We start from the raw sequence: 53,938 nt of genomic DNA, 5'->3' as shown, positions 1-53,938 counted from the left end.
GACCACGCGGCACTGACCATCCGCGACCACGGCCCCGGCTTCGCGCCGGATGCGCTGTCCCGCGCCTTCGAGCGCTTCTACCGCGCCGACGCCAGCCGCACGCGCGATCCGCAGGGCCGGGCGAGCAGTGGGCTGGGCCTCGCCATTGCCCGCGCGCTGACCGAGGCACAGGGCGGCACGCTGGAGGCCCGCAACCACCCGCAGGGCGGCGCAGAATTCACGGTCACGCTGCCCGTTCCGACATAGCGGTCAGACCAGCCCGTTCGTCTCGGCGTGGTCGATGAGCCGTCGCAGCAACGTCTCAAGCTGCGTGATCTCGGCGGGGCTCAGCGCGGCCAGCAGGCTCTGCTCGAAGGCCAGATGCTCCGGCAGGTGCGACCGCACCAGGGCGCGGCCGGCGTCGGTCAGGGCGATGCGCCACGAGCGGCGGTCGTCCGGGTCGAGGGTGCGTGTCAGCAGGCCACGGGCCTCCAGCCGGTCGGTACTCCCGGTCACGGTGGCCGGTGACACAGCCAGCAGCGCGGCGATCTCGCTGGCAGACAGGCCCTCGGGCGGCGCCGAGCGGTACAGCGTGAACAGCAGGTCACGCGTGGCCGAGGTCAGGTCGGCGCGGGCCGCCGTGCTGCGAACCGCGTCGCCCAGCAGGGACTGGGCGCGCGCCAGGGTGATGAAGGTGAGCATGGGCGCGGTGGCCATGTCCGGCTCGCGAACCTGCCAGTCGTGCCGGATCCGGTCGAGGAGGGCGAGGGTGGACATGCCGGAAGTGTACTGAACCGCCTCCTTGGCATCCAAATATTTTAGTAGTAAAGTTTTTATCAATGAAGCGGATTTCCCCCCTGACGCTGGCCGCCCTGGCACCGCTGAGCTGGGGCACGAGTTACCTCGTGCTGGGGCAGCTGCACCCGCTGGGGCCGGTCACGGTCGCCACGCTGCGGGCGCTGCTGGCTGGAGTGTTGCTGCTGGCCGTGGTGCGTCAGCTGCCGCGCGGCGCGTGGTGGTGGAAGAGTGCGCTGCTGGGTGGCCTGAACTTCGGACTGTTCTTCGCCATGCTGTTTGTCAGCGCCAGCCGGCTCAGCGGAGGCGTGGCGGCCACGCTGGGCGCCGTGGGGCCGCTGCTGATCATCGCGTTCAATCTGCTGGCCCTGCACCGCCGGCCCAGCCGGCACACGCTGGGAGCCGCCCTGCTGGGGCTGGCGGGCGTGGCCCTGCTGGTGCTGGGGCCGGCGGCCCGGCTGGACACGTGGGGCGTGGTCGCCGGTCTGGTCAGCGTCGTGGCGGCGTCCGGCGGCTACTTGCTGAGCAGCGCGTATGGCACGCCGCCCGGCACATCCATGCTGGCCGTGACCGCGTGGCAGCTCACGTGGGGCGGCATGATGCTAGTACCCGTCGCGCTGCTGGCAGAGGGCGTCCCGGCCCTGCCAGCCGGTTTCCAGTGGCCGCTGCTGGCCTACATGGTGGTCATCACGACTGCCCTGGCCTACGCGCTGTGGTTCCGGGGCATCCAGCATTCGTCGCCTGTGCAGGTCTCGCTCCTGACCCGCTTGAGCCCGGCGACCGCCATCGTGATCGATCTGCTGCTGGGCCACACCCTGAGCGCCGTGCAGTGGAGCGGGCTCGCCCTGATCGCCCTGAGTTTCCTGCCGGAACGCCCCACCCGGCCGACCGGCGTGGCGGTCAGCTGAGGCGGTTGCCGCCGGGATGCTCCTGCCCGTAGCCGTCGCCGGGGTTGTAGAGCGCACACGTCGACAGCGACAGGCACCCACAGCGGATACAGCCGCTCAGATCGTCACGCAGCCGCGTCAGGGCGGCGATCCGCTCGTCGAGCTGGGCGTGCCAGCGGGCCGACAGCGCCGCCCAGTCGGCCGGGGTGGGGGTGCGCCCGTCCGGCAGCGTGTCCAGCGCGGCGCGGATATCGGCCAGTGGCACCCCGATGCGCGCGGCCGCGCGGATGAACGCCAGCCGTCGCAGCGTCTCGCGGGCGTAGCGGCGCTGGTTGCCGCCGGTGCGCGTGCTGCGGATCAGTCCCTCCTTCTCGTAGTAGTGCAGCGTGGGCACGCTCAGGCCGCTGCGGGCGGCGACCTCGGCAGGAGTCAGGGAGGCAGCAGGGCCGGGCACTTGACCTCAAGTGTACTTGAGGTTCTACGGTGGGGGCATGACCCTGCCCAGCCTCCGATCGGCCCGTCGCCCGTGACCGCCGGCCCCTCTCCCCCACCCGGAGTCCCCATGCACCTCGACCATCTCACCCTGTACGCCCCGGATCTGAACGCCCAGCGCGACTTCTATGCCGGAACCCTCGGCCTGGAGGTCGCCCTGCACACCCCGGAGCGGCTGACGATCCGCGCCGGATCGAGCCGGCTCACCTTCCGGCACGACCCGGCGCACACGGCGGTCTCGCATCTCGCGTTCGACATTCCCCGCACGCTGGTGGACGACGCCCAGGCATGGCTGGAGGCCCGCCTCCCCCTGCTGCCAGATGCAGACGGACACACGCGCTTCGGGCCGAACGACCGCTGGAACACGACGAACGTGTACTTCGCCGACCCGGCCGGGAACATCGTGGAGTTCATCGCCCGCCACGACTGCCCGCATGACCACGTCGGGCCGTTCGCCGCCTCGCACGTCCTGCACCTCAGCGAATACGGACTGGTCGTGGACAGCGTGCCGCACGCCGTGCGCTGGCTGGGCGAGACGCACGGGCTGTTCCCCTTCAACGGCCAGAGCAGCACCTTTACCGCCGTCGGGGATCACGACGGCATGCTGATCGTGGTGCCCGCCGGTCGTGGCTGGATGCCGACCGGAGAGCCGGCGGTGGCGGCACCCTTTGAACTGGTGTGGAACGGGAACCGCGTCCTGGGGTCGCGGGACGTCGCAGAGATGAACCGTTCCACCCCGCACGCGGGCCAGAGCCGGAGGGTGCCATGAGCCTCCTCCCAGACGGCCTGAACCCGGCCATGCCGATCCGGATCGCCCGGCCATCTCTCGACCTGCGCGCGGCAGAAACCTTCTACACCGCTGGCCTGGGCCTCAGTGTGCTGTGGCGCAGCTCCGATGACTCGTTTGCCCACCTGCTGATGCTGGGGCTGCCCGGTGCCGCGTGGCACCTGGAACTGACGCGACCCAGAGCACATCCGGTTCAGCCGACACCGACCCCAGAAGACCTGCTGGTGCTCTACGTGGGACACCCCCCGGATTCCGCGCTGGTCGCCCGCCTGGAAGCGCACGGCGGAATGCGGGTGCCGGCCATCAACCCGTACTGGGACACCTGGGGCGTGACCATCACCGACCCGGACGGCTACCGGCTGGTGCTGTGCCAGCGAACCTGGACGGCCTGAAGCACCCTCCGGGCGACGTGCTCTAGCCTGCCGTGTGACCCGCCTGAAACCGCTGCTGCTGTCGGCCGCGCCTCTGCTGTTCGTGGTGCTGTGGAGTACCGGATTCATCGGCACCAAGGGCGCGGCGCTGAATGCCGACCCCTTCGCATTCCTGACCGTGCGCTTCGTGGTTGCGGCCGGACTCATGGCCGCGCTGACCGTGGCGCTGCGTGCCCCGTGGCCCACGCGGGCGCAGGCGGGCCGGGCCGGGATCACGGGCGTGCTGCTCCACGCCGGCTATCTGGGTGGCGTGACCACCGCGATCTGGCTGGGCCTGCCCGCCGGCATCACCAGCGTGGTCGTCGGAGTACAGCCCCTGCTGACCGGCCTGCTGTCGTGGCCCGTGCTGGGCGAGCGCGTCACGGGGCGGCAGTGGTGGGGACTGGCCCTGGGCTTCGCGGGCGTGCTGCTGGTCGTCGAGGGGCGCGTGGGCGCGGGCGGCACCGTGAGCACCGGAGCACTGGTGGCGGCGCTGGTCGCCCTGGCCTGCACCACCGCCGGCACCCTGTACCAGCGCCGGGTGGGGGCCGACATGCCGCTGCTGGGCGGCACCACCGTGCAGTACGTGGCGAGCGCCGCTGCCGTGGGGGCGGTGCTGCTGGCGCGTGGGGGCGGGACGATCCACTGGAACACCGAATTCGTCGTGTCGCTGACGTGGCTGGTGCTGGTGCTGTCGGTCGGCGCGATCATGCTGCTGATGACCCTGATCCGCGACCTCCCTGCCGCCCGCGTGGGCAGCCTGTTCTATCTGGTGCCGCCGCTGGCCGTGCTGGAGACGTGGCTGCTGTACGGCGAGCGCCTGAGCGCGTGGTCGCTGGCAGGGCTGGCCCTGTGCGTGGCGGGGGTGGCGCTGGCAAGCCTGCCGGATCGGGAACGCCCGGTGCCCTCCGCTGGAGCCGACTCCTGACCAGGGCAGCGCTCAGATGAGGCAACGCGCCAGCCACGCAGCCCCTACGCTGCACGGATGCGTCCCCTTCAACGTGCGGTCACCGTATGTGCAGCCCTTGCCCTGAGCGTCCCTGGTGCTGCGTTCGCCCAGACCGTAGCACCGGCTCCCACGGTCATGGCCGGCCTCAGCAGCGCCGAGCGCGATCTGCTGCTGGCCGCCGCCGGCCTGACGGGTGCCGAGCAGTTCCAGCCGGGTGTGCTCGCGTCCGGACTGCCCTTCGTGGTGCCGGCCTTCACGGGCCGGACGGTCGTGGGCTCGATGCTCCAGCCGAACATGACCATCGTCGTGGTGCGGACGTCCCTGATGCCCGAGGTCGCGCAGAACGTGGCCCTGGGTACCCTGAAGAAAGCCGGCTGGCTGGATCAGTACCCGACATCCGCCACCTCACGCGAGGTCTTTCAGAACACGGATCTGTCGGGACAGGTCTACGTGTCACTGTGCCGACCCGGCGTCACCGGACAGCTCAATGTGACCTCAGTCCCCTGGGGCCGGGGCGCGGCCCAGGTCACGTACCGCCTCAACCAGTTCTCTGGCATGGACAGTGCGTGCCCTGCCAATCAGGACTGGAATGACCCGAAGCAGGCGAACTATTACTCTCCAGAGCGCACGGCCACATACCGCGACCCCCTGCAAGACCTGCTGGACAAGGGCCTGAAGCTGCCCAGCCTGGCAGCCCCAGCTGGTGCACAGCTGGAGAACAGCGGCAGTTCGTACTCGGAATCCGAGTATTCGACGTATTCCAAGGTCTACACCACGCAGACCGCCGCCCAGATCCTGGCACACTACACGGCCGCGCTCCGGGCACAGGGATGGGTGCAGACGGCAGTCACGCCCCTGAACACCGAGCAGATCGTGCGCTTCCGGTACCGGCAGGGCACGGTTGAGCGCGAGGGCATGCTGGCGCTGATGCCACGCCCGGAACTCGGCCGCTCCCGAGATGGCCGGACGCAGAACCGCTACGACGTGAAGCTGGAATTGCGACTGAAGTAGCAGGCGACCCGTTGGCCAGAGGTGCACACCGGTTGCAACTGTGCCACCATGCCCCCATGAACACCCTGAACGGACGCATCGGCGGGATCACCCAGGGCTACGACGTGCACGCGGACTGGAACGGCGAGCGGCTCTCCGGGCGCATCGGTGGACGCTTCGAGGGTAAGGACATCCACCTGACCCTGCGGGCTGGCGACGTGGATGGCCGCATCGGCGGGACGTTCGCCGGCTTCGATGCCGACGGCGACGTGACCCCGGAGCGCGTGGACGTGCGCCTGGGCGGGCGCATCGACGGCGACGACGTGCGCCTGACCATCCAGGGCGGGCAGGTCGAGGGCCGCTTCTCGGGCCGGATCGACGGCAAGGACGTGAACCTCAGGGTGGACGCGGGGCGCCTGCACGGCCGCATTGGCGGCGTGGTCGAGGGCAAGGACGTGAACCTGGAGCTGGGCGGCGTGCCGGTGGAAGTGGCGGCCCTGGCGGCCGTGTGCGCGTACAAGGCGCTGGAGGACGAGCAGGCCAGCAGCAGCGCCGCCGCGTCGAGCAGCACGACGGGCTGAGCGGGAGGCTTCGCCCGGATTCCGCCACCACCCGCACATTCCCCCGTCCGGGTGCGTGGTACGTTCCGCCCAAGATGACAGTGATTGCAAGGGCCAGAACGCTCGGTGAACTTCTCGACACGCCCGCGTACGCCGGGCGCAAACCCTTCGACGGTCAGATCCGGCTCGTGCAGGACGAGGTGCGCGAGAACCTGACCCGCAAGCTCAGGGCCGGCGAAAACCTCTTCCCCGGCGTGGTCGGTTACGACGACACGGTGATCCCCCAGCTGGTGAACGCGCTGCTGGCGCGGCAGAACTTCATCCTGCTGGGGCTGCGCGGGCAGGCCAAGAGCCGCATTCTGCGGGCGATCACGGGCCTGCTGGACGACCACGTGCCCGTGATCGACGGCGTGGACATGCCGGATGATCCCCTGAACCCGGTCGGCTCCGAGGGCCAGCACCTGCTGGAGGTGCATGGCATGGAACTGCCCATCCGCTGGCTCCCGCGCGCCGACCGATACGTGGAGAAACTGGCCACGCCCGACGTGACGGTGGCCGACCTGATCGGGGACGTCGATCCCATCAAGGCGGCGCGGCTGGGCACCAGCCTGGGCGACACGCGCAGCATGCACTTCGGGCTGCTGCCGCGTGCCAACCGTGGCATCTTCGCGGTGAACGAGCTGGCCGACCTCGCGCCCAAGGTGCAGGTCGCGCTGTTCAACATCCTTCAGGAAGGCGACGTGCAGATCAAGGGCTACCCCATCCGCCTGGAGCTGGACGTCATGCTGGTCTTCTCGGCCAACCCCGAGGACTACACGGCGCGCGGCAAGATCGTCACGCCGCTCAAGGACCGCATCGGCAGCGAGATCCGCACCCACTACCCCACCGACGTGAAACTCGGCATGGACATCACCGCGCAGGAGTCGGTGCGGGCCGAGCACGTGGCCGTGCCGCCGTTCATCGCCGAGCTGATCGAGGAGATCGCCTTCCAGGCCCGCGAGGACGGCCGCGTGGACAAGATGAGCGGCGTGTCCCAGCGTCTGCCGATCTCGCTGCTGGAGGTCGCCGCCGCGAATGCCGAACGCCGTGCCCTGGTCGGGGACGGCGAGGCCGTGGTGCGCGTCAGCGACGTGTACGCCGGGCTGCCCGCCATCACCGGCAAGATGGAGCTGGAGTACGAGGGCGAGCTGAAAGGCGCGGACAGCGTGGCCAAGGACGTGATCCGCAAGGCCGCCGGGGCCGTGTACGGCCGCCTGCTGGGCAGCGCGGACACCAAGGAACTCGAGAAGTGGTTCGAGAACGGCAACGTCTTCCGCTTCCCCCAGTCCGGACAGGCCGGCGCGGCCATGAAGGCCACGAAGGAGGTGCCGGGCCTGACCGAGCTGTCGGCCGAACTGGCTGCCAGCCAGAGTGACGACGTGCGCGTCTCGGCCGCCGAGTTCATCCTGGAGGGCCTGTACGGCCGCAAGAAGCTGTCCCGCGCCGAGGAGCTGTACGCCGCTCCCGAGCCCGAGACGCGCCAGCAGCGCGGCGGCCGCTGGAACTGACCGCTCCCTGCCCAGCCCCCGGTTCCTCCAGATGAAGGAACCGGGGGTGTCTCATGATCCGGGCCGTGAGTGCTTTCATTCATCCACGCGGTCTGCCAGCCGTTACCCTGCAGACATGAAACGAGTGACGTTCCTGCTGGCACTGCTGTCGGTGGCAGGTGCGGCGCCGGCCCCCGCCGCGTCACCGTTCATCCTGGACAGCCGCTGGACGCTGGAATTCCGGGAAGCCGGCACGGGCCGCAGCGTCGGGCGCGTGGCATTCACCGTCGTGAGCACCGAGCACACGCCCGATCTCGTGACCGGGTTCGGTCTGGTGGAGGGCGGCGCGGCGTACAGCGTGGTGGCCGCGATGGATCGCCGGGACGGCACGCTCTCGGTGACCGACCTCACCCCAGGCGGCCCGGCCGCCCGTGACGTGCGGGTGTGCGCCTTCGGTGCCGAACGGCCTCCGGCACGCAGCGGCCTGACTGTGACGGTTCCGATGGCCAGGTGGTCCCAGACGCTCACGACCCTGAACCAGAAGCTCGCCGTCCTGCGCCGCACCCGTCCGGGGCTCTCGAACCAGGCACAGCTCCGTGCGGCGGCCGGGATCACGGCCGGGGGCGCAATCTGCACGGTGCGCCGTGCCCCAATGCAATGACGAACCTGCCCGCGCCGCTGGCCGGGCTGGCCGCGTACCACGCCCCCCTCTCGACGCTGCAGCGCGAGCAGGGCGGGGCCGTCACGCTGCTCACGCCCGGCGTGAATGTGCTGGCCCTGAACGCGACCTTCCTGCCCCCGGATCCGTCGGAGGTGGATCTGGAGGCGGTGCGCGACTGGCACGAGGGACAGGGCGTGCCGGTGCTGGTCGCGTCCACGGGCACCGTGCCGGGGGCACACGAGGTCCGGCGCGTCCGGGTGGGCACCTTCGCGCCGCCAGACCACGACGGGTCAGAGACCGGGGTGGTCGCCGAGCAGGTCTCGCGGCTGCACCTCCCGGCGTGGGCACAGGTGGTGGCACGGGCGCACGGCACGCCGGAGTGGGCCCCGGCCCTGGCCCGTCATCTGGCAGCGCGGCTGGAAGGTGACCGGGACGCCGCGCTGCTGATGGCCTACCGGCAGGGCGAACCCGTGGGAGCGCTGCTGTGGCGGGCAGTGTCAGACGGCGGCGCAGCCCACCTGTGGGGCACGCTCGACGACCGGGCGACCGCGCCGCTCATGACGGCGGCGGCGGCCCTGGGCGCGGCCCTGCTCGTCTCCGACGCCGGGCGGACGGTGGCCCTGCACGGCGTGCAGGACATCATCTACTCGCGACTGGACTGACCTCGCGGCGCTGGAGGAGCTCCAGCAACCGCACGTAGGCCTGCGCCGTGACCTGCACGTCTCCGAAGGAACGGTGACGGCCTCCCGGCGCGAAGTTCAGCCCCAGGCGGTCGGCCAGCACCGTCAGGTTGTGGGCACGCTCCTTCGGGAACGCCCGGCGCGACAGCACAACCGTGCAGTGCTCGGCGGCAGGCTGCCACATCAGGCCCAGTCGGGCGGCGTTGGCCCGCATGAAGCCGCCGTCGAACCCGATGTTGTGCGCCACGACCGCCGACCCACCCACGAAGTCCAGGAACTCCGGCAGCACCTGGTCGATGGTCGGCGCGTGGCGAACCATCTCGTTGCTGATGCCGTGGACGCGCTCGGCGTGCCAGGGAATCAGCATGGGGTCGCCGGCGGCCGTGGTCGGGCGTACCAGGGTCTCGTACCGCTGCGTCTCATCGATCCGGCCATCCACGACGCGCAGCGCACCGATCTCGACAATGCCATCGCGCTCAGGCGACAGGCCCGTGGTTTCCAGATCGAACACGACGACATCCACAGCCACAGCGTAGCGCGTCACACCGGGGCGGTCAGTGCGGCGATCGCCTCCTCCTTGCCCTTCGCCTCGACCTCGATCCACGGGACGTCGGCGTAGGCGCTGGGCACGGCGGCGACGAGAAAGCTGTGGCGGCGATCCTGTGGGCCGTCGATGCCGTTGCTCAGGTGAACGACCTGCCACTCCGGCGGCGTCCAGGTGGCGCGGGCCGCCAGCACCCACTGCCGCACACTGGGATGCTCCTGATCTGGCAAAGCGTCATGGACGACGTGGTGGTGGGCATCAAAGACCAGGGGTACGCCCGCCTGCTCGCACACCGGCAGCAGGTCGGCGGGGCCGTACGCCCGCTCGTCGTTCTCCAGCGCCAGGCGCAGACGCACGCCGTCCGGCAGATCCGGGATGACGGCCGCCAGCTCGGCCCCGCGCCCGCCCTTGCCGCCGTGCAGCAGCAGCAGGTTCCACGGGCTGCGTTCCAGGCCCAGGCCGTCCATCACACGGGCGTGGGCGACCATGGCCTGCACGCTGCGCTCCCGCACGCCGGGGCTGTCCGAATTCAGCACGATGAACTGATCGGGGTGCATCAGCACGCGGATCCCGGCGTCCAGGAAACCCTGCCCTGCCGCCCGGAGTTCCGGTGCCAGGGCGTCCAGGACGGCCGCGCCCGTGTCGTCGCCCTGCAGATCGAGCATGGGGAACAGTGCCGAACTCAGGCGGTACATGCCGATGCCCCGTCCCGCGCAGTAGCCGGCCGCCGCCCCGGTGCGGGCGATGTTGTGCGCGTAGATGCTATGCAGAGCGGCCTCCCGCGCGGACGGGTCGAGCTGTTCGTACCGCGTGCGGGTGATGGTGCGGAAGCGCAGTTCCGGCCCGACGGTCATGCAGACGAGCCCCCACGCGGGCGCGGCGGCGGTCATGACGCGGCCTTCTTCGCCGCCGCCCGGCAGCGGTCGGAGCAGTATTTGACGTGCTCCCAGTCGCGTTCCCACTTCTTGCGCCACGTGAAGGGCAGGCCACACACCGGGCAGACCTTGCTGGGACGCTCACCGGGAGGGCGCCCGCCTCCGAAAGTCCGTCCGTTCCGTGCCGCCATCCGTGCAGTCTGCCGAACCCACCGCTCTCCGGAGTGTGGGATCGGCTTAACCTGCCTTCAGTTCTGAACGGCCTCGCGCCCCAGTGCCGCGTGGGCCTCCAGCAGCAGCGCCTCGGTCTCGTCCCAGCCCACGCAGGCGTCGGTGACACTCACGCCGGGCACGAGCTGCGACAGGTCGGCAGGGATGGCCTGCTTGCCGCCGCGCAGGTGGCTCTCGACCATCAGGCCCTTGATGGCCCGCTGGCCGGCGGCCCGCTGGTGCAGCACGTCGCGCCAGACCAGGCCCTGGCGGGTGTGGTCGCTACCGCTGTTGGCGTGCGAGCAGTCCACCATCACGGCCGGGGTCAGGCCAGCGGCGGTCATCAGGTCGGCGGCCTCCTGCACGAACTGCGGAGCATAGTTCGGGCCGCCCCGCCCGCCGCGCAGGATCACGTGTCCATCCGGATTGCCCAGGGTGTGGACGATGCACGCCTGACCGTCGTCGTCGACCGTGAAGAAGGCGTGCGGGGCGCGGGCCGCCACGATGGCGTCCACGGCCAGCTTGATCCCGCCGCCGGTGCCGTTCTTGAAGCCCATCGGAGCCGACACCGCGCTTGCCATGACGCGGTGGGTCTGGGACTCGGTCGTGCGGGCCCCCAGGCACGCCCACGCCACGGCATCGAACAGGTACTGCGGTGCGAAGGGATCGAGGAGTTCCGTGGCGACCGGCAGGCCCAGTTCGCTCACCTCGATCATGAGCCGGCGGGTCAGCTCCAGCCCCTTGTTGATGTCGTTCGCGCCGGTCATGTCGGGGTCGAGCAGGTAACCCCGCCAGCCGACGGTGGTGCGGGGTTTATCGACGTACACGCGCATCTGGACTTCCAGGGTGTCCTTCACGCGCTCGCGCAGGCCGGCCAGCCGGTGGGCGTACTCGATAGCCTGCGCGTGGTCGTGGATGGAACACGGGCCGACCACGACCAGCAGCCGGTCGTCGCGGCCGTGCAGGATGTCCTGCGCCGCGCGGCGGCCCGCCAGGACGGTGCGCTCGGCAGCGGCCGTCAGGGGGTGGAGGGCCTTGAGGGCACGCGGCGTGATCAGGGGGGTGAACCCCGACACGTTGAGGTTCTCGGTGCGGCCAGCCTGGATGATCGGATCGGGGTGGGTCATGGGAGGAACTCCTGTGCCGGGACGGCGGAAAGGAACGCGCCCGGTGGCCTTGAAGGGCTCACCGGGCGGTGGTGTCGAGGACAGCGCGACGTCAGGCCCGGTGGAACCGGAACCAATAAAAGAACGCGCTGGAACACTGCATGACTGCATGGTAGGCGCGTCCCCTGTCGGTACGTGGGGGCGGTCTAGGGCATTGGCCGGAATGACGGCGGTTCAGCGGGAGAACGAGAGGTCGCCCAGGTCTTCCCCTGCCGTGTCCGGGCGGAACGTTTGCCCCGCCTGGCACGTACTACAGAAGTGATGAAACGCCCCCTGACCGTCACCCTGACGACCCTGGCCCTGCTGGGCGGAGTGGCCGACGCCGCCCGGCGCAGTGGCGGCAGCTTCGGCGGCAGCCGCAGCACGTCCCGCAGCAGCACGTACTCGGCACCCCGCGTGACCGTGCCGCGCAATACGGCGCCCCGGCCGACCACACCCATCCCCAGCCGCTCGACCAGTACCGCCCAGCGCAGCGCCGCCCTGCCGAGCGCAGCCAGCGTGCGCTCCAGCCCCGCGAACCGCGCGGCGGCGGCGGCCGTCACGCCCTCGCAGGTCAGTGCGTGGCGCAGTGCGCGTCTGCCCGCCGGGGTGCCGCGCACGGCCCTGACGTATTCGGCCACGCGCAGCAGCGCCTACCCGCACCAGCTCCAGAACGGGCGGTACTACCCGTATCCGCAGAGCTACTACCGCAGCAAGGGCATCGGCAGCAACCTGTTCCGCTTCGCCGTGCTCTATCTCGCGGTCGATGCCATCGCGGACGCGGTGTCGCCAGATGTGGTGCAGACGGTCTCGCCCACGACCACCGGGACGGGCAACCTGAGCGATGTGCCCGCCGACACCGGCAGCTCCGTCACTGCCCCTGCTGGGCCGAACGTCTGGGGCTACGCGGGCGTGGGCCTGCTCGCGGCGGGCTCAGCGTGGTTCATGTTCGGGCGGAAGCGCAACACGCGCCGCCGGTAGAGTCAGAGACGCACGGAAACCGGCCGCCTGCATCAGTCAGGCGGCCAGTATCCCTGTTCGGGGGTCAGGGCGTCTTCAGGGCGTAGCCGATCCCACGCACCGTGCGGATGATCCCGTAGCCGTCGAGGTCGCGGAGCTTGGCCCGCATGTTGGCCATGTGAACGTCCACAACGTTGCTGTTGCTGGGCAGTTCGCCGTTCCAGACCTCGCGCTCGATCTCCTGGCGCGAATACACGCGGCCCGGCTGGCGGGCCAGGAAGGTCAGCAGATCGAATTCCTTCGGCGACAGCCGCACCTCGTGGCCGTTGTAGTGGCACAGCCGCTTCTGCGGATGGATCTCCAGCGCCCCGATCGAGATGACCTCGCCGTGCTGCTGGTGCCGGAGCTGCACCTTCACGCGGGCAACGAGTTCCTCGGGATGGAAGGGCTTGGTCATGTAGTCGTCCGCGCCCGCCTCCAGCAGGTTGACCTTGCGGTCGACCGCGTCCATGGCCGTCAGGATGATGATCGGCACGCTGCTGGTCTTGCGCAGGCGCCGGGCAATCTCCGCGCCGTCCAGATCCGGCAGGCCGAGATCGAGAATCACCAGATCCGGGGTGCTTTCACGGGCGGCCGTGAGACCGGTGACACCGTCCGGCGCGCTCAGGACGTTGTAGCCGGCCTGTTCCAGTTCATACTGGACGACCCGGGTGATGTCGGGATTGTCCTCGATCAGTAGGATTCTCTGCTCCATAAGTGCCCGTGTTTCTCCTTTGGGGCAGCATCCGAAGGCCCTTCCACACACCAGGACTGGTGACATCCTGATCCGCTTCCCTTCACCCCGTGACGCACCATCAGTTTTGCCAATCGTAGGGGCCACGTCGGGAGCGCAGTCCCAGCCGTGATTTAGGCTCTCTTAACAGCCGCAGTGCCGGCCTGACGAGGAAATCAGCTGTGCCGCCGGTCATTCATGACGGTTCCTGGCGTCCCTGCCGGGCACGGAGATGGAATCCACCTGTACGCCGTGGCGCAGCAGGATGGTCTTCAGGCGCTGCATGGCGTCCACGGCCACCTGGCGGTGTTCGGGCTGGAACACGACGGTCAGGCGGGCGGCAGATCCGGTGCGGGGTTCCTGGGCCTGGATCTGGAGCGGCCGGCCGAACGCGGCGTCGTGCATCACGTCGTTCAGGATGCGGGCGAACCCCAGGTCGTCCACACCGTCCAGCGTGAATGCGATGCCCTGAGGAGCGCTGGAATCGGGACTGGACATGGCGGCAGGGTAGCGTGCCCGCCCGGCGTCCAGCGCAGGACACTCCCTAGAATGGCCGCATGACCCCGGACGCTCCAGACCGTGACCACACCACCCCCCCACCGGACACAGACCTGGACACCGTGCTGCCGCTGGACGCCGACGTACACCACGAGCACCTGAACGGGGCCGACCTGTATTTCGAGGTGTCCGGCGACGACCATGGCGACGCCCCGGTCGTCTTCCTGCACGGTGGGCCGGGCTACAACGCCTACTCGTTCCAGGCGATGGTCGCCGAGCGCATGCCGCGCCGCACGGTGTACCTCGACCAGCGCGGCGCCGGCCGCAGCGGGCCGCTGTCCGAGACCGAGCAGGGCGAGGACACCCTGGATCTGGACACGCTGGTCGAGGACATCGAGGCGCTGCGCGAGTTCCTCGGTGCCGAACGGATCGTGCCACTGGGGCACGGCTTCGGCGCACTGGTGGCGCTGGAGTATGCTCGGCGCCACCCCACCCGGACCGAGCGGGTGATCGCCGTGAACCCCTGGGTGCATTTCCCGGAACTCGCCCTGACGCTGCTGTCCGAGGCCAGCGCCCGGCGCGGTGTGGCGCTGGACGATCCGGCGGCCAACCTGCGGGCGCAGACCCCGGACGGCCAGCATCCCCAGGTGGGAGCGGCCCGGATCGAGCAGGCCTTCGCGCTGCTGAACGCCCGGGATCTGCTGAACGCCCTGCACTTCAAGGACGCCGCCAGCCGCATGCGCCTGGAGTTCCTCGACGCCGAGGGCCAGCTCGTCGGCGGCGGCGAGGTGCAGCAGGCGCTGGTGAACCAGGGGCTGTGGGAGTTCGAGTATGCGCCCTTCCTGACCGAGCTGCGCCGGCCGGTGTACGTGATCGCGGGGGCCCACGACCGCAGTTCCTACCCGGAGCAGGTGCAGTACGTGGCAGATCTCGCCGACGGCGACGTGACGGTGCTGGACGCCGGCCACTACCCGTGGCTGGACGCCGAGGACGACTTCATGGACGCGCTGGAGGACGCGCTGCGCCGGTGATGCCGGAAGGTGGTTTTGGTGCCGAGGTCGTGGCGGACATTCCGCCCGTGCGGCCCTCATGCTGGGCAGCTATAGTGCGACCGATTTCATGAATGGTCTGATTCTCGCCGCCGGACGTGGCAGCCGCCTGCTGCCCGTCAGTGCCACGCGCCCCAAGCACGCGGTGCCGGTGGCCGGTGTGCCCATCATCGCCCGTGCGGTGGCGGCGCTGCGGCAGGCCGGTGTGGAGCGCATCGGGGTGGTCGTCAGTCCGGCCAGCGAGCAGGATCTGCGCGACGCGACGCAGCACCTGGGACCGGTGCACTTCATCCAGCAGCGCGAGGCCCTGGGCACCGGACACGCCGTCCTGGCGGCGCGCGAGTTCCTGGCCGACCGGCCCACGCTGCTGTACCTGGGCGACAACCTCTTCCAGGACAGCCTGCTGCCCCTGCGAACCGCGCTGGAGGACGGTGCGGACGCCGTGGTCGGGGTCAAGCGCGTGCCGAATCCACAGGCCTACGGCGTGGCGGTGGTCGAGCATGGCCGCCTGCTCCGCGTGGTCGAGAAGCCGCTGCACCCCGAGAGCGATCTGGCCGCGTGCGGTGTGTTCGCATTTCATCCGGATCTGCTGGACGACGTGGCCGCCCTGCTGCCCAGCACGCGGGGCGAACTGGAGTTCCCGCAGGCGATCATGGCCCTGGTGGCGCGCGGGGGTACCGTGCGGGCCGTGGAATTCGGGGGGTTCTGGAGCGACGCCGGCGCCCCGGCCGACCTGCTGGTCGCCAACACGTACTTCCTGGGCCAGCTCACGGGCCGGGTAGAGGGCCGCGTCCTGAGCAGCGATCTGCGCGGTCTGGTGGTGGTCGAACCTGGCGCGAGCGTGCAGGACAGCGACCTGACCGGCCCGCTGTGGATCGGGCCCCATGCCAGCATCCGGGGCTCCACGCTGGGGCCGAACGTCAGCGTCGGGGCCCATGCCCGGATCCACGGTGCCACCGTCACGGACAGCCTGATCGACGACTTCGCCCGGATCCTGCACCCGGAGCGGCCGCTCACGCGGGCGATCGTCGGGCGGCACGCGACGGTCACCGCGCCGGGCGTGGGCGACCTGCATCTGGTGATCGGAGACCGCAGCATCGCGCAGCAGTGAGCGGCGGCGGGCTGTGGGGCCAGTGGGATCCGGCGACGCGCCACTGACAGCGGTGTTCAGTACTGATGCCCCTCCCTTCCACGTCCAACCGCTGCTGTGTCCGTCCCTCGCTCCGCTCGGTTCAGGAGGAGTGAGGGAACTCCTCACTCCCCCTGAACCCTGCTGTGACACCGACCGTGCCCGCGAACCCTGGAGCCGCACCAGACCCGGCACGCTAGAATGTCCGCCGTCACGCGCCGCCCCACACGGGGTCAGGCGCGATCACCCTGCAAGGAGTGTTCTGAAACATGGCCGGTCACAGCAAGTGGGCGCAGATCAAGCGCAAGAAGGGCGCGAACGACAAGAAACGCAGCGCGATGTACTCCAAGCACATCCGTGCCATCCAGGCCGCCGTGCGATCCGGCGGCAGCGGCGATCCGGCCGGCAACCTGAGCCTGAAAAACGCCATCGCGGCCGCCAAGACCGACACGGTGCCCGCCGACAACATCGAGAATGCCATCAAGCGTGCCGTGGGAGCGGCCGAGGGCGCCGCCGAGTACAAGGAGGTCACGTACGAGGGCTACGGGCCGGGCGGCACGGCGATCTTCATCGAGACCCTGACCGACAACGTGAACCGGACTGTGGCCGACATCCGCGCGGTGTTCAACAAGCGCGGCGGCAGCCTGGGCAACAGCGGCTCGGTGGCGTGGCAGTTCGAGAAGAAGGGCGTGCTGCTGATCCGCGACACCAGCGAGCAGGCCCAGGAGACAGCCATCGAGCACGGCGCGGAGGACATCCAGGAATCCGAGGAGGGCCTGGAGATCAGCACCGCGCCGCATGACCTGTACGCCGTACAGGACGCCCTGACCGGGGCAGGCTTCGCCGTCGAGAGCGCCCAGATCACCATGATCGCCACCAACACCGTGGCCGTGGCCGGTGACGACGCCCGGCGGCTGCTGACCGTCATTGACGCGCTGGAGGAACTCGACGACGTGCAGAACGTCTACTCGAACGCCGACCTGCCCGATGACGAGGACTGACCGGCAGAAGCGTCTGCAGCTCTGGATTCACGCCGCCTGACCGCCGCACGACCTGTGCCACAGCAGGTTTCAGGGGAAGTGAGGGGCTGAACTGATGCCCCTCACTTCCCATTCCAACCGCTGTCAGGCGGCGCTCGCCATGCTGAACCATGACGACGGGCTGACCCGGAAGGCGCAGGCTGGGTCGCGGAGGAGCCCTGTATGCTCGGACTGATCGTCCTGCTCACCATCCTGGGAAGTCTTGCGGATTTGGCCCGGCGTCAGGAACACCATGAGCGGCAGTACGCGGATCGCCATACCGGCCCGGCGGCGACCCCTCCTGTGCCCTGACTCCGGCCCCGTCCCTCGTGACTGGCCCTGATCCACCGCTTCCGACAGCATCAGTTCCGGTTCCTCCGATGGGCCGACCCGCCACGCGCTGTGGATTCCCGACCCCTTACGCTACTCCTGGCCGCGGTACCGTGTTCGCGGTTCATACGCCTGGACTGTGTTCAGGAATCGGGGCGCAGATCATCCTGACCACGTCCCGGATACAGCACCGGCGCGAGCAGGAGGGGCAGGGCAATGGCGGCCAGGGCGAACAGAAGGGTCATGCCAGCAGTGTGCGCGGCGACCCGTGATCAGGGGATGATCAGACGTTGATGTGGCGGATATGAGTCCTTGATGTGACGCCAAGGATTCAGGGGGAGTCAGGGGTGGGCGGCCCAGAAGGCGTCCAGGGCCGCCCGGACATCGGGCAGCTTCTCGAACTGTGGCAGGCCGTCGGTCTCCGGGATCCGGACGGCCTGGACACCGGGCTGCGCGGTGAACAGGGACAGGCGGTCGAAGGACACGAAGGCATCCTGGTCATACAGCACCAGCGCCGGGATGGTCAGCCGGCTGTAGAGCTCGGCGTAGGCGTCGGGGGTGAACAGCTGTCCACTGATGAAATACACGGGAGCGTACTTCGCGCCGGGCTGGCGCGCCGTGTCGTAGCCGTAGTCCACGAGGCCCTGGTCGACCGGCCCCCGGAACGACCGCTCCAGGAAGGACTCGATGACAGGGCGCAGCCGCAGCAGGCCGTACAGGGGTGTGCTGACGGCGTTCAGGGTGCGGTACAGCCGCTGGCCGCCGTCGTCGGCACTCGCCTGCTGCGTGCCCGGGCGCGGCTGACCCAGACCGCTGGGGCTGATCAGTGCCACGGTGCGGATGCGCGGCTCCTGAAGCGCGGCGCGGACGACGAACTCGCTGCCCAGCGACAGCCCCACGACATCCACGTCGGTGCCGAGCCGGGCGACCAGGGCCGTCAGGGCGGCCGTCATCAGGGCCGGGGTGTAGCGTGTGTCGGGGCGGTCACTGCTGCCGAAGCCCGGCCACTCCAGCGCGTACACGGGCCGGGTACCGGCGTAGGCGTCCCACAGCGGTTTCATCTCGTAGGCGCTGGCGGCGGCATTCACGGACGGCGTGAGGATCAGGGGGCGGCCCTGGCCGCGCGGATCGGCGTAGTACGCGGCGCGGCCGAACCCCGGCAGTTCCAGGGTCTGCCGCTCGCCGCTCACGGCGGGGCGCAGGGTCTGCCCGTCGGGGCCGGGCGTCAGGGCCGGGGCACACGCGGCCAGCACGGCGACCGCCCCGACCGCCAGCAACGCGAGTTTCAGAGTGCGTCTCATGAGCTGATCGTGGCGGACGGAACCAGCCGCGTCTGTCCGGCGGCCCACGATTGTTCCCCCGGCACGGTCTGGGGCGATTTCAGACGCACAGCCGCTAGACTGCGGCCCGATGAGGGAAGAACTGCTGTCGCGCGTGCTGTCTCTGCTGCCCACGGGGGAGGCCCGGCCAGAACTCCAGGCCTACGCCGACATGCTGCGCGATTATCCCCTGCGGGGCGGCAAGGGCATCCGCTCGGAACTGCTGCTCGCCAGTGCCCGTGCCCACGGCGCCGCACCCGGCACCCCCGCCTACGAGGGAGCGCTGTGGCTCGCGGCGGCGCTGGAGCTGTTCCAGAACTGGGTGCTGATCCACGACGACATCGAGGACGACTCCGAGGAGCGGCGCGGGAAGCCCGCGCTGCACCGCCTGCACGGCGTTCCGCTGGCGATCAACGCGGGGGACGCGCTGCACATCTACATGTGGGAGGCCGTGCTGCGCTCGGGCGTGCCCGGCGCCATGCCGGAGTTCCTGCACATGATCCACCGCACCGCCGAGGGCCAGCACCTCGACCTGTCGTGGGTCGAGCACCGCGAGTGGAACCTGCGGGCCGAGGACTACGTGCAGATGGTCGAGCTCAAGACCGCCCACTACACCGTGATCTCGCCGCTGCGGCTCGGGGCGATGGCGGCAGGCGCACAGCCGGATCCGGCCTTCACGGAGGCGGGCCTCGCGCTGGGTACCGCGTTCCAGATCCGCGACGACGTGCTGAACCTGGCAGGCGACCCCGCGAAGTACGGCAAGGAGATCGGCGGCGACCTGCTGGAGGGCAAGCGCACCATGATCGTGCTGCGCTGGCTGGAGGATGCCCCCGAGGAACAGCGCCACATCTTCCTGCAGCAGATGCGCCGGGGGCGAACCGACAAGGACGAGGCGGTGATCGCGGACATCCACGCGTGGCTGCTGGCCTCGGGCAGCGTGACCCAGGCCCAGGACTGCGCGCATGCCCAGGCCGCACGGGGACTGGCACTGCTGGAGGACGCCTTCCGGCACGCGGCCGATCCGCAGGCGGCCCGGGAACTCCTGACCGTGATCCGCGCCCTGGCGACCCGCGAGGCGTAGGACACGGCGCCAGACTCAGGTCAGCAGCGTCAGCGCCGCGTCTGCGAACTGCGCGAAGGCCGCGTTCAGGGCCCGGATGGCGCCGTCCACCGGCTCTCCCCCACTGCCCAGGTACAGGCCCGCGTTCACCTCGATACCCAGGGCGGGTACACCGCTGCGCCGCGAGTGGGTCACACTCAGGGTGTCGCTCTGCCACGGCTCCCCGATGGTCACGCGCTCGAACGGACTGGCAGCGATCACGTCCGCGAAGGCGGCCTCGCACGCGGCTTTAAGCGCGGGCCAGTGCTCGCGGGGCACCGTCGGAGCGTCGTCCTCGCCGGGCATCAGACAGATGGCAGGGCGCGGGGTGCCGGTGTCGTGGCCCAGCGCGGGGCCGTGCGTGCCCATGCAGTGCCCGACGATCATCAGGGCGGCGCCGGGCAGGCTGTCCGTGACCTGGGCGTCAAAGGAATCCCAGATCCGGCGCAGCCGCGCGTCACGGGCCGCCTCGGTCAGGGTGAAGCCTGCCGGGTACAGCGGTGTGCGCGTGAAATCCACGAGCTTGATCACGCCGTTGTCCACGCGGTCGTCGCGCTCGCGGTTCAGATCGACCACGAAACGGCTCCACGGCGCATTGATGTGCCGCGCTCCGGGCAGCGCGTAGATCAGATCGGTATAGGGGTCGCCATCCAGAAACAGGCGGCGCAGGAAGGCCGTGCGCGTGGGGGTGTCGTACGCGGCGTCGCCCAGCATGTCTCGCAGCACATCGGCCGGCACCTGCCCGGAGGAATGGGGAGTCACGATCACGAGGTCGCCGCGCCGGGGAGTCATGCCCGCAGCATAGGGACGACCGCCAGGCCAGGACATGAGGAGCACCCAGACAGTCCTCCCCCGTCGCGCGGCCTAGAATGCAGCCCGTGCGCCTGGACTCGCTCTCGACCCTGAACTACCGGAACCTGGCTCCGTGCACGCTGCGGTTCCCGGCGGGCGTGACCGGCGTGTACGGTGAGAACGGCGCGGGCAAGACCAACCTGCTGGAGGCCGCCTTCCTGGCCCTGACCGGCCTGACCGACGTGACCCGCCTGGAACAGCTGGTGCAGCAGGGCGAGAAGGAGGCGTATGTGCGCGCCGACCTGGAGTCCGCCGGGGCGCTCAGCATCCAGGAGGTCGGCCTGGGGCGCGGGCGGCGCCAGCTGAAAGTGGACGGCGTGCGCGTGCGGGCCGGCGACCTGCCGCGTGGCAGCGCGGTGTGGATCCGCCCCGAGGACAGTGAACTGGTCTTCGGTGCCCCGGCCGGGCGGCGGGCCTACCTGGACTCGCTGCTGTCGCGGGTCAGTGCCCGCTACGCCCAGCAGCTCGCCCGCTACGAGCGCACCGTGTCGCAGCGGAACGCGGCCCTGCGCGGCGGCGAGAGCTGGGCCACGCAGGTCTGGGACGACGCCCTGGTCAGGCTGGGGCCGGAGATCATGCTGTTCCGTCGCCGCGCCCTGACCCGCCTCAGCGAGCTGGCCGCCGAGGCGAACGCCGGTCTGGGCAGCCGCAAGGTGCTGACCCTGGAACTCACGGAATCGACCACGCCCGAGACCTTCGCCGCCGATCTGGCGTCCCGGCAGGCCGAGGAACTGGCCCGGGGTTCCACCGTCACCGGGCCGCACCGCGACGACCTGCTGCTCACGCTGGGCGGATTCGCGGCCACCGAGTACGCCAGCCGGGGCGAGGGCCGCACCATCGCCCTGGCGCTGCGCCGCGCCGAGCTGGAACTGCTGGCCGAACGCTTCGGCGAGCGGCCGGTGCTGCTCGTCGACGACTTCTCGGCGGAACTCGATCCGGGCCGCCGGGCCTTCCTGCTCGATCTGGCAGCCAGCGTGCCCCAGGCCATCGTGACCGGCACCGAGCGGGCACCGGGCGCGGCCCAGACCCTGCGTGCCCACGCCGGACGCTTCACCCCCGAGGGTGACGCGTGGGAGTTGCCGGACGCCGAGGTGCCAGATGAGCTGGAGCGGCGGCCCGAGGTGCTGGCGGAGCGGGACGCATGAGTAATCCCTACCGCAAACAGGGCGGACGCCGCCTGAGCGGGCCGCGTGGCATCGGGGAACTGATGAGCGCGACGCTGGGCACGGCCAAGCTGGCGCGGGGGGTCGGGCGGGCCCGGGCGATCCTGGCGTGGCCGCAGGCGGTCGGGCCGGAGATCGCCCGCCTGACCCGGCCGCGCACCCAGCAGGGCAGCGTGCTGTTCATCGAGGTGCGCGACAGCGCGACCGCGCACCACCTGACCATGCAGCGCCACCACTTCCTGAAGGCCCTGCGGGCGCTGCTGGGCGACGACTCGGTGACCGAGCTGCGCTTCAGCGTCGGCCCCGTGCGCGAGGCGGTCATGGCCCCGCCGCCCCCGGCGCTGCCGGCTCCGGACAAGGCGCGGGCCCGCCGACTCGTGAAGGACGTGCAGGGCGACCTGCGCCCGGCCGCGCTGAAGGCGGCCGAGGCGATCACCCGGGCGCGCAAGTGGCGCGAGGAGCAGGGCTGGCGGCCGTGCCCGGTGTGCGAGGAACCCAGCGCGGAGCAGCCCTGCCGCGCGTGCACGCTGACCCTGGCCGACCCCAACGTGAAACGTACCGCCCGCAGCCTGTTGCGCGACCCGGAACGGCTCCCCAGTGTGGCCGAGGTGATTGGCGACAGCGGGGCCAACGCCGCCCGACACCTGGCGCTGCGCCTGCTCGAAGGGCAGCTCGACCTGCTGGCGCTGGAGTGTGTCCGCAGCGGCCAGGAGGACGGCTACCGCGAGTTCCTGGCGCAGCAGGCCGACGTGTACCTGTCGCTGCTGCTGCGGCGTCCCCGCGCCGCCCTGCTGCGCCGCGACCGCGTGAGCCTGCCGGAGAACGCCCGCAATGCCCTGAACGCCGGCCCCCGCCCCGGTTCCTGATCACCGCCCTGCCAGCCGGCGGATCTCGGCGGCGATGACCGGCAGCGCCCCCGCCGGCCCGATCCGTTCCAGCCCCGCCAGCGCGGCGCGGGCACGTCTCGTGCCGTCGGCCAGCAGGGTTCGCACCTCGCCCGCCACGGCCGCCGGGTCGGCCGGCACCACGCTCAGCGCGTCGCCCAGCAGACGGCCCTGCCGCCGCGCGAAGCCGGGGGTGTACTGCGGGCCAGCGGTGGCGAAGGCCACGACCGGCACGCCCAGGCCGGCCAGCTGCTCATTGGCCGTGCCGGACGTCCCGACGGCGATGTCTGCCGCCCGTGCCAGCGCCCCGAAGGCGCCGCGCAGCAGCACGACCGCTCCCCCATCGCCAGAGGCGGTGGCCCTCTGGTCACTCTGCACGGCCAGTGTCCAGCCGTCGGGCAGGGTCACGGCCTCCCACGGGTGGGCCCACGCGACCAGGGCCTGGAGGCCGGGCAACAGAGCGGCGGCCCGCAGCATGACCGGCAGGCTCTCGCGGTGGTCGCCCCTGGTACCGGGCAGCAGGGCCAGCACGGGCCGGTCACCGCGCAGAGGCAGCGGCCGTTCCGGTTCGGGCAGCACGTCCATGGCGAAACTGCCGGCGAACCGCGCTGGGACGCCCCGGTCGGTGTAGTAGCGGGCGGTATGGGCGTCCCGCACGTACACGGCGTCGGCGCGGCGGGCCAGGGCCAGTTCGTACTCCATGGGGCGGTTCGCGCCCAGGGCGTTCAGTTCCCGCAGGGTGCCGCGCAGCCCCAGGCCGTCCAGATAGTGGGCACTGAGCAGCGGCTGCACATGCACCAGCGCCGCGCCCGCCCGCCGCGCCGCCAGTGTGCCGACCATCAGGGCGTAGGCATCGCCCACGACGACCACTACGGCCGCGCCACGGGCACCGCGCACGGCGTCGGCCCACTGGCCCAGCGAGTCGCGGATCAGGCCGGCCCGCAGGTCGGCCCGCAGGTTCGCGGCACTGCCGAAGGGAAAGCCGCCGCTGGGCAGGTCGAGCACCCGGCCCACCCGCTCCCCGTTGGACAGGCCCGCGTAGGCCCCGCCACGGCCGACCAGAGGCGAGGATCGAATCGCCCACTCGGGCCCCAGCAGACCGGCCAGCCGGGCCCCGATGTGATCCTCGGCAGTGCCGTTGGAGACGAACAGGGCGGCAGGTGGGGTGGCACTCACGCGGGCAGCATAGCGGTCACCGTGCAGGGGGCCCATCCGTGGTACGAATGGGAACGCAGCGAGCCGACACCATGAGCGAATTCGACGAACTCCAGGGCATCATCCAGCGGCACGCCGAGCGGCGGCAGGCCGAGGCCCGCGCGTGCGAGACCTTCCTGCACGCGCTGTACCACGCTCTGCGCAGCGCCAGTGGGCCGGGTCTGCCCCTGAACAACGTCACGCTGGATGTCGTGCCCGATCCCCTGCACCGCCTGCGGCCGACCCCGACCGGCGGCTTCCACGCCGCGTGGCTGCGCCTGGGTCTGTGCGAGGTGCTGGTGCGCGTGCGGCGCTACGACGGCGCCTTCCAGGGCGAGTACGGCGACGGCGGCGTGTTCCGCCTGGACACCACCGGCGAGGACGACCTGCTGGCCCTAGCAAGGCGCATCCTGAAGGACGTGGCCGCGACCTATGCCGGCGAGCCGCTTGACCACACCCTGAGTCGCCTGAACTGACGCGCACAGATCAGGGCCGCCCCCCGACTGGAGGAGCGGCCCTGCCTGTGAACCCCGTCGGTCAGCCCTTGACGGCCCCGGCGGTCAGGCCGGACACGATGTTGCGCTGGAAGACCAGCACCAGAATGATCAGCGGCACGGTCACGACGATACTGGCGGCCATGATCGGCCCCCACGGCTGGTCGTACTGCGACGCGCCGGAGTAGTTGGCGATCACGACCGGCACCGTGCGGTTGGAACTCGTGAAGGTCAGGGCGAAGAGGTACTCGTTCCAGCAGTTGATGAAGGCCAGCAGGCCGGTCGTGACCAGCGCGGGCATCATCACCGGGAACAGCACCAGGAACAGTGTCTGCAGGGGGCTCGCGCCGTCCACCAGGGCGGCCTCTTCCAGCTCGCCGGGGATGTCACGCACGAAGGACGTGAGCACCCACACCGTGAAGGGGATGGTGAAGATCAGGTACGAGAAGATCAGTGCCAGGGGGTTGTTGAACACCCCGGCCGAACGGATCAGCGTGAACAGGCCGCCCAGCACGGCGATCTGCGGGAACACACTGACGGCCAGGATGATGTACAGCACGGCCTGTTTCCCGGCGAAGCGGAAGCGCCCGAGTGCATACGCGGCAAACGAGCCGAACAGGATGCTGATCGCCACCGCGCCCACCGCTGCGATCACGCTGTACAGCAGGCCGCGCTGGAAGGCCGGGTTGCCGAACACCTGGACATAGTTGTCCAGGGTCTTCGGGGCGACCAGGAACTCTCCGGGCGTGAGGAACAGATTCGCACCCTTGCTGAAGGACGTGATGACCGCCCACACGAACGGGAACAGCAGGTAGAAGGTGATCGCGATGACCAGCACGTAGAACGCGGTGCGCTGGAGGTAGTACAGGCCGGGATTGGTGCGCTGCAGGTTCATGATCCGTACCCCCTCAGTCGAACTTCACGCGGAACGCCGTGACGTAGATGACGACGATCACCATGATGATCAGGAAGATCGCCACCGAGATCGCGCTGCCCATCCCCAGCAGCGAGTTGTCGATCAGGTTCAGGCGGGCGTAGCCGGTCATGGAGGTGCTCGCGGCGTTCACCGGCCCGAGCATGACGTACATGATGTCGAACACCCGCAGCGCGTCCAGCGAGCGGAACACCAGCGCGACCAGCAGCGCGGGCCGCAGCAGGGGCAGGGTCATGCGCCAGAACTGCGTCCACTTGCTCGCGCCGTCCATGTCGGCCGCCTCGTACATGTCGCTCGGGAGGCTCTGCAGGCCCGCCAGGATCAGCAGGGCCATGAACGACGTGGTCTTCCAGACGTCCACGGCGATCATCGCCCAGATGGCCTTGTCCGGCTCGGCCAGCAGCGCCTGACCGCCCAGCAGCCCGCGCCCGATCAGGCCGAAGGAATCGTTGTACATGTAGGCCCACATCTGCGCCGACACGACGGTAGGGATCGCCCACGGCACCAGCATGGCGGTGCGCAGGAAGGCGCGGCCCTTGAAGGCCCCGTTCACGACCAGCGCGATGATCATGCCAAACACGGTCTCCAGGAACACCGACACAACTGTGAACAGCATGGTGTTCTTCACCGCCTGCCACCACTTGGGATCCTGCAGGAAGCCGATGCCGATGCCGTCCTCGGTGGTGAACCAGAAGTTGTGGAGCCCCACGTTCACAGCGGTCTCGGGCGAGGTGAGGTTCGCCTCCTTGAAGGCAAAGAAGATGGTACGCCACAGCGGATACCCCGCGACGACGGCGATGGCGATCAATGTGGGCAGCAGCAGCCACAGGGCCGTGCGGGCGCGGGACGCCTCGATGCCCCGCGTCTTGACCACCGTGCGGGGCTGGGGAGTGGCGTTCGTGGTCATGGGTGGAGGCCTCCTGTGCGGTCGTGTCGGGAATGCGGCAGGGCGGGCGGCAATGTGATGTGCTGAACGATACTCCGATCAGGCGACCCCTGCCGCCACCTGCCCTTCAGTCACCCTGAAGACGAGAAAGGGACGCCCGGATCAGGACGTCCCTCCTCGAGAACTTCGCGGACGGCGAAGGGGACTGCTCGTTTACCAGCCGCTGCCCTTGATGCGGGCGAGCGTCGTGGCGAGCTGCGACACGGCAGCCTGACCCTTGGTCTTGCCGGTCAGCACGTCGCTGACGGCGCTGCTGAAGGCCTGCGAGACCTGATTGTACTTGCTCTTGGTCGGGCCGGACGGACGAGCAGCGGCCGAGGTGAACACGCTGTACAGGCTGCCGAAGAAGGGGTTGGCCTTCAGGACGTCGGCGTCCTTGTAGAGGCTCTGGATGGTGGGGTTGTACGCACCCTCGATCGCGCGGATCTTCTGCTCGGCGGGGCCGGCGAGGTAGCGCGTGAGTTCGATGGCCGCCGCCTGGTTCTTGGAGTACGTGCTCACGCCCAGCTGCCACCCACCCAGGGTCGCGGCATTGCGCGCGCCGCCCGAGGGCAGGGGGGCCACGCCGATCTTGCCCTTGACCTTGGAATCCGCGCCCTGCCCCAGCGCCCAGGCGTAGGGCCAGTTGCGCATGAAGGCGGCGTTGCCGGACTGGAAGATGCCGCGAGCCTCTTCCTCACCGTAGGTGGTCACGCCCTGGGGGCTGATGGTCTTGACCCAGCTTGCGGCGGTGTCCAGGGCCTGGGCGGCCTTGGCGTTGTTGATGGTGATCTTGCCGGTCGAATCGACGATGGTGCCGCCGCCGAAGGACACCAGCCACTCCATGGCGTCGCAGGTGAGGCCCTCGTAGTTCTTGCCCTGCCACACGTAGCCGGCAAAGGCCTTGTTGGCCTTCTGCTCGCCGTCCTGGATCTTCTTGGCCATGGTCGCCAGCTCGGCCCAGGTCTTGGGAGCGGCGCTGTAGCCGTACTTCTTCAGCAGGTCCGTGCGGTAGTACAGCAGGCCGGCGTCCGTGAACCACGGCATGGCGACGAGCTTGCCGTCCACGGTGTTGGCGTCGATGATGCCCTTGAAGTGCGTGTTGACTTCAGCGGCAGGCACCTTGCCCTTCAGGTCGACGAAGTGCTGGGCGAGCAGACCGGGCCACACGACGTCGAGCTGGTACACGTCAATGTCGCTGCTCTTGGCGGCCAGCTGCTGCTGGTACAGCGCCAGGCGGTCGTTGGTGAGGTTGGGGCTCTCGAAGACCTTAACGGTGTTCCCGGTCTTGGCGGCCCAGCGGGCCGCGCCCGCCTTGCACAGTTCCAGTTCCTGGCCGACCGCACCGCAGGCGATGGTGAGGGTGACAGCACCGGCGTGGCTGCCCGAGGCAACGGCAGCGGTGAGGGTGAGGAGCGCGATGGCTTTCTTCATGGATCCTCCTGCGTGGGTGTCAGGCTCAGCCCTGACCCGCTTCTGCTTCGGAAGCGGTTCCACAATCGAACGGGTTTGGTATGAAAAAGGCTACACCCCGCCGTGGGCGGTGTCAATGAGCATCCTCCACCGGGGTGAGCCGCGGGTGGTGTACTCCACTGTGCCGCGTGTCCTCATCCCCTCCGGAGCCGCCCGCGATCACGTCGGGAGCGGCAGATCCCCGGAGGACACGGAGCTGGAACACGCGTCAGACGGAATGCACCGGCCGTGGCGGATGGGCCGGTGCGGCTCCGGGAGCAGGCCCGTGGTGGTTCAGGTCTGTTCGTAGGCGGCGTCCCGGGTGCCGGTGCCCAGCTTGCGCAGCAGGCCGTCTTGCACCAGCCCGCGCAGGGTGCGCCACGCCTGCTGGGTGGTCAGGCCGCAGGTCTCGCGCAGATCCACGTTGCGGACGCGGCCACGCTCGCGGGCCAGGGCCAGCGCGATCGCCCGCACCTCGGCGCGCGACGGCCCGGCGGGTTCCAGTGCCACGGTTCGCACCGGGCGGGGAGCGGCCACGGGGCGTTCCGGCGGCCTCGGCAGGGCTGGCGGCGTGGGCACCTCGGGTCGGCCCAGGGCCTCGCGCACCTCGGCACTGAGGGTAAAGGCGATCCCGCGCCCCACGCCGGAGCGGCCGATCAGACCGTGCTCCTCCATGCCGCGCAGCAGGCGGGGGGTGCGGTCTTCCGGGAGTTGCAGGGCCCGGGCCAGGGTCTCGCGGGTCGCCTCGCCCTCGCGCGCCAGCAGGGCCAGCACGATCAGCATGTCCAGCGACAGCGTCTGCATCTCCTCCTGCTTGCGGGCCACGAACCGCACGAACTCGGCGTCGAAGCCCGGCGAGTGCAGACTCAGGGTCACGGCGTCGGGGTAGGTGGTGTACTCCGGCGGTTCCTTGCCATGCCGCAGCATCAGCGAGTACATGGTGTCCACGCCCACGCCCGCCCGCTCGACCAGCCCCAGGCGCGAGAGCACCTCGGCCAGCAGCGGATTGCGCCGCTTGGGCTGGTGGCGCAGGATGTTCCCCGGCGTGATGCCGCCGGGCAGGCCGCCAGGGTTCAGGATCTCCAGCCGATCCGGATGGTGGTGCACGTGCACCACGTCCCGCAGCCGGTATTCGCGGTGCGTCAGGGCGTTCAGCAGCGCCTCGCGGTACACGGCCTCGTCCTGATCCCAGACCTCGATCCGGAACAGGCCGACCTGAACGGGCGTGAAGCGGTTCCTGGCCTGGATCAGCTCGGCCAGCCGGGTCAGCAGGGCCGGGATGGGCCGCAGCAGGTCTTCACGGAAATGGAAGTCCACGCCGGCGTCCACGTGGTGGTAGTAGCAGACCTCGGCCTGGGGGACGTGCGCCCGCAGCGCTGCCGGAGTTCCAGCCAGCAGGATCGCGGCCAGCGTGGGCCGCAGCGCTCCCCCGCTGGGCACCAGCAGACCCAGCTCCTGCAGAAATTCCAGATCCGGCAGATTCGTCACCTGGCTGCGGCGGCCCAGACCCCGCAGCCGGGCCACCTCGGCCGGGTCGAGGTCGGCCAGCGAGGCGTCGGGCGGCACGACCGCGGTGTAGTCCTGGTCGGCCACCGGTTCCGACCCCGGCGGCGTGACCGGAACCAGGTGGGCCCCGTCCCACGCGATCACGCTGCCGTCGGGCGCGGCCAGCACGTAGGGCGCCTGCGGCACGAACACCGCCAGCACCTGCCCGCCCCCGGACAGGCGGTGGTGCTGCACATTCACGGTCAGGCGGCCTCCAGACAGCTCGAAGATCGCGTGCGTGACCATCAGCGGGTGGAGTTCCCCGGCATCGCGCTGGCCGCCGTCGGCCTCGGGGGCCACATCCACGCCCACCAGCACGGTGCCGCCCCGCGCGTTGGCGAGGCCCACAGCGTAGCGGGCCAGCTCCTGCGGGCTCACCTCCAGCGGCAGGTGGACGCAGGTGGGGCCAGGCGGGGGCAAGACCCCCACCGGTGAGATTCCGCCCTGTCCACCGGTCGTCACGGGGAACCAGTATACGGGCCGACGGGCATCGCCCAGCAGCGTTCCACGACCACTGGCCCGAGCCACACCACGGCCACGCGCCCCCCCGCACCCCACAGCACTGCAGCCTGCCCGAACTGCCGCCCCAGCGCGGCGGCGTCCCGGAGCCGCGCTCCCGGCAGCAGCAGGGCCTCCTCGGCCCAGGGCGCAGCTCCATTCACGACGGGCACGGCCTCCCCGGTCCATGCCCGGCGCAGCTGGCACGCGGCCCGGCGGTTCACGGCGTCCGGGTGCCGCTGTCCGCCGGGATTCCACGCGGTCACGATCGCCCACGGCGCGCCGCCCGCTGCCCACGGCGGCGTCCATTCGGTGGGCACGCCATGCAGCCCGAAGCGCGCGGCAGCCGGGCCGTAGGAGGTGCTCAGGAACGCGGCCCGCAGCGCAGGATCGGGATGCAGGGTGCTCAGCGCACGACCGGGGCCGTCACGTTCAGGATCAGGCCGCCCCGCAGGCGCAGCACCAGACTGATCTTCTGTCCGGGGGCCAGCTGGCCCCCCAGCACCACCCGGTAGCCTGTGTCGCTGCCCAGTTGCAGACTGCCCTGCACCGGCATGCTGGTCACGACCTGACAGCGTGGGGCGCACTTCATCAGCCGGCCCCGCCCGACACTGCTCCACACGCCGACCAGATCGTCCGACTTGGGCACGGTGACGCGGCCCTGCACGATCGCACCGCCGTGCATCACCTTGAGGTTCAGGGCCGCTGACAGGCTCTGCGTGGTCTGGGCGTGGACGCCTGGCAGCACACACGGCAGCAGGCACAACATGGCGCGTTTCTTCACTCGTCTCCTCCGGCCAGCGAGTCCGTGGCCAGTCCCTCGTCGCCCACCGGCGCCAGCGTATCGACGTCGGTCTTCATGAGCTCCCGCAGCACACTGGTGGCAAAACTGCCGCGTGGCAGCGTGAACGCCACACTGTATCCGTCGTCGGTGTCGGTCACGCTGCCGCCCTCCAGAAACACGCGGGTCAGACGGCGGTCGCCCCGGCGCGACGCGAAGGCCTGTGGAGACAGGCCGAAGGCCGCCAGGGCCTCGGCCTCCAGCGCACCCGCGTCGAAGGCCAGCGGCCGCACCTTGCGGCCGAACAGGGTGCCCGTGGCACTCAGCTCACCGCGCCCGGCCCGCAGCGACTCGGCCGCCGCGTCCTCGACCTGAAACACGCCCCCGGTGTCGTGCTTCTTGGCCATGTCTCCGCGCAGGAGCGTGGCGTACAGCCCCCGTTCCAGACGCAGGCTCAGGAACCGGTTGAAGAGCATGCTCTGCACGCTGGAGGTCAGGAAGCGCCGCACCCGCGGGTCTTTCAGGCGCGACTCGCCGCGCAGCACCCGCAGGCCCTCCTCGGCGTTCACGCCGCCCAGGCCGAAGCGCTGCGGCCCGAAGTAGTTCGGCACGCCCTGCGCCTCCAGCACTGCCAGCACCTCACGGGCATGCCTTCCCTGTCCGGCGGCCCCGCGCACGCGGATCACGAAGCGGTTGCCGCGCAGGTGGCCCATCGCCAGCTTGTTGGTGTGGCGCGTGACCTGCACGGTCTCGACCCCGTCCAAGGCCAGCGCTCCCAGCCGTTTCTCGGCCTTCGCGGGCAGACTGAGCCACTGGGTCGTGACCGCATGCCGGTCTTTCAGGCCCGCCACGCCGATCTCCTGTTCCCGGAGACCGAGCTGCGCAGCCAGCATCCGGACGACATGCGCGGTCGTGTGGCCGGTCTTGCGGATCTCCACGAAGACGTAGTCGCCCTCGCCGGCCAGGGGGTACAGGGGCACCTCCTGCACCACGAAATCCTCCGGATCGCGGCGCAGTCCCCCACCCGTCCCGGGGCCGGCCGTCAGGGGGGACAGGGCAGACCAATCGAACACCAGACTCACGATCCCGCCACCATACCGCCACTCCGGCGGGGTGGCGTGAGAGGCCCTGCGCCCGCTGGAGACGCCAGGGCCCCCGACGGGCGCCGCGCGGCGCCGGCGGGTCAGTTCAGGACGCGCTCGGCGGCCCGTGCGGCCGGTGTCCAGTCGGCCCGGAAGACCCGGGGGGCCTCGGCCGCGCCGTACCACACGCGGATGCCGCTGTCCCACGCCGAGACGGGCAGCAGCGCCTCCTGCCCGGCCCGCAGTTCGGACACCACCTGGCCATCCTCACCGCGTACGCGGTACCACGCGTTCACCCCGGCGGGCGACCACCCGGCGAGCAGCAGCTTGCCACGTGACACGTTCTTCAGGTGGGCGCCGCGTTCGGACAGCGTGACATTCAGCTCCGGCCACTCCGGCACCACCGGCGTGTTCCAGCGCGCCAGGAACCCCGGCGCGGCCGGGACGGGTCGGGGGTACAGCGCCGAGGCCAGCAGGCCCGCCCCCCCCGCCAGCACCAGCAGCAGTGCGAGCACCAGCGGCAGCGGCTGCGGCTCCGCCCGGAGCACGCTCAGGAGCAGCGCTCCACCGATGACCACGCCCACCGCCGGCCACGCGAAGGGCGGGCGATCGGCAGTGCGGCGGTAGGCACCGGGCCAGAATTCCGCGAGCAGCAGCACGGCCGCACCCACCCCGAACAGCGCCGGGATGTCCAGGATGGCCGCCGCGAGCAGCATGCCCAGTCCCGGCAGGGTCCACCACGCCACCGTGGGGACGAAGCGCCGCCGCGCCTCCCGACCGATCCGCAGCAGCCAGTACGCGGCGATCAGCGCGATGCTCAGCGCCAGGACACCGCTGACCGGATACAGCGGCTCCAGCGGGAACAGCAGCGGATTCACAGCGGGCCGTCACCCTTCTTGTGCCGCCCCAGACCCGCCGCCGCGCCGCCCCCGGTACCGGCCGCCGGGAACCCGCCGGGCAGGGGCGACAGGGGCAGGCGCTCCAGTGTCACGCGGGCCAACGGCGCCGGTTCGGCCGGCGCGGGCTCGGCCCCGGTCACAGGCACGCCCGGCTGTCCGTGGCGCTCCAGCTCGAAGATCAGGTGCGGCAGCTCATCGCGCAGGATACCCTCCCACGCGGTCTTGACGGCATTCAGGCTGCCGGGCATGGCGAAGATGACCGCGCCCCGGCACAGTCCTCCCACGGCCCGCGACAGCATGGCGGCGCCGCCCACCTGCTGGTAGCTGAGCATGCGGAACAGTTCCCCGAAGCCGGGAATGGGCTTGGTCAGCAGCGACTCGACCACGGGCACCGTCACGTCCCGGCCCGTGATGCCGGTGCCGCCCGACGACAGCACGATCTGCGCCTCACGCGAGAACTGCACGAGCGCCGAGCGGATCTCGACGGCGTCGTCCTTGACGATGCGGTACGCGACCACGTCGTGTCCGGCCGCCCGGAGTTCAGCCATCAGATACTGGCCACTGGTGTCCGTCTCGGTGGTGCGCGTGTCGCTCACCGTCACCACGGCCACGCGGGCGGCGCGGGGAGCGGCGTCACGGTGCTGCTGCGCCGACCCACCCTCCGGGGCGCCGCGGCCAGGAACTGGACTGTCAGATGTCGAGAACACGTCGGCCATACGTCACGATACCCCTGACACACATACGGCCGCCACGGCGGAACCCCCGATCCGGGGCAGCGTGGCGGCCAGTCGGCGAAGCCGATCTACTGCTGGTCGTCGCCCATGTTCGTGCTGGGGGGATCGCTGGCGTCCATGGTCTGCGCCACGGCGACATCCTGCTTGTCCATGCCCCGTTCCTGATACTCCCCGGGCGCGCGGCTCTCGGCCTCGACGGTCGCGTCGATCTCGGCCTGCTGGTCGGTGCGGCCCATGAACTGCAGATCGACATTGCTGAGTTCGGTGCCGGTGTGCTGACCGCTGTGCTCGGACTCGGCCGTGCCGGCGGGGCGCTGATCGTCGTCGTGGGTCATGGCGCCACGGTAGCAGGGGGGCCGGACGGGCCGCATGAGCGCTTCCTTCATGTCATAACACTCAGGTGAGTCGTAGACGAGCCCGAGCGAAGCGAGCACGAGAAAAACACTGGACGAAACGATGGAAATCTATGCCGATCTGTTCACGGCATAGATTGGAGTCGTTGTCGTCCAGTGTCATCCGCAGGTTCTTCATCGCCCGTGGCTGCCTACGTGCCCATCTGGAGCACGCTCTGGTTGCCGCGCAGGATGTACACCAGAATGCCCGCGCCGGCCAGCGCCCCGGCCTGCCGTTCCAGGTCGCGCACGGCGTCGGGCAGGCCCGCCCACTGCCGGCGTGGGGACTCGCCGGGTTCCAGGTAGTAGCCGTCGGGCAGCGCCACGATCACCACGCGGCTGGCGTGTGCCCGTGCACGCATGGCCTGTGTGATCAGCGCGGCGCTGGGCCGGACCGTCAGGATGAAGAGATTGCCGCCGGCGCGCGTGGGAGGGATCGAGGGCTCCCCCGGCACCAGGGCCGCCCGGGCCAGCAGATACAGCGCGCCCTGGACGGCGGCGGCGCCCGTGCCCACCGGAGACACGCTGCCGGGCAGCGCCACCGCGACCGGCAGTTCCAGCGCCACCGCCTCCTGCACCATGCTGGCAGCCAGCCGCACGGCGCTCTCCAGGGACATGTCGGTGCCGCTGCCGGTGTCCACGTACACGGTCACGGAACTCGCGGCCGTGCGCTCGGGATCGCGCACGGTCAGGGTGCCGGTGCGGGCCGTGAGCCGCCAGTGGACACGGCCCGGCGGATCTCCGGGCACGTACTCGCGCACGCCACGCTGGCCCAGGGGATCGTCCAGGCCCAGGCGGCGGGTCAGGCCGCCCTCGCTGAGCAGGGGGCGCAGCAGTTCCGGCAGCACCAGGCCGTGCGTGCCCGGATACACCAGCACGCTGTGGGGGGCGGGCACCGCCACGGCGTGCCAGAACAGGCCCAGCGGATCGGCCCAGCGCAGGGTGGCTCCCGGCCACGCGTGGACGCCGCGCCGGTTCAGATCGAGCATGGTCTGGAACTCCACCGCGACCTCGCCGATCCCGGCCCCGACCAGCGTGACGGGCATGTCCGGCACCACGGCCCGTGGCGTGGGATCGTCCAGCGTGAACCGCAGCGGCAGGCGGCTGCGCAGCGTGACCTGAACGCCCAGCGGCACGCGGCTGCCCTGGAACGCCCGGCCCGGCACGTCACGGGTCACGGCGATGGCCGGAGGCGTGCGGTACGCCAGCCACAGCACGCCGACCAGGATCCCGGTCACCGCCAGCCAGACCAGCAGGGCGGTCACCGGGTCGGAGGCACGCGGGCGTGGACGGCCGTGGTGGGCACGTCGTCCACGGACGCCGTCTCCACGGGCACCGGCTCGGAGCGCAGCACCTCGGCCACGACGGCCTCGGGGGCCAGCCCCTGGAGCCGGGCCTCGATCCGCAGGGTCAGGCGGTGGGCGAGCACGGCGGGCGCGGCGACCTGCACGTCGTCCGGCGTGACGAAGGTGCGGCCATCGAGCCATGCCAGCGCCTGTGCCACACCCTGGAGGGCCAGACTGGCGCGCGGCCCGGTGCCCAGCAGGATCTGCGGGTGCCGGCGCGTGCGGGCCCCCAGCGCGGCCACGTAGCGCTGGACATCCGGCGCGACGTGTACCTCGCGCACCTGGGCCTGGGCGTCCAGCAGGTCGGCCGGCGTGGCGACTGCCGACAGGGTCGTGATCGGGTGGGCCCCGCGCAGCCGCGAGAGCATCTCCACCTCCTGTTCCAGCCCCGGATAGCCGACCGAGGTGCGCAGGACGAAGCGGTCGAGCTGCGCCTCGGGCAGGCGGTACGTACCCTCGTGCTCGACGGGGTTCTGGGTGGCAACGACCACGAAGGGCTTGCGCAGGACATGGGTCACGCCGGACTCGGTGACCTGCCCCTCGCCCATGGCCTCCAGCAGTGCGGACTGCGTGCGGGGCGTGGCGCGGTTGATCTCGTCGGCGAGCAGGACACCGGTGAAGATGGGGCCGGGCACGAACTCGAAGGCCCCGCTGGCGGGCCGGTACACGCTGACGCCGGTCACGTCGCCGGGCAGCAGATCCGGCGTGAACTGGATGCGCGCGAAGTCCAGCCCCAGGCTGCGGGCCAGGGCACGGGCCAGCATGGTCTTGCCGGTGCCCGGAACGTCCTCCAGCAGCAGGTGACCGCCGGCCAGCACGCCGGCCAGGCACAGCCGGGTCACGTCCTCCTTGCCCACCAGCACACGGGCGACGTTCTGGAGGACGCGGTCAGCAAAGGGCGGGGAGGTGCGGTTCGTGGTCATGGTCATCCTCGGGACGGGTGGACAGAGGGCAGGGAGGGGATCAGCACGCGCAGGTCGGTCAGGGCACGTTCGGCCACGCCCGCGCCGGCGTCCGTGACGTCCCCACCGTAGCGAACCGGGGCATACACGCGCACGAGATCCGCCAGCGGCTGCGCCAGCACGGGCACGTCCCGGCCCACGCGGACGGCGTAGGCCTGAGGGGACTCCGCCGCGCCCCGCGTGCGGCCGGTCGCGGCCAGGGCCGATTCGGCCGCCTGCCACGCCCTCCGGACGCGGTGCAGGGGCACGGGGGCGGGCACAGCGTCCCCCGGCTCCGGTTGGTCGGGCACGGGCGGCTCGTCGTCTGGAACGCCAGCATCATCCTGGCGGGCCAGGAACGCGGCGACCGCCAGCCCCACGAGCAGCAGCACGCTCAGGATCACCAGCACGTTCAGCAGCCCGGTCAGATCCAGCGTGCGGCCTGGCGTGTCCCAGCCGAAGCTGCCAGGTGGGCCGCCCGTGGCCCCGGAGGTCGCCCCGCCCGATGCCGCCCCGCCGCCCCCGGAGCCGGACGACGCCGTGAGGACGAAGACGGCCCCCAGGCCCACCACGCCCCCCACGATCAGGCCCAGGGCCATCAGTGTCTCGACCAGCGTGGCGGGTGTCCCCCCGGCGCGGGGGCGCGACCGCCACAGCACGGCCGCCCCCAGCAGCACGCCGGCTCCCAGCACGAGTTCCATCGGCAGCAGCGGAGCGTTCACGGTCAGCCGCAGCGGCGGCGCGGGGCGGGCCGGACTGGCCGTCTCGGCGCGGCCGGATGGGGTGGCCGGTGCCGGTGCAGCCGGGGAATCCGGGGCGGACTCCGCCGCCACGACCGGCTGTGGCGGGCGGGTCAGCGCCTCCCACACCGACGGCCCCCGGGGCAGCACGGCTGCCGCCAGCGTGACCCCGACGAGCACCGCCCCCGCCCAGCGCCACGCGGCCGGCCCCGGCGCGACGTGCCACGCCGCCGGTCGGTCATCCTCGGCCGGGCGGGCGACCGCGCCGCCCACCAGGGCCGGGAGCAGCAGTGCCTGTGGGGCCAGCAGGCCCAGGCCCAGCGGCACCAGCAGTCCGGATCGGTGGCCCTCCTCGATCCGCGCGGCCCCCAGGTGCAGCAGGCCCACCGAGAGCAGCCCCAGCAGTGAGGACACCGCCAGACGCACCACGTCCTCCGGTGGGCCGCCCACGACGCCCGGCACCGCCAGCACCGCTCCGCCCGCGACCACCAGCACGCCCAGCAGCAGGCGGCCCTGCACCCACTCGGGCCAGCGCACGCCCAGCGCGTACACCGCGCACAGCGCCGCCACCTGCCACGCGGGCAGCGCCCCCGCCAGCGCCAGGGGCAGCAGCGCCAGCCCGTAGGGACGCCAGCCCACCACGTCGGTCGGGGGCGCTGAACCGTCCGTGGCCGGCATGGTCACATCCACTCCCCGGACGGAATCATGCCGGTCAGGATACGGCGGTGGATCCGCGGGTGCCCCCACACCGGCAACCGCCCCGGCCTGGAGGGGCACGGGGCGGCGCGGGACAGCCCGGATCCAGTCCGGCCAGTCCTCAGTCCAGGAAGTCTCGGAGCTTGCGGGTGCGGCTCTCGTGGTACTTCAGCTTGCGCAGCGCCTTGTTCTCGATCTGGCGGATGCGCTCGCGCGTCACGTTGAAGCGCTGCCCGACCTCCTCCAGCGTGTGCTCGCGGCCGTCCACGAGGCCCTTTCTGAACTTCAGCACCATCGCCTCGCGCTCGGTGAGCTTCGAGAGAGCCTTCTCCAGCTCCTCAGACAGCAGCGTCTTGGCGGCGTTGTCAACCGGGGAATCCAGGTTCTCGTCGGGGATGAAGTCACCGTAGAAGGAATCCTTCTCGTCACCGATCGGGGTTTCCAGCGACACGGGCTCCTGGCTGACCTTCTGCACTTCCTCGACCTTCGTGGCGTCCCAGCCGGGCCCCATCGCCTCGGCGATCTCCTCGTAGGTGGGTTCGCGGCTCAGTTCCTGCTGCAGCTGCCGCGCGGTGCGAGTCAGCTTGTTGATCGTCTCGACCATGTGCACCGGGATGCGGATGGTGCGCGCCTGGTCGGCAATCGCGCGGTTGATGGCCTGACGGATCCACCACGTGGCGTACGTGGAGAACTTGTAGCGGCGGCGGTACTCGAACTTCTCGACCGCGCGGATCAGGCCCTGGTTGCCCTCCTGGATCAGGTCGAGGAAGCCCAGGCCACGGCCCGTGTACTTCTTGGCGATGCTGACCACGAGGCGCAGGTTGGCCTCGATCAGGCCCTGGCGGGCGGCGGCGCCGTCCTCGGTCTGGCGCATCAGGCGGCGGCGGCCCCGGTCGTCCATGTCGAGGTCTTCTTCCAGCACCTTGCGGGCTTCCTCGCCCTCCTCGATGCGGCGGGCGAGCGCGATCTCCTCTTCCAGGGTCAGCAGCGGCACGCGGCCGATCTCGTGGAGGTACTGCCGCACGGGGTCGTTGCTGACCGCGCGGGGCATGTCGTCGAAGTACTTCTCCTCGTCGTCTTCCTGCGCGGCGGCGGCCGGCACCGGGCTGTCGGCGTCGAGATCCGCGTCGTCGTCCTCTTCGTCCTCGTCGAGATCCTGCACCTCGATGTTGATGGACGCCAGGTACAGCTGCATGTCCTCGAAGGCGTCGGGCGACTCGGGGTCGAGGCCGCTGGCCTCCAGCGCCGTGGCGAGCGCCGTGGCAATGTCCTCGCTGGCGAGTGACCCGGCTGCTCGGCCACTCTTCAGCAGTTCCTGGATGCTGGGGTGCGCGTAGTACGGCTTCTCGGCCACGCCACCCCTGGCGGGCGCGGCGGCCTTGGCCGGTTTGGCCGCCGTCTTGGCTGCAGCCTTGGGAGCCTTGACCGGCGCGTCGCTGGTGCCGGGCGCGGCTTCAGGATCCGCCGGGGCCGCCTTCGGTGCAGCCTTGGCTTTGGCCTTGGCCGTGGGCTCTCCGGCCGCACGGGTGCGGGTGGTCACGCCCGCAGCCTTGCTGGCGGGTCTGGCGGCGCTCTTGGCAGGCGCGGATGCGGACGACGCCGTGTCCATACCGCGCGGGGTGGCCGCAACTTTCGTGCGGGGTTTCGTGGATTCTGCCATGCGGCCTCCTGGGGTCGGGCATGAATGGGGAGCAGGAATGAACTGGGGTGGAGCGGGCTCGTCCGGCCGTGGGACGCGCCGGGCACCGGAACGCGTCAGTCTAGCAAACGCAGTCCATTCCGCCGGGACGAGACGCACAGTACAGCTCACGTGCGCCACGACCGGAGGATCAGGGAATACGAGGGCCGTGCGGGATTGGTTCCCGGTCGGTACGCACGTCAGGAGCGGATCGCCTGGAGCACCTTGAAGCCGCCCGCCCGCACCCGCTCACGCACCGTGCCCACGCGGGCCAGCGGCTGTTCGTAGGGCAGGGGCTCGTTCGCCACGAGGTACACCGCGCCGCCCGGCCGCAGGAGCCGCCCGGCGGCGGCCATGAACTCGCGGGCGACATCCAGCACGACACCGCGCCCCACGTGGAATGGTGGGTTACTCAGGATCACGTCGAACTGCCGCCCGGCCAGCGCCGAGTCCACGTCCGAATGGATGACCTCGCCGGTCACGCCGCTGGCGGCCAGCGTGGCCTCGGCGCTGCGGACACTCTGGAGGTCGGCGTCGACCAGCGTGACCTGCGCTCCCCGGCGGGCGGCCCACGCGCCGATCAGGCCCGCGCCACAGCCCAGGTCGAGCACCGTGCGGCCACTCAGGTCGAGGTCGGCCAGGTCATCCAGCAGCAGCGCGGTCGCGCGGTCCGGTTTCGCCGCGCTGAACACGCCGGGCCGACCGACCACGGTCACCCCGTGGGCCTCATAGCCCTCGGGTTCCGGGATGGGGGGTGTGGGGCCAGGCCGGCGCACGAGTTTCGCCACACGCATCCCGCCGTCCCGGGCCACGGTCTCGCCGGTGCCGAAGGCGGCCGAAGCGGCCCGGACGTACCGGTCGAAACCCTTGTCGCGGTCGCCGGCGAGATACAGCGTGCCGCCCGGCGGGGTGTTCGCGTGGGCCCACGCGACCTGCGCGTGGGCGTAGGCGTTCCCCCGGTCGCCTGCCAGCACCAGCGCGACCGTCCGGGCCCGCTCGGGCCAGTGTCCGCTCAGGTCATCCCCGGGCACGGCCGCCAGCGGCGTCAGCCCCGCGTGCTCCAGCACCGCCAGCGCCGGAGCCGAGCCCTCCACGGCCCGCAGCGTCACGCCGGGCAGGCTGCCGAGCAGGCCGCCCATGGCCGACAGGTCGAGCACATCGCCCTTGACACGGTCTTTGCGCATGACCTGAACCAGCAGCGCCTGCGCGTCGTCGATGCCCGGGTAGCCGCGCACGCCGGGCTTGGTCAGGGCGGACAGGCCCTCCAGCCGGGGGGGCAGCAGCGCCGGCTGCATCTCGGCGTAGCGTGCGCGGGGGGACGGAGCCGGCTCGGCGTCCCCACCGCGCCGGGCACCCGGTGGGCGGGCGACCCTGATCTTCTGCTTGCGGCCGGAGGTCATAGTCCTCCGTCTATCACACGGACTGCCCGCGCATGGGGTCAGCCCGGTGGGGACACCCCGGACTCACCACCCGGCCACGCCGCGGGACGCCATGAACGGCATCTAAATCGGTTCACACAGACTGTGGGGGCTGCCCCTGCATACTGCGGGTGTCTCACAATCCAACTGGCCGTGTGACGCCAGTTCCACCGCCCCGCTGAACAGGCGGGGCTTGATCCGTGCACCGGAGCGTCCAGGGCACTCACGCCCGGCGATCAAGCACGCCCCGGCCCTCGTGCATGAGATCCACGTCCAGGTCGTCGAGGCGCACGGCGAACCGCTTCTGGAAGTCCGTGCGCAGGGTGTCCAGATCGGCGGCGGCGCCGCGCACCTGCAGGCCCAGCCGGTCGGTGCCCGCGTGCGACCACACGTGCAGGGTGTGCTGCGCGTGATCCAGGCCGTGCCCGGCCAGCCAGAACGCGACCTCACGCGGGAACAGTTTCACGCCCTTGACCTTGAGCATCCCGCCCACGTTGCCGAACACGCCGCGCGGCAGGTACGTCCCGTCCGCCCGGCGTTCCAGGGTGGTCAGGTCGCCGGTGCGGAAGCGCAGCAGCGGCATGGCCTGCTTGCCCACGTGCGTGACCACCAGTTCGCCGCGCTCGCCGTCCGGCACCGGCTCGCCGGTCTCCGGGTCGATGACCTCCAGATGCACCCAGCCGTCGAGCACCCGCAGACCGTCCCTGGCCGGCGTTTCCAGGGCCATCATGCCTGCCTCGGAGCTGGCGTAGCAGTCGAGCGCCGTACACGGCCGCTCCGGGCTGCCCAGCGCCGCCTCGACCCGCTCGCGGCGGCCCGCGACCGAACTCAGGGGCTCGCCGCTGGCGATCAGCAGTTCGACCCGCGCTCCGGCCTCGCCGAGTTTCTGCGCGAAGCTGGGGGCCGACACCAGCACGCGCACGCCCAGCACCCGCAGGGTGTCCAGGGCCGCGTCGGTCTCGCCGGGGCCGAAGGGGATGGTCTTGGCCCCCAGGGCCTCCAGCCCCCCCTGCATGAGCCACCCGCCCGCGAAGCGGTGGTAGCCGAACGCGACCTGCACGTGGTCGTCCGGCCGGACGCCGGCCCGGGCCAGCGCGTGGGCAGCGGCCTCCGCGTGGGCCTGGAGATCGGCCACAGTCGCGTATTCCGGCAGCCAGTGTCCGCCGGGATGGGGGGTCAGGTGTACGCGCACCGCGTCCGGATGCACGAGGTCGCCGGCCAGGAAGGCCTCGGTCAGGCGCTCGCGGGTCAGGAACGGCACTGTGGGCCACGGGACGTCGTCGGGCACGCCGTCCAGGGCGGCGCGGTACAGGGGCAGGGTGCGCAGCCGCCGCAGCAGCGCGGACGCGGCCGGTGGAGCGGCGGATTCGGACGCCAGAAGGGGTGTCATGCGGTACGTCCGCGCTGCCGGGAACTGGCGTGAACGGATCGGCACCGTCCGCCACGGCTCCAGTTCCGTCTGGTGTTGATCCTGGGGTTGCTTGGAACCGTCCCCGACTCACCTGAATTCCGTGTCATGACTCTCCCCGCCGCTCATGCAGATTCCGTCCGATTCCCGTCCATCTCCCGACAGCCATCCTGTCTCCTGCTCCCTTCGGTCGGATTTCCCCCGCTTTCAGCGGGATGGGGTCGGAGTCCGTCTCACATCCAGCGTTTGCGGCGTTTGTAGCTCTTGACGTCGCGGAAGCTCTTGCGGGCCCCGTGTTCCGTGACGCCCAGATAGAACTCCTTGACGTCGGGGTTGCTGGCCAGCTGCGCCGAATCGCCCTCTATGACGATCTTGCCGCCCTCCATGACGTAGCCGTAGTCGCTGTTGCGCAGGGCGACGTGAGCGTTCTGCTCGACCACCAGCACGCTCAGGCCCTCGTCGCGGTTGATGGCGCGGATGTTCTCGAAGATCTCCGCGACCAGCAGCGGCGCGAGCCCCAGCGACGGCTCGTCGAGCAGCAGCACCTTCGGATGCGCCATGAGTGCCCGGCCGATGGCGAGCATCTGCTGCTCCCCGCCCGAGGTGTACCCGGCCTGCTTGTGCCGCAGCGCCGGCAGCTTCGGGAAGTACGTGTAGATGCGCTCCAGATCGGCGTGCCACTGACCCCGTCCCAGGATCGCGCCGGCCCGCAGGTTCTCCTCGACCGTCAGGTGCTTGAAGACCCGGCGGCCCTCGGGCACCTGCACCACGCCGGCCTTCACCACGTCGGTGCCGGTCAGCGCACTCAGGGTCTGGCCGCCGAACCTCACGGTGCCCTCGCGCACGCGGCCGTTCTCGGGCCTGAGCAGCCCCGAGATGGCCCGCAGCGTCGTGGTCTTGCCGGCGCCGTTCGTGCCCAGCAGCGAGGTCACGCGCCCGGCCTGGACAGTCAGCGACACGCCGCGCAATACCTGAATGATGTCGTGGTAGACGACCTCGACGTTGTTCACAGTCAGGTCGCCCGGCGCGGCCGGCGGCGCGTGAAGCGGGGACGTGTGGGTGGACGGTGCCGTCATGACCTCTCCTTGCCGGGACGCAGAGGGCCGGCACTCTGGCGTTCAGCCCTCTGCCCTCTGCTGTGTGCCGTCTGCTTCAGTTGGGGTGCACCAGCTTGAACATCGCGCTGCGCTGCGGCCCGGTGATCGCCTTGAAGTTGCCGGTCGCGTCGGCCTGCAGGAGGCGCAGGGTCTCGGCCCCGACGTGATCCTTGGCGCTGAAGGTCACGGGGCCGACCGTGAAGCCCGGATTGAAGGCCTGCGAGCCCGTCATGGCCGTGATGGCCCTGAGCATCGCGGCGGAGCTGCCGTCGCCCTTGGCGCGGCGCAGCGCCTCGATGGCGATGCTGGCGGCCAGCATGCCGCTGGTGTAGTGCACGCTGCGGATCGTGTCGGGCTTGCGGCTGTACTGGGCACCGACCTTCTTCACGAGCTGGATGCCGGGCTTGTCGCCCTCGTCGTACATGTAGTACGAGGTCGACCAGATGAAGTTGTTCGCGGCGTCGCCGGCCAGCCGCGTCAGGTCTTCCCCACCGGTGTAATGAGCGCCCATGAACTGCATCCGGCCCAGCAGGTTCAGGCGCTTGGCGTCCTTCAGGATGTTCGCCACCGGCCCGGCAGTGTTCTGGTTGATGACGTACTTCACCCCCGCCGACTCGAAGCGCTTGAGCAGCGCGGTGTTGTCGAGGTTGTTGCCGCCGACCTCCTGCACGTCCACGATGGTCACGCCCAGGCGGGTCGCGGCCTTCTTCACGTCGTCCACGGGGGCGCGGCCGAAGGGGCTGGGGTTCACGACCAGCGCGATCTTCGCGCCGCGCTCCTTCTTCGCCACCCACTCGACCAGGCTGATCAGCTGCTCGGAATATGAACTGATCGGCAGGAAGATGTAGTCCGCGTTGGGCTGGTCGATGTTGCCGATGTGGTAGCTGCCGGGGAAGGTAAGGGTCCTGGTTTCCTGGATGGTGCTCTTGAGCTGCAGGGTGCCGCCGGTCGAGTAGCCCAGGAACGCGGCGGCCTGCTGGTTGCCCACGTAGTCCTCGAAGTTGCGCTGGGTGTTCGCGTTGTTGTACTGGTCGTCGCGCACCACGCAGTTCAGCTTCACGCCGGGCACCATGTTCTGCGCCTGCGCGTACTTGCAGTAGTCCTCCACGCCCGCGCCGTAGTTCGACCCGGCATCCGAGGTGGGGCCGGTGATCGCGCCGGACCAGCCGATGGTCACGGTCTTCTGGGCGGCGGCGACGGACACGGTCAGCAGGGCGGACAGGATCAGGGCTGGCTTCATGGGGAACCTCCGGGTGGGGCGGTGGGCGAGGGGCCGTAGGGACGGGCAGGCGGGGTGGTGTTCCTCAGAGCCCGCCGCTCTAGAACTTGAAGGGCCACTTCTTGAAGTACAGGCGCACCAGCCGCCACCAGTTGGCCAGGCCACGCGGCTCGTACATCAGGAACAGGACGATGGCGAGGCCGAAGGACAGGGGCCGCAGGGCGGTGGCGACATCCACGCCCGCTGGGAAGAGGTTCGCGCCGCCGAGTTTCTGGCTCAGGGCCTCCATGATCCGGTCGAGCGCCACGATGAACATCGGCCCCAGGAACGAGCCCGGCATGCTGCCCAGCCCACCGACGATGGCCATGGCGAGCAGCTGCACGCTGATGTGCAGGCCGTAATCCTCGATCACGACGGCCTTCTGGAAGTACGCGAACAGGCCCCCGGCGATTCCGGCATAGAAGCTTCCGAGCATGAACGCGGTCAGCTTGGAGCGGCCGGGGTTGATCCCCATGGCGGCGGCGGCGCGGTCGTTGTCGCGCACGGCGATCATGGCGCGGCCGTGGCGGGTGCGCAGCACGTTGCGCCACAGCAGGGCCAGCACGATCAGCACCGGCAGGATCAGGTAGTACCAGAAGGCATTGTGGTTCAGGAAGGTGTCGCGCACGCCGAAGACCTGCACGGTGGGCAGGCTGATCGCCCCGCCCTGCTCCAGCAGCGGCGAGTGCCCCACGCCCCACTCGAAGATGATCTGGAACGCCAGCGTCGCCACGGCCAGGTACAGGTATTTCAGGCGCAGGCTGGGCAGGCCCACGACCGTGCCGATCACGGCCCCCGCCACGCCGCCCAGCGGGATCGCCAGGAAGAACGGCAGGTTCCAGCGCGTGGCCGCCAGCGCCGTGGCATACGCGCCCACGCCCATGAACGCCGCCTGCCCGATATTGATCAGGCCGGTGTACCCGGTCGTGATGTTCAGGCCGATCACCGCGACCGCGTAGATCATGATCATGTTCACGTCGCGCAGCACGGTCTTGGGCAGCAGCTGCGGCACCAGCAGCAGGAGCAGCAGCAGCGCGATCAGACTGGCCTGCTCGGCGTAGGTCGCGAAGATCGTCTGATCCTGCCGGTACCCCGTGCGGTAATTGCCCGTCTGGGTGAATCGGGATGCGGGCACTAGCGCACCTCCGGTGAGGCGCAGAGGGCAGACGGCAGATGGCAGATGGCCACAGTCCGGCCGTGCTCCCCACACCTGGTTCTGCGCTGTTCGCTCTCGGCTCTCTGCCCTCTGCTCTCTGCACCCTTACACACGTTCGATCTCCTTCGTCCCGAACAGCCCGTAGGGCCGGACGAGCAGCACGGCGAGCAGGACGATGAACGGGAAGACCTCGCGGGTGCCGCCGCCCGGTACGACGCCGTCGAGGTAGCCGGCTGCCAGGTTTTCCAGGATGCCGATCAGCATCCCCCCGACGATGGCCCCGGCCACGCTGTCCAGGCCGCCCAGGATCACGACCGGGAAGACCTTCAGGCCGATGCCCGTCAGGCTGCCGATGGTCAGGCCGCTCATCAGGCCCAGGATCACGCCGGCGGCGGCGGCGGTCAGGCCGGCGGCGGCCCACGCCAGGGCGAACACGCGCTCGACGCTGGTGCCGACCGACATGGCAGCCATCTGGTCGTCCGCGACGGCCCGCATGGTGATTCCCAGCGTGCTCCGGCTGAAGAAGTACGTGAACGCCCCCAGCAGCGCCAGCGAGGCCAGCACCCCGACGATCTGCACGCGCGACAGCGGCGTGCCGAACAGGTCGAGACCCGCGCCGGTCAGAGCAGCCGGGGTCGTGAACGAGAACGACCCGGCCCCGTACGGCGTGAGATGCAGGATGCCGTCGATGACGCTCGCCAGCCCGATGGTGACCATGATGACCGCGATGATCGGCTGGCCCACCATCCGGCGCAGGAAGACCCGCTCGATCAGCATGCCGAGCACGAAGGTCGCGGCCATGGCGATCAGCCCGGCCACCCAGAAGTTCAGCCCGCCCTGCGTCAGCGCGAAGGCGATGAAGGCCCCACTGGCGATGACCTGCCCGTGCGCGAAGTTGATCACCCGGCTGGACTTGTAGATCAGCACGAAGCCCAGGGCAGCCAGCGCGTAGATCGACCCGATCACGACGCCGGCGAGCAGCAGCTGCGGCAGCAGGCTCATACATTCACCCCCACGGCAGCGGCCACACTGCGCGGGCTGGCCGACACCGCTGGCGGGCTCACGCGGTGGATCGACATGTCGGTGTCCACGGTCTGCGACTGGCCGTCCTGATAGCGGATGGTGGCCTGCACCCGCACGCTGTCCGAACCGTCGTACAGGGCGTGCACGATCGGCGCGTACTTCTCGCGGATGGCCCGGCGTCTGACCTTGCCGGTGCGGGTCAGCTCGTCATCGTCGGCGTCGAGCAGCTTGTACAGCAGCGCGTAGCGGGTGACGCGCTCATGCGCCTCCAGCCGGGCGTTGGCGGCGTGCAGTTCCTCCCGGATCAGTTCGGCCACCTCGGGGCGGGCCGAGAGATCCATATAGGTGGAGTACGCGATCTGGCGCTTCTCGGCCCACTGGCCGACCGTCAGCGGATCGACGTTCACCAGGGCAGTCACGTCGTCCTGCCCGTCACCGAAGGCCACGGCCTCTCGGATGAAGGGGCTGAACTTCACGCGGTTCTCGATGTACTGCGGGCTGAAGGTCTCGCCACGGGCGGTTTTCATGACGTCGCTCAGGCGGTCGATGACCTGAAGGTGCCCGTCCGGGGTCAGGCGGCCGGCGTCGCCCGAGTGCAGCCAGCCGTCCCGCAGGGTCTCGGCGGTGGCCTCGGGCTTCTTGTAGTAGCCCTGGCACACGGCGGGGCTGCGCGACAGGATCTCGCCCTCCGGGCTGATCACGCACTCGCCGCCCGGCAGGGGCTGGCCCACCGTGTCGAAGCGCACGTCGCCGTCACGGTGCACGTACGCGATCCCGATGTTCTCCGTCTGGCCGTAGATCTGCTTCAGGTTCACGCCCAGCCCGTGGTAGAAGCGGAACACGTCCGGCCCCAGGGCCGCGCCGCCGGTATAGGCGTGTTTCAGGCGCAGGAACCCCAGCTGGTCGCGCAGCGGGCGGGTCAGGCCCCAGTACGCGACCCAGCGTTTGAAGGCCGCCAGCGCACCCAGCCTGCGGCCGCTCAGCGAGGCGTCGGCGGCGTCGGTGCTCCACTTCAGCAGCCGGGCGTAGAGGGCGCGGTTCACGGGGTACGCCTCCTGCATCCGCAGGTACACCTGACTCTGGATGCCCTCCCACACGCGCGGCGGCGCGAACATGAAGTGCGGGCCGACCTCGACCAGATCGTGCATGGCCGTCTCGGGGCTCTCCGGGAAGTTCACGGTCACGCCGTTGGCGAGGGCCACGGCCACCGTCATCATCTGCTCGCCGATCCACGCCAGCGGCAGGAAGCTCAGGTAGTCGTCACCGGGGCCGAAGCCCTCGACCTGCCCGAGCGCCTGGCCCATGGACAGCAGGTTGCGGTGCGTGAGCATCGCCGCCTTGGGGGCCCCGGTCGTGCCCGAGGTCAGGCTGAAGTGCGCCACGTCGTCGGGGCGGCCCTGCGCGGCCTCGGTGCCGAAGAGGTCGCCGGGCTGCTGCTGGCCGAGCTGGCGCAGCTCCGCGAAACTCAGGAACCAGTCGTCGCCGGCGTGCCGGCTCATGCCGCGCGGGTCGTCGTAGATGACCTTCCGAACCCGCCCCAGCGCGGCGCGGTGCTCCAGCAGCTTGTCGACCTGCTCCTCGTCCTCGGCGAACACGACCACGGCGTCGGTGTAGTCCACGACGTACTGCACCTCGGCGGCCACGGCCGTCTGGTACACCCCCACCGACACCGCTCCCAGCGCCTGTGCCCCCAGTTCCATCTGCACCCACGCGGGGATGTTGTCCGCGATGATCGCGACCTTGTCGCCCCGGCGCACGCCCAGCGCGAACAGCCCGGCGGCGACCTCGCGGGTGCGCTCCAGCGCGGCGGCGTAGGTCGTCTCGTTCCAGATCCCGTATTCCTTGTGCCGCAGCGCCACGGCTCCCGGTGTCACGGCGGCACGGCGGGCCAGCAGCTGCGGGAGGGTCAGGGCGGTCACGTCGCCCAGGCCACCCGCCGTCATGCGCCCACCGCCACCGGTGCCGACACGCCGGTATAGGCCTCGATCACGCGCGGGTCGGCACTGACCTCCTCGGGACGGCCGCCGGCGATCTTCTGCCCGAAATCCAGCACGTGCACGTGGTCGCTGATGTCCATGACCACCCCGAGATCGTGCTCGATCAGGACGACCGTGATCCCCTGCTCGCGGCGGATGTCGAGGATGAAGCGCACCATGTCCTCCTTCTCCTCGACGTTCATGCCCGCCATGGGCTCGTCGAGCAGCAGCAGGCTGGGGGCCAGGGTCAGGGCGCGGGCGACCTCCACGCGCTTCTGGATGCCGTAGGCGAGCGTGCCGACCGGATGGGTGCGGTGCTGCTCGAGTTCCATGAAGTCGATGACGCGCTCCACATACGCGCGGTTCTCGGCCTCCTGGCGGCTGGCGCGGCCGTGGAACAGCAGCGAGTCGAGCAGCGAGTAGCGCAGGTGGGTGTGCCGCGCGAGCAGCAGGTTCTCCACGACGCTCAGGCCCCGGAACAGTTCGAGGTTCTGGAAGGCCCGCGCGATGCCGTAGCCGGTCACGACGTTCGGCGCGGCGCGGGACAGGTCGTGCTCGCCGTAGGTGATGCGGCCACGGGTGGGGTGGTAGAAGCCGCTGATGCAGTTGAGCAGGCTGGTCTTGCCCGCGCCGTTGGGGCCGATGATGGACACGATCTCGCCCGCAGGGATGGTCAGCGACACGTCGGTCAGGGCGTTCAGCCCGCCGAAGGTCAGCGTGACGTTCTCGACGTGCAGTTGCGGCATGTCACCTCCGGAGATGGTGGGGGGCGGGCCGGGCACGGACGGTGCAGGGCAGCGGAATGGGAATTGTCGGTGGGCCGATTATGAGGGCTGCACCGGAGCGGCAGTGCCGAATCTGTCTAGATATGTCTGGCCGATTGCCCGATTTATTCAGATCTGCCTAGACAGATCAGGTGGGCAGCCCACTGTACTCCGCACACTGACGCCACCCCCACCCGAGTCCGGCGGTGCGAGGTCACCCTCCTGTGAAGACCCCTCTGACCCCCCTTGAATCCGTCCTGCGCGCCTTTCAGGTGCACGCCCACCGCCCGGCCGTGCTGGACGGTGCACGCACCGTGACCTATGCCGAGTTCGGAGACCGCACGGCCCGGCTGGTCGCGGTGCTGGGCCAGTACGGTCTGCGTGCCGGCGGGCACGTCCTGCTGATCGCCCCGAATACCGCCGACGCCCTGCTCGCCTTCCATGCCGTGCCCCTGGCCAGAGGCATCATCGTGCCGCTGAATCCGGCATTCAGCACCGACTCGCTGCGCTTTCTGGCCGGCCACGCCGACCCTGCGGTCGCGCTGGTGCACCACACGGATCTGCCGCGCGTGCAGGGCCGGCTCGACGCCCTGGGGGTGCCCGTCCTGATCCTCGGGGACGGCAGCCTCGACGGGCACCTGAGCCGCGCCGTGCCCGCCCCGCTGACCCTGCCCGACGCCCTGGACGAGGATCGGCCCATCTCGATCAACTACACCAGTGGCACCACCAGCGATCCCAAGGGCGTGATGCTCACGCACCGGAACGCCTTCGTGAATCTGGCGAACCTGCTGTACCACCTGAACCTGCGCCCCCACTCGGCGTTCCTGCACGCCCTGACGCTGTCGCACAGCAACGGCTGGGGCGGCGCGTGGGCCGCGAGCGCCGCCGGGGCCACGCACCTGCCACTGCCCGATCCGGCCGAGCTTCGCCACGCGCTGACCAGCGGCCCGGCCACCCACCTGTGCGCGTCGCCGGCGCTGATCGCCCCCCTGGTCGACTCTGCCGCGCCGGTGCACCTGCCGCGGCGCGTCACGATGCTGCTGGCCGGCACCCGGCCCCAGGCCCGGCTGCTCGGCAGCCTCCAGGAACAGGGCTTCGACGTCGTGCACGGCTACGGTCTGACCGAGACCAGCGCGGTGCTGACCATCACCGATCCGGCCGATCTGGAACCGGCGCAGGCACACGCCCACACCCGCCAGGGCCACCCCATGGTCTTCGGCGGGCAGGTGCGGGTCGTCCTCGAGACCGGCGATCCGGTGCCCCCGGACGGCCAGACCCCCGGCGAGGTCGTGATCCGCAGCAACCAGACCATGAAGGGCTACTACAAGAACCCACGTGCCACGAGGCGGGTCATCCGGGACGGCTGGCTGCACACCGGCGACCTCGCCGTCACGCACGCCGACGGCCGCATCGACATCCTCGACCGCGAGGGCGACCTGCTGAACCTGGGCGGGCACCCCTACAGCAGCACCCAGATCGAGGACGTCCTGCACCGCCACCCCAGCGTGAACGAGGCCGTGGTGGTCGCCGCGCGTGCCCAGGGCGGCGACACGCCCACAGCCTTTGTCACGCTGCACCCCGGTGCCCAGGTACAGGGCCGCGAACTCCTGAGCTTCATCGCGCCGCACCTGCCCGACTACGCCCTGCCCCGCCGCGTCCAGATCGTCGCGGAGCTGCCCAAGACCGCCAGCGGCAAGGTGCTCAAGCATGTGCTGCGCGGGCAGATCCGGGAAAGAGCAGTGGCACAGCCGGGCGGCTGACGGCCACGAGTTCAACTTGCGCCCGCGCAGGCGGGAACCTGTCACAGATGGATCTTTCCCAGGCTGCCGTGACAGGGCAACAATGCCCAGCCAGACGGGGCGAATCGGTATGGCCACTTCCCCGACTGCGACAGTCCAGAGGCGGAACTCTCCCGAATTTCCGCACCAGCACGCCATATCCATTCCCACACCTGGCGAGCGGTGTGATACGGACTCCTTCTCCCTCTGCGGCGCAGCTCTGCGAGCCCGGTCGTACCCCACCCGCATTGCTGCGGGATGGGGTCGGAGTTCGTCTGACACCGTGCCGCTCCACGGTTCTTCAGTTCCCCTTCCCCTCTGCTACCGTCCCCGTATGACCATCCCGCAGGTGACGCCGGACTGGGCCTACGAGCGCGAGCACTGGCGGCGCGGCTATTTCCGCGTGGCCGGCGTGGACGAGGCCGGACGCGGAGCCTGGGCCGGGCCGGTGACGGTGGCAGCGGTGATCCTGCCCGGCACGGCACAGGACTATCCCTTCCGTGACAGCAAGCAGCTCACGGCCGCGCAGCGCGAGGAATTCGCCGCCGAGGTGCGCCGGGTGGCGGTCACATATGCCATTGAGCACGCCTGGCCTGCCGAGATCGACGAGAAGAACATCCTGGGCGCGACCCACGCTGCGGCGCTGCGGGCACTGGCCCGACTGGAACCGCCCCCGCAGGCGCTCGTCACGGACTACCTGAAACTGCGGGTGGACATCCCGATCAGTGCTCCACCCAGGGCCGACGCCCTGAGCTACTCGGTGGCAGCGGCGAGCCTGCTCGCCAAGACCGAACGCGACCGGCTCATGCTGCAGCTGGACGCACAGCACCCCGGCTACGGCTTCGCGGGGCACAAGGGGTACGGTGCTCCGGCCCACCGCGCGGCGCTGAGAGACCTGGGCGTGACCGACCTGCACCGCCGCTCGTATGCCCCGATCCGGGCGCTGCTGGACACGCCCTCTCCCCTGTTCGACCTGGAGACGACATGACCGACACCACCCTGACCGCGACCGTGATCGCCGTGGCCGCCGACGGCACGCACCGCTTTTCCAAGGAGCCCCGGCCCGTGATCCGGCTGCTGGCCGGCCTGGGGGTCGAAGGTGATGCCCATGCCGGCGTGACCGTGAAGCACCGCTCGCGGGTGCGGGCCGATCCCACCCAGCCGAACCTGCGCCAGCTGCACCTGATCCACGCCGAGCTGTTCGACGAGGTCGCCCGACAGGGCTTCACCGTGCATCCCGCTGACCTGGGCGAGAACATCACCACGCGCGGCCTGGACGTGCTGGCCCTGCCGCGTGGCGCCCGCCTGCACCTCGGGCCAGAAGCGGTCGTGGAGGTCACGGGCCTGCGCAATCCCTGTGCCCAGATCGACGCCTTCATGCCGGGGCTCCTCCGGGAAGTGGTGGGAACCGACGATCGGGGCGAACCGGTCTTCCGGGCCGGCATCATGGCCGTGGTACTGACCGGCGGCGAGGTGCGGCCCGGCGACGACATCCGCGTGGAGCTGCCACCCCAGCCGCACGAGGCGCTGAAACGGGTGTGAGCCTGTCGTTTCTTCACCGTCCACGCCGCCTGTCTGCAGGCATACACACCGGAGGCAGGCGATGCCGCAGGGTGAGGTATTCCCGTGGTCATCGGTCGCAATGAGCGCCCCCACGAGCCCCCAGCCTGGAGTGTCCCATGGACAACCGCAGCGCCGCCACCTACCTGACCCTCGCCGGAGCCGCCTCGATTCTGGGTTCTATCGCCATCTGGGCCATGCAGGGTGGGCAGGAGAAAGACGAGAAGGAGCGCGCCCACGGCGAACGCTTCGGCATCTTCGTGGGCCTGTGGGCGCCGACCTTCTTCATCCTGGCCAACCGCTTCCACACCGCCGCCGTAGACGAGGAAAAATAGTCCGCGCCTACCCGGCCGGTGGGCGTTTCTGGAACGCGAGCTGTACTTCCGTGGGTGTAAACCCGACACTCTCGTAGAGCCGCTGGGCGTGGTAGCCGGGATCGGCCACGATGACCAGGGTGCGGGTGCCCAGATGTGCCTGTGCCCACTCGCCTGCCGTATGCACCAGCGTACCCGCCAGTCCCCGTGATCGGGCGTCCGGGTGGGTCTCCACACTCTGGTAGCGGGCCACACCATCGCCGGCGTCGAAGATTCCCAGGCCCGCGAGCATCTGCCCATGACCGTCGAAGGCCCCCAGCGTCGCACCGTGCCCGGCCGTCTGTGCGTGTCGATAGGACGCGAGTTTGCGGGTCGTGAAATCCCGGTAGCCCATCTCCTCGTGGCCGTCCGGGTCGGCAGCGTTCACGGCCATGCGCAGGGCGTGGGCGCTGGCCCAGTCGGCGTCCGTTGCCAGTGGGCGGAAGGTGGCGTCGGTGTTTACGCGGTGGGGCGGGTGGGTGCGCTGTGCCGTCAGCACCGTGTCGCGGTACACCTGATAGCCCGCATCCAGAAAGGCGGCCGTGTCGCCTGCCTCGCCGTCCGGCACATCCACGCCGAAGGTGCGGTGGGCCGCTCCCGGATGGTGCTGCGTGAACAGCGCCTCCCAGCGCTCCAGATCACCCGGCAGGGGCGGCGCAGGCATCAGCAGGAAGTTGCCCCACCAGAACGTCGGATTCTGCGGCGAGCGGATCACGGTGCACCCGGAGGACGCCGTGATCTCGCTGCCCTCGTGGCGGCGCAGGGCCAGATCCGTGAAGTAGGCCAGTGAACGGGACATGGCTCCAGCGTAGGGGCCGGGGCGTCGTCCGGCATCCGCCGGGTGGCCTGCCGACGGGTGGGAGGCTCACCCGTCGGCAAGCAGACGCCGCAGTTTCGCGGGCGTGTCGAAGTCGGGCAGGGGGGTGGACACGACGATCCGCAGGTGGGGGGCCTCCGGGACGTGCAGGATCAGGTGTTCAAACAGCATGCGGCCGGCGGTGGGGTGCTGGATGTCCTTGAGTCCGTCCGGGCTGGCCCTGACGTCGTGCCGTGCCCACAGGCGGCGGAACTCGGGGCAGCGGGCACTGATCTCGTCGATCAGGCCCGTGATCCACGGCTCGTCCAGATACGGAGCGCTCTCCGAGCGGAACTGCGCGAGCAGAACCGCGGCGGCGCTGGGCCAGTCGGTGTGGAAGCTGCGGCGGGTGGGGTCGAGAAACAAGCGGCGCAGCACGTTGCGGAATTCGGGCGG

General features: G+C 70.5%; 58 protein-coding genes (2 of these 58 running past the window's edge). 23 read left to right on the top strand and 35 right to left on the bottom strand.

Going from position 1 to position 53,938, the window contains the following annotated elements; genetic code table 11:
• Positions 1–246, top strand: the 3' portion of a protein-coding gene (locus U2P90_RS08610) for a sensor histidine kinase (protein WP_322474592.1). It extends 930 nt beyond the left edge of the window; only the last 246 of its 1,176 coding nucleotides appear in the window; its start codon lies beyond the left edge, outside the window; its stop codon occupies positions 244–246.
• Positions 247–249: 3 nt separating this feature from the next.
• Here U2P90_RS08610 and U2P90_RS08605 read toward each other — a convergent pair whose 3' ends face one another.
• A complete protein-coding gene (locus U2P90_RS08605; RefSeq protein WP_322474591.1) occupies positions 250–756 on the bottom strand; it encodes a MarR family winged helix-turn-helix transcriptional regulator in 507 nt (168 codons plus the stop codon).
• Between the two features lie 62 nt (positions 757–818).
• On the opposite strand from U2P90_RS08605, the gene U2P90_RS08600 reads away from it, so the two are divergent.
• On the top strand, positions 819–1,682 hold the full coding sequence (locus U2P90_RS08600; protein ID WP_322474590.1) for an EamA family transporter: 864 nt from the start codon (positions 819–821) through the stop codon (positions 1,680–1,682).
• Here U2P90_RS08600 and soxR read toward each other — a convergent pair.
• Positions 1,675–2,115, bottom strand: a complete 441-nt coding sequence (gene soxR, locus U2P90_RS08595; protein WP_322474589.1) for a redox-sensitive transcriptional activator SoxR — start codon at positions 2,113–2,115, stop codon at positions 1,675–1,677. The two genes, U2P90_RS08600 and soxR, sit on opposite strands and share 8 nt — an antisense overlap.
• A 108-nt stretch (positions 2,116–2,223) precedes the next feature.
• On the opposite strand from soxR, the gene U2P90_RS08590 reads away from it, so the two are divergent.
• The 8 genes from U2P90_RS08590 to U2P90_RS08555 all read left to right on the top strand — a co-directional run bounded on the left by U2P90_RS08590 (position 2,224) and on the right by U2P90_RS08555 (position 8,698).
• Positions 2,224–2,922 (top strand): VOC family protein, encoded by a 699-nt coding sequence (locus U2P90_RS08590; RefSeq protein WP_322474588.1) that lies wholly within the window; start codon positions 2,224–2,226, stop codon positions 2,920–2,922.
• Positions 2,919–3,332, top strand: a complete 414-nt coding sequence (locus U2P90_RS08585; RefSeq protein WP_322474587.1) for a VOC family protein — start codon at positions 2,919–2,921, stop codon at positions 3,330–3,332. Before U2P90_RS08590 ends, U2P90_RS08585 begins: the two co-directional genes overlap by 4 nt.
• A gap of 34 nt (positions 3,333–3,366) precedes the next feature.
• Positions 3,367–4,278, top strand: a complete 912-nt coding sequence (locus U2P90_RS08580; protein ID WP_322474586.1) for a DMT family transporter — start codon at positions 3,367–3,369, stop codon at positions 4,276–4,278.
• 57 nt (positions 4,279–4,335) lie between these two features.
• The gene (locus U2P90_RS08575; RefSeq protein WP_322474585.1) at positions 4,336–5,310 is read left to right on the top strand and encodes a hypothetical protein; all 975 of its coding nucleotides are present in this window, start codon (positions 4,336–4,338) and stop codon (positions 5,308–5,310) included.
• Positions 5,311–5,366: 56 nt separating this feature from the next.
• Positions 5,367–5,870: a hypothetical protein gene (locus tag U2P90_RS08570; RefSeq protein WP_322474584.1), complete on the top strand. Its 504-nt coding sequence runs from the start codon at positions 5,367–5,369 to the stop codon at positions 5,868–5,870.
• A 74-nt stretch (positions 5,871–5,944) separates the two neighbouring features.
• Positions 5,945–7,396, top strand: a complete 1,452-nt coding sequence (locus U2P90_RS08565; RefSeq protein WP_295821188.1) for an ATP-binding protein — start codon at positions 5,945–5,947, stop codon at positions 7,394–7,396.
• 115 nt (positions 7,397–7,511) lie between these two features.
• Positions 7,512–8,036 carry a hypothetical protein gene (locus U2P90_RS08560; protein ID WP_322474583.1) on the top strand — a complete coding sequence of 175 codons (525 nt, stop codon included), beginning with the start codon at positions 7,512–7,514 and terminating at the stop codon, positions 8,034–8,036.
• Positions 8,033–8,698: a hypothetical protein gene (locus U2P90_RS08555; RefSeq protein WP_322474582.1), complete on the top strand. Its 666-nt coding sequence runs from the start codon at positions 8,033–8,035 to the stop codon at positions 8,696–8,698. Before U2P90_RS08560 ends, U2P90_RS08555 begins: the two co-directional genes overlap by 4 nt.
• Here U2P90_RS08555 and U2P90_RS08550 read toward each other — a convergent pair.
• Genes U2P90_RS08550 through U2P90_RS08535 form a run of 4 tightly spaced genes read right to left on the bottom strand, consistent with a single transcriptional unit; the run spans position 8,676 to position 11,472 of the window.
• On the bottom strand, positions 8,676–9,260 hold the full coding sequence (locus U2P90_RS08550) for a PolC-type DNA polymerase III (protein ID WP_322474581.1): 585 nt from the start codon (positions 9,258–9,260) through the stop codon (positions 8,676–8,678). The two genes, U2P90_RS08555 and U2P90_RS08550, sit on opposite strands and share 23 nt — an antisense overlap.
• A complete protein-coding gene (uvsE, locus tag U2P90_RS08545) occupies positions 9,257–10,150 on the bottom strand; it encodes a UV DNA damage repair endonuclease UvsE (RefSeq protein WP_295821180.1) in 894 nt (297 codons plus the stop codon). Before uvsE ends, U2P90_RS08550 begins: the two co-directional genes overlap by 4 nt.
• On the bottom strand, positions 10,147–10,326 hold the full coding sequence (locus U2P90_RS08540; protein WP_322474580.1) for a DUF2256 domain-containing protein: 180 nt from the start codon (positions 10,324–10,326) through the stop codon (positions 10,147–10,149). The genes uvsE and U2P90_RS08540 overlap by 4 nt, the downstream gene beginning before the upstream one ends.
• 57 nt (positions 10,327–10,383) lie before the next feature.
• On the bottom strand, positions 10,384–11,472 hold the full coding sequence (locus U2P90_RS08535) for a 3-deoxy-7-phosphoheptulonate synthase (RefSeq protein WP_322474579.1): 1,089 nt from the start codon (positions 11,470–11,472) through the stop codon (positions 10,384–10,386).
• A gap of 300 nt (positions 11,473–11,772) precedes the next feature.
• Here U2P90_RS08535 and U2P90_RS08530 point away from each other — a divergent pair, with 300 nt between their 5' ends.
• Positions 11,773–12,471 (top strand): hypothetical protein, encoded by a 699-nt coding sequence (locus U2P90_RS08530; protein WP_322474578.1) that lies wholly within the window; start codon positions 11,773–11,775, stop codon positions 12,469–12,471.
• Positions 12,472–12,535: 64 nt separating this feature from the next.
• On the opposite strand, the gene U2P90_RS08525 is transcribed toward U2P90_RS08530, so the two are convergent.
• Together U2P90_RS08525 and U2P90_RS08520 are read right to left on the bottom strand one after the other, a co-directional pair.
• A complete protein-coding gene (locus U2P90_RS08525; RefSeq protein WP_295821175.1) occupies positions 12,536–13,204 on the bottom strand; it encodes a response regulator transcription factor in 669 nt (222 codons plus the stop codon).
• Between the two features lie 210 nt (positions 13,205–13,414).
• Entirely contained in the window at positions 13,415–13,720 is a 306-nt protein-coding gene (locus U2P90_RS08520) for a hypothetical protein (protein WP_322474577.1), read from the bottom strand.
• A gap of 59 nt (positions 13,721–13,779) precedes the next feature.
• Here U2P90_RS08520 and U2P90_RS08515 point away from each other — a divergent pair, with 59 nt between their 5' ends.
• The 4 genes from U2P90_RS08515 to U2P90_RS08500 all read left to right on the top strand — a co-directional run bounded on the left by U2P90_RS08515 (position 13,780) and on the right by U2P90_RS08500 (position 17,229).
• The gene (locus tag U2P90_RS08515) at positions 13,780–14,751 is read left to right on the top strand and encodes an alpha/beta fold hydrolase (RefSeq protein WP_322474576.1); all 972 of its coding nucleotides are present in this window, start codon (positions 13,780–13,782) and stop codon (positions 14,749–14,751) included.
• Positions 14,752–14,839: 88 nt separating this feature from the next.
• A complete protein-coding gene (locus U2P90_RS08510; RefSeq protein WP_322474575.1) occupies positions 14,840–15,880 on the top strand; it encodes a sugar phosphate nucleotidyltransferase in 1,041 nt (346 codons plus the stop codon).
• A 287-nt stretch (positions 15,881–16,167) separates the two neighbouring features.
• Positions 16,168–16,899: a YebC/PmpR family DNA-binding transcriptional regulator gene (locus tag U2P90_RS08505; RefSeq protein ID WP_295821428.1), complete on the top strand. Its 732-nt coding sequence runs from the start codon at positions 16,168–16,170 to the stop codon at positions 16,897–16,899.
• Positions 16,900–17,100: 201 nt separating this feature from the next.
• Positions 17,101–17,229: a hypothetical protein gene (locus tag U2P90_RS08500; protein ID WP_295821430.1), complete on the top strand. Its 129-nt coding sequence runs from the start codon at positions 17,101–17,103 to the stop codon at positions 17,227–17,229.
• Positions 17,230–17,588: 359 nt separating this feature from the next.
• On the opposite strand, the gene U2P90_RS08495 is transcribed toward U2P90_RS08500, so the two are convergent.
• A complete protein-coding gene (locus U2P90_RS08495; RefSeq protein WP_322474574.1) occupies positions 17,589–18,548 on the bottom strand; it encodes an alpha/beta fold hydrolase in 960 nt (319 codons plus the stop codon).
• Between the two features lie 109 nt (positions 18,549–18,657).
• Between U2P90_RS08495 and U2P90_RS08490 the strand changes: the two genes are divergently transcribed.
• Positions 18,658–19,647: a polyprenyl synthetase family protein gene (locus U2P90_RS08490; protein WP_322474573.1), complete on the top strand. Its 990-nt coding sequence runs from the start codon at positions 18,658–18,660 to the stop codon at positions 19,645–19,647.
• 15 nt (positions 19,648–19,662) lie between these two features.
• Here U2P90_RS08490 and U2P90_RS08485 read toward each other — a convergent pair whose 3' ends face one another.
• The gene (locus U2P90_RS08485; RefSeq protein WP_322474572.1) at positions 19,663–20,457 is read right to left on the bottom strand and encodes an N-formylglutamate amidohydrolase; all 795 of its coding nucleotides are present in this window, start codon (positions 20,455–20,457) and stop codon (positions 19,663–19,665) included.
• Positions 20,458–20,534: 77 nt separating this feature from the next.
• On the opposite strand from U2P90_RS08485, the gene recF reads away from it, so the two are divergent.
• Together recF and U2P90_RS08475 are read left to right on the top strand one after the other, a co-directional pair.
• Positions 20,535–21,662: a DNA replication/repair protein RecF gene (gene recF / locus U2P90_RS08480; RefSeq protein WP_295821439.1), complete on the top strand. Its 1,128-nt coding sequence runs from the start codon at positions 20,535–20,537 to the stop codon at positions 21,660–21,662.
• Positions 21,659–22,546 (top strand): DUF721 domain-containing protein, encoded by an 888-nt coding sequence (locus tag U2P90_RS08475; RefSeq protein ID WP_322474571.1) that lies wholly within the window; start codon positions 21,659–21,661, stop codon positions 22,544–22,546. Before recF ends, U2P90_RS08475 begins: the two co-directional genes overlap by 4 nt.
• On the opposite strand, the gene U2P90_RS08470 is transcribed toward U2P90_RS08475, so the two are convergent.
• Entirely contained in the window at positions 22,547–23,740 is a 1,194-nt protein-coding gene (locus U2P90_RS08470) for a lipid-A-disaccharide synthase-related protein (protein ID WP_322474570.1), read from the bottom strand. It lies immediately after the preceding gene.
• A gap of 71 nt (positions 23,741–23,811) precedes the next feature.
• On the opposite strand from U2P90_RS08470, the gene U2P90_RS08465 reads away from it, so the two are divergent.
• Positions 23,812–24,234 (top strand): hypothetical protein, encoded by a 423-nt coding sequence (locus U2P90_RS08465; RefSeq protein ID WP_322474569.1) that lies wholly within the window; start codon positions 23,812–23,814, stop codon positions 24,232–24,234.
• 61 nt (positions 24,235–24,295) lie between these two features.
• Here the strand turns inward: U2P90_RS08465 and U2P90_RS08460 are convergent, their stop codons facing one another.
• The 22 genes from U2P90_RS08460 to U2P90_RS08355 all read right to left on the bottom strand — a co-directional run bounded on the left by U2P90_RS08460 (position 24,296) and on the right by U2P90_RS08355 (position 48,977).
• Positions 24,296–25,147 carry a carbohydrate ABC transporter permease gene (locus tag U2P90_RS08460; RefSeq protein ID WP_295821447.1) on the bottom strand — a complete coding sequence of 284 codons (852 nt, stop codon included), beginning with the start codon at positions 25,145–25,147 and terminating at the stop codon, positions 24,296–24,298.
• Between the two features lie 13 nt (positions 25,148–25,160).
• Positions 25,161–26,093, bottom strand: a complete 933-nt coding sequence (locus U2P90_RS08455; RefSeq protein WP_295821449.1) for a carbohydrate ABC transporter permease — start codon at positions 26,091–26,093, stop codon at positions 25,161–25,163.
• Positions 26,094–26,285: 192 nt separating this feature from the next.
• Positions 26,286–27,545, bottom strand: coding sequence for an ABC transporter substrate-binding protein (locus U2P90_RS08450; RefSeq protein WP_322474568.1), 1,260 nt, complete (start codon positions 27,543–27,545; stop codon positions 26,286–26,288).
• Positions 27,546–27,857: 312 nt separating this feature from the next.
• Complete coding sequence (locus U2P90_RS08445; protein WP_322474567.1) at positions 27,858–29,570, bottom strand: helix-turn-helix domain-containing protein; 1,713 nt, start codon at positions 29,568–29,570, stop codon at positions 27,858–27,860.
• Positions 29,567–29,926 (bottom strand): DUF3293 domain-containing protein, encoded by a 360-nt coding sequence (locus U2P90_RS08440; RefSeq protein WP_322474566.1) that lies wholly within the window; start codon positions 29,924–29,926, stop codon positions 29,567–29,569. The genes U2P90_RS08445 and U2P90_RS08440 overlap by 4 nt, the downstream gene beginning before the upstream one ends.
• An 86-nt stretch (positions 29,927–30,012) precedes the next feature.
• Positions 30,013–30,390, bottom strand: a complete 378-nt coding sequence (locus tag U2P90_RS08435; protein ID WP_295818109.1) for a hypothetical protein — start codon at positions 30,388–30,390, stop codon at positions 30,013–30,015.
• Positions 30,387–31,469, bottom strand: coding sequence for a tRNA pseudouridine(13) synthase TruD (gene truD / locus U2P90_RS08430; RefSeq protein WP_322474565.1), 1,083 nt, complete (start codon positions 31,467–31,469; stop codon positions 30,387–30,389). Before truD ends, U2P90_RS08435 begins: the two co-directional genes overlap by 4 nt.
• A gap of 101 nt (positions 31,470–31,570) precedes the next feature.
• A complete protein-coding gene (locus U2P90_RS08425; RefSeq protein WP_322474564.1) occupies positions 31,571–32,347 on the bottom strand; it encodes a hypothetical protein in 777 nt (258 codons plus the stop codon).
• Positions 32,344–33,084, bottom strand: coding sequence for a MogA/MoaB family molybdenum cofactor biosynthesis protein (locus tag U2P90_RS08420; protein WP_322474563.1), 741 nt, complete (start codon positions 33,082–33,084; stop codon positions 32,344–32,346). The genes U2P90_RS08425 and U2P90_RS08420 overlap by 4 nt, the downstream gene beginning before the upstream one ends.
• 86 nt (positions 33,085–33,170) lie before the next feature.
• On the bottom strand, positions 33,171–33,437 hold the full coding sequence (locus U2P90_RS08415) for an M-like protein (protein ID WP_295818118.1): 267 nt from the start codon (positions 33,435–33,437) through the stop codon (positions 33,171–33,173).
• Positions 33,438–33,646: 209 nt separating this feature from the next.
• Positions 33,647–34,759 (bottom strand): DUF58 domain-containing protein, encoded by a 1,113-nt coding sequence (locus tag U2P90_RS08410; protein WP_322474562.1) that lies wholly within the window; start codon positions 34,757–34,759, stop codon positions 33,647–33,649.
• On the bottom strand, positions 34,756–35,769 hold the full coding sequence (locus U2P90_RS08405) for an AAA family ATPase (RefSeq protein WP_380103479.1): 1,014 nt from the start codon (positions 35,767–35,769) through the stop codon (positions 34,756–34,758). The genes U2P90_RS08410 and U2P90_RS08405 overlap by 4 nt, the downstream gene beginning before the upstream one ends.
• Positions 35,766–37,199 carry a DUF4129 domain-containing protein gene (locus U2P90_RS08400; RefSeq protein ID WP_322474560.1) on the bottom strand — a complete coding sequence of 478 codons (1,434 nt, stop codon included), beginning with the start codon at positions 37,197–37,199 and terminating at the stop codon, positions 35,766–35,768. The genes U2P90_RS08405 and U2P90_RS08400 overlap by 4 nt, the downstream gene beginning before the upstream one ends.
• A 139-nt stretch (positions 37,200–37,338) precedes the next feature.
• Complete coding sequence (gene rpoD / locus U2P90_RS08395; protein ID WP_322474559.1) at positions 37,339–38,877, bottom strand: RNA polymerase sigma factor RpoD; 1,539 nt, start codon at positions 38,875–38,877, stop codon at positions 37,339–37,341.
• Positions 38,878–39,095: 218 nt separating this feature from the next.
• On the bottom strand, positions 39,096–40,295 hold the full coding sequence (locus U2P90_RS08390; protein WP_322474558.1) for a class I SAM-dependent methyltransferase: 1,200 nt from the start codon (positions 40,293–40,295) through the stop codon (positions 39,096–39,098).
• A 241-nt stretch (positions 40,296–40,536) separates the two neighbouring features.
• Positions 40,537–41,703, bottom strand: a complete 1,167-nt coding sequence (locus tag U2P90_RS08385; protein WP_322474557.1) for a phenylacetate--CoA ligase family protein — start codon at positions 41,701–41,703, stop codon at positions 40,537–40,539.
• Between the two features lie 251 nt (positions 41,704–41,954).
• Positions 41,955–42,797: an ABC transporter ATP-binding protein gene (locus tag U2P90_RS08380; RefSeq protein ID WP_322474556.1), complete on the bottom strand. Its 843-nt coding sequence runs from the start codon at positions 42,795–42,797 to the stop codon at positions 41,955–41,957.
• 76 nt (positions 42,798–42,873) lie between these two features.
• A complete protein-coding gene (locus U2P90_RS08375; RefSeq protein WP_322474555.1) occupies positions 42,874–44,058 on the bottom strand; it encodes an ABC transporter substrate-binding protein in 1,185 nt (394 codons plus the stop codon).
• Positions 44,059–44,137: 79 nt separating this feature from the next.
• Positions 44,138–45,211 carry a branched-chain amino acid ABC transporter permease gene (locus U2P90_RS08370; protein ID WP_295818141.1) on the bottom strand — a complete coding sequence of 358 codons (1,074 nt, stop codon included), beginning with the start codon at positions 45,209–45,211 and terminating at the stop codon, positions 44,138–44,140.
• Between the two features lie 126 nt (positions 45,212–45,337).
• Positions 45,338–46,234 (bottom strand): branched-chain amino acid ABC transporter permease, encoded by an 897-nt coding sequence (locus U2P90_RS08365; RefSeq protein WP_295818145.1) that lies wholly within the window; start codon positions 46,232–46,234, stop codon positions 45,338–45,340.
• Positions 46,231–48,198 (bottom strand): AMP-binding protein, encoded by a 1,968-nt coding sequence (locus U2P90_RS08360; protein ID WP_322474554.1) that lies wholly within the window; start codon positions 48,196–48,198, stop codon positions 46,231–46,233. The genes U2P90_RS08365 and U2P90_RS08360 overlap by 4 nt, the downstream gene beginning before the upstream one ends.
• Positions 48,195–48,977, bottom strand: a complete 783-nt coding sequence (locus U2P90_RS08355; protein WP_322474553.1) for an ABC transporter ATP-binding protein — start codon at positions 48,975–48,977, stop codon at positions 48,195–48,197. Before U2P90_RS08355 ends, U2P90_RS08360 begins: the two co-directional genes overlap by 4 nt.
• A gap of 242 nt (positions 48,978–49,219) precedes the next feature.
• Here U2P90_RS08355 and U2P90_RS08350 point away from each other — a divergent pair, with 242 nt between their 5' ends.
• The 4 genes from U2P90_RS08350 to U2P90_RS08335 all read left to right on the top strand — a co-directional run bounded on the left by U2P90_RS08350 (position 49,220) and on the right by U2P90_RS08335 (position 52,668).
• Entirely contained in the window at positions 49,220–50,755 is a 1,536-nt protein-coding gene (locus U2P90_RS08350) for an AMP-binding protein (protein WP_322474552.1), read from the top strand.
• A gap of 352 nt (positions 50,756–51,107) precedes the next feature.
• On the top strand, positions 51,108–51,761 hold the full coding sequence (locus U2P90_RS08345) for a ribonuclease HII (RefSeq protein WP_322474551.1): 654 nt from the start codon (positions 51,108–51,110) through the stop codon (positions 51,759–51,761).
• The gene (locus U2P90_RS08340) at positions 51,758–52,315 is read left to right on the top strand and encodes an MOSC domain-containing protein (protein WP_322474550.1); all 558 of its coding nucleotides are present in this window, start codon (positions 51,758–51,760) and stop codon (positions 52,313–52,315) included. Before U2P90_RS08345 ends, U2P90_RS08340 begins: the two co-directional genes overlap by 4 nt.
• A 137-nt stretch (positions 52,316–52,452) precedes the next feature.
• Complete coding sequence (locus tag U2P90_RS08335; protein WP_295818162.1) at positions 52,453–52,668, top strand: hypothetical protein; 216 nt, start codon at positions 52,453–52,455, stop codon at positions 52,666–52,668.
• A gap of 7 nt (positions 52,669–52,675) precedes the next feature.
• On the opposite strand, the gene U2P90_RS08330 is transcribed toward U2P90_RS08335, so the two are convergent.
• Together U2P90_RS08330 and U2P90_RS08325 are read right to left on the bottom strand one after the other, a co-directional pair.
• Positions 52,676–53,485 (bottom strand): GNAT family N-acetyltransferase, encoded by an 810-nt coding sequence (locus U2P90_RS08330; RefSeq protein WP_322474549.1) that lies wholly within the window; start codon positions 53,483–53,485, stop codon positions 52,676–52,678.
• A 66-nt stretch (positions 53,486–53,551) separates the two neighbouring features.
• Positions 53,552–53,938 carry the end of a helix-turn-helix transcriptional regulator gene (locus U2P90_RS08325; protein ID WP_322474548.1) on the bottom strand. Its footprint extends 471 nt past the window's final position, so the window shows 387 of its 858 coding nt (coding positions 472–858); its start codon lies off the right edge, out of view — the gene reads right to left on this strand; it ends in the stop codon at positions 53,552–53,554.

It is taken from the genome of Deinococcus sp. AB2017081 (genome assembly GCF_034440735.1).
In the GTDB taxonomy this organism is placed as follows: domain Bacteria; phylum Deinococcota; class Deinococci; order Deinococcales; family Deinococcaceae; genus Deinococcus; species Deinococcus rufus.
The sequence above is the reverse complement of the archived record's forward strand: the minus strand, read 5'-3'. Positions and strand labels throughout refer to the sequence as shown.

Excerpts from the sequence above, each read along its gene's own strand:
- U2P90_RS08605 (WP_322474591.1), bottom strand. The coding sequence starts at position 756 with ATGTCCACCCTCGCCCTCCTCGACCGGATCCGGCACGACTGGCAGGTT.
- U2P90_RS08600 (WP_322474590.1), top strand. The coding sequence starts at position 819 with ATGAAGCGGATTTCCCCCCTGACGCTGGCCGCCCTGGCACCGCTGAGC.
- U2P90_RS08590 (WP_322474588.1), top strand. The coding sequence starts at position 2,224 with ATGCACCTCGACCATCTCACCCTGTACGCCCCGGATCTGAACGCCCAG.
- U2P90_RS08585 (WP_322474587.1), top strand. The coding sequence starts at position 2,919 with ATGAGCCTCCTCCCAGACGGCCTGAACCCGGCCATGCCGATCCGGATC.
- U2P90_RS08575 (WP_322474585.1), top strand. The coding sequence starts at position 4,336 with ATGCGTCCCCTTCAACGTGCGGTCACCGTATGTGCAGCCCTTGCCCTG.
- U2P90_RS08570 (WP_322474584.1), top strand. The coding sequence starts at position 5,367 with ATGAACACCCTGAACGGACGCATCGGCGGGATCACCCAGGGCTACGAC.
- U2P90_RS08565 (WP_295821188.1), top strand. The coding sequence starts at position 5,945 with ATGACAGTGATTGCAAGGGCCAGAACGCTCGGTGAACTTCTCGACACG.
- U2P90_RS08560 (WP_322474583.1), top strand. The coding sequence starts at position 7,512 with ATGAAACGAGTGACGTTCCTGCTGGCACTGCTGTCGGTGGCAGGTGCG.
- U2P90_RS08555 (WP_322474582.1), top strand. The coding sequence starts at position 8,033 with ATGACGAACCTGCCCGCGCCGCTGGCCGGGCTGGCCGCGTACCACGCC.
- uvsE (WP_295821180.1), bottom strand. The coding sequence starts at position 10,150 with ATGACCGCCGCCGCGCCCGCGTGGGGGCTCGTCTGCATGACCGTCGGG.
- U2P90_RS08540 (WP_322474580.1), bottom strand. The coding sequence starts at position 10,326 with ATGGCGGCACGGAACGGACGGACTTTCGGAGGCGGGCGCCCTCCCGGT.
- U2P90_RS08535 (WP_322474579.1), bottom strand. The coding sequence starts at position 11,472 with ATGACCCACCCCGATCCGATCATCCAGGCTGGCCGCACCGAGAACCTC.
- U2P90_RS08530 (WP_322474578.1), top strand. The coding sequence starts at position 11,773 with ATGAAACGCCCCCTGACCGTCACCCTGACGACCCTGGCCCTGCTGGGC.
- U2P90_RS08525 (WP_295821175.1), bottom strand. The coding sequence starts at position 13,204 with ATGGAGCAGAGAATCCTACTGATCGAGGACAATCCCGACATCACCCGG.
- U2P90_RS08520 (WP_322474577.1), bottom strand. The coding sequence starts at position 13,720 with ATGTCCAGTCCCGATTCCAGCGCTCCTCAGGGCATCGCATTCACGCTG.
- U2P90_RS08515 (WP_322474576.1), top strand. The coding sequence starts at position 13,780 with ATGACCCCGGACGCTCCAGACCGTGACCACACCACCCCCCCACCGGAC.
- U2P90_RS08510 (WP_322474575.1), top strand. The coding sequence starts at position 14,840 with ATGAATGGTCTGATTCTCGCCGCCGGACGTGGCAGCCGCCTGCTGCCC.
- U2P90_RS08505 (WP_295821428.1), top strand. The coding sequence starts at position 16,168 with ATGGCCGGTCACAGCAAGTGGGCGCAGATCAAGCGCAAGAAGGGCGCG.
- U2P90_RS08500 (WP_295821430.1), top strand. The coding sequence starts at position 17,101 with ATGCTCGGACTGATCGTCCTGCTCACCATCCTGGGAAGTCTTGCGGAT.
- U2P90_RS08495 (WP_322474574.1), bottom strand. The coding sequence starts at position 18,548 with ATGAGACGCACTCTGAAACTCGCGTTGCTGGCGGTCGGGGCGGTCGCC.
- U2P90_RS08490 (WP_322474573.1), top strand. The coding sequence starts at position 18,658 with ATGAGGGAAGAACTGCTGTCGCGCGTGCTGTCTCTGCTGCCCACGGGG.
- U2P90_RS08485 (WP_322474572.1), bottom strand. The coding sequence starts at position 20,457 with ATGACTCCCCGGCGCGGCGACCTCGTGATCGTGACTCCCCATTCCTCC.
- recF (WP_295821439.1), top strand. The coding sequence starts at position 20,535 with ATGCAGCCCGTGCGCCTGGACTCGCTCTCGACCCTGAACTACCGGAAC.
- U2P90_RS08475 (WP_322474571.1), top strand. The coding sequence starts at position 21,659 with ATGAGTAATCCCTACCGCAAACAGGGCGGACGCCGCCTGAGCGGGCCG.
- U2P90_RS08465 (WP_322474569.1), top strand. The coding sequence starts at position 23,812 with ATGAGCGAATTCGACGAACTCCAGGGCATCATCCAGCGGCACGCCGAG.
- U2P90_RS08460 (WP_295821447.1), bottom strand. The coding sequence starts at position 25,147 with ATGAACCTGCAGCGCACCAATCCCGGCCTGTACTACCTCCAGCGCACC.
- U2P90_RS08455 (WP_295821449.1), bottom strand. The coding sequence starts at position 26,093 with ATGACCACGAACGCCACTCCCCAGCCCCGCACGGTGGTCAAGACGCGG.
- U2P90_RS08450 (WP_322474568.1), bottom strand. The coding sequence starts at position 27,545 with ATGAAGAAAGCCATCGCGCTCCTCACCCTCACCGCTGCCGTTGCCTCG.
- U2P90_RS08420 (WP_322474563.1), bottom strand. The coding sequence starts at position 33,084 with ATGGCCGACGTGTTCTCGACATCTGACAGTCCAGTTCCTGGCCGCGGC.
- U2P90_RS08415 (WP_295818118.1), bottom strand. The coding sequence starts at position 33,437 with ATGACCCACGACGACGATCAGCGCCCCGCCGGCACGGCCGAGTCCGAG.
- U2P90_RS08405 (WP_380103479.1), bottom strand. The coding sequence starts at position 35,769 with ATGACCATGACCACGAACCGCACCTCCCCGCCCTTTGCTGACCGCGTC.
- U2P90_RS08400 (WP_322474560.1), bottom strand. The coding sequence starts at position 37,199 with ATGCCGGCCACGGACGGTTCAGCGCCCCCGACCGACGTGGTGGGCTGG.
- rpoD (WP_322474559.1), bottom strand. The coding sequence starts at position 38,877 with ATGGCAGAATCCACGAAACCCCGCACGAAAGTTGCGGCCACCCCGCGC.
- U2P90_RS08390 (WP_322474558.1), bottom strand. The coding sequence starts at position 40,295 with ATGACCTCCGGCCGCAAGCAGAAGATCAGGGTCGCCCGCCCACCGGGT.
- U2P90_RS08385 (WP_322474557.1), bottom strand. The coding sequence starts at position 41,703 with ATGACACCCCTTCTGGCGTCCGAATCCGCCGCTCCACCGGCCGCGTCC.
- U2P90_RS08380 (WP_322474556.1), bottom strand. The coding sequence starts at position 42,797 with ATGACGGCACCGTCCACCCACACGTCCCCGCTTCACGCGCCGCCGGCC.
- U2P90_RS08375 (WP_322474555.1), bottom strand. The coding sequence starts at position 44,058 with ATGAAGCCAGCCCTGATCCTGTCCGCCCTGCTGACCGTGTCCGTCGCC.
- U2P90_RS08365 (WP_295818145.1), bottom strand. The coding sequence starts at position 46,234 with ATGAGCCTGCTGCCGCAGCTGCTGCTCGCCGGCGTCGTGATCGGGTCG.
- U2P90_RS08360 (WP_322474554.1), bottom strand. The coding sequence starts at position 48,198 with ATGACGGCGGGTGGCCTGGGCGACGTGACCGCCCTGACCCTCCCGCAG.
- U2P90_RS08355 (WP_322474553.1), bottom strand. The coding sequence starts at position 48,977 with ATGCCGCAACTGCACGTCGAGAACGTCACGCTGACCTTCGGCGGGCTG.
- U2P90_RS08345 (WP_322474551.1), top strand. The coding sequence starts at position 51,108 with ATGACCATCCCGCAGGTGACGCCGGACTGGGCCTACGAGCGCGAGCAC.
- U2P90_RS08340 (WP_322474550.1), top strand. The coding sequence starts at position 51,758 with ATGACCGACACCACCCTGACCGCGACCGTGATCGCCGTGGCCGCCGAC.
- U2P90_RS08335 (WP_295818162.1), top strand. The coding sequence starts at position 52,453 with ATGGACAACCGCAGCGCCGCCACCTACCTGACCCTCGCCGGAGCCGCC.
- U2P90_RS08330 (WP_322474549.1), bottom strand. The coding sequence starts at position 53,485 with ATGTCCCGTTCACTGGCCTACTTCACGGATCTGGCCCTGCGCCGCCAC.